Source organism: Sphingomonas sp. EU05-FHT14C10 (assembly GCF_058790595.1).
Genome location: NZ_JBYTEN010000009.1, coordinates 1 through 55,304, shown reverse-complemented (window position 1 = coordinate 55,304; position 55,304 = coordinate 1). Strand labels below are relative to the sequence as shown.

Below are 55,304 nucleotides of genomic sequence, written 5' to 3'. Positions count from 1 at the left end.
TGCCCGGGCGACCGTCCGAATGGAACAGCAGCGCCTCGCGCTCCGAAAAATGGACGTTCGATCCCTCGCTCATGCCACCGGCTCTCCTTGTCATTGCCCCGCCATAGCCGCCGGGGCCGTAACGGCGGAAGCGCTTTTCCCCAATTTTTATGACGGCTGCCGCATCGGGGGGCGTATCGCTGTTTCCCGCGCGTGGACGGACGGCTAGTCAGGGTCGATGCACGCTCCGGCCAAAAACGCTGCCCCGACCCCGATGATGGCGCAATATCTGGCGCTGAAGGCGGAAGCGGGCGATTGCCTTCTCTTCTACCGCATGGGCGATTTCTTCGAGCTTTTCTTCGACGACGCCCGCGCCGCCGCGCAGACGCTGGACATCGCGCTCACCTCGCGCGGCGAGCATCTGGGCGAACCGATCCCGATGTGCGGCGTGCCCGTCCATGCCGCCGAATCCTACCTTGCCCGGCTGATCCGCGGCGGCCACCGCGTCGCGATCGCCGAGCAGACCGAAAGCCCGGCCGAGGCCAAGGCGCGCGGATCGAAGGCGCTCGTCTCGCGCGCGATCGTGCGTTTCGTGACGGCGGGGACGCTGACCGAAGAAGCGCTGCTCGATTCGCGCGCCGCCAACTGGCTGGTCGCGGTCGGCGAGGCGGGCGGGCAGATCGGGATCGCCGCCGCCGACATCTCGACCGGGCGCTTCGAGCTGGCCAGCGTGCCGCGCGCCGCGCTCGATGCCGAGCTGGCGCGCTACGGCGCGGCCGAGATCGTCGTGCCCGAAGGCTTCGACCTACCCGACGCGGCGCGGCGCCCGCGCGGCAGCTTCGACAGCGCAGGCGGCGAGGCAAGGCTGAAAGCGCTCTACGGCGTCGCGACGCTCGACGGGCTGGGCCAGTTCAACCGCGCCGAGCTGGCGGCGGCGGGCGGCCTCGTCGCCTATCTCGATCATGCTGGCAAAGGCAGCCTGCCTTTCCTCCAGCGTCCCGTCGCGCAGGGCCGATCAGCCTATATGATGATCGACGCCGCGACACGCGAAAGCCTTGAGCTCACCCAGGCGCAGGCCGGCGGCCGCACGGGCAGCCTGCTCGATTGCATCGACCGCACGGTGACCGGCGCGGGCGCGCGGCTTCTTGCCGCCGATCTCGGCGCGCCGCTGATGGACCGCGCGGCGATCGAGGACCGGCTCGATCTTGTCGATCATTATGCCCGCGACGGTGGCGCGCGCGATGCCATGCGCGGCGCGCTCCGCGCCCTGCCTGACATCGGTCGCGCGCTCGGCCGCCTCGTCGCGGGGCGCGGCGGCCCCCGCGATCTGGCGCAGCTTCGCGACGGGCTGGGCGAAGCGCGGCTGATGCGCGAGCGGCTGGCGAAAAGTGACGCCATGCCGCCGCTGCTCAAGGCTCTGCTCCCGGCCTTCGACGGACATGGCGCGCTGGTCGACCGGCTGTCGCGCGCACTGGTGCCCAGCCCGCCGCTCGATGCCTCGCAGGGCGGCTATATCGCCGAGGGCTATGACGCCGCGCTTGACGATCTGCGCCTGCAGGGCGGCGACGGCCGCCGCGCGATCGCGGCGCTGGAGGCGCGCTACCGCGACCGGACCGGGATCGCCTCGCTCAAGATCCGGCACAATGGCGTGCTGGGTTATCACGTGGAAGTCCCCGCGCGGAACGCCGATCCGCTGATGCGCGCCGAATCGGGCTTCACGCATCGACAGACGCTGGCCGGCGTCGTGCGCTTCAACGCACCCGACCTGCACGAACAGGCGCAGCGCGTCAGCCAGGCGGGCGCCCATGCGCTCGCCGCCGAGCAGGCGCATCTCGAGGAACTGGTGACGCTGGCGGTCGAGCGCCGCCACGCCATCGCCGCCACCGCCGATGCGCTGGCCCGGCTCGACGTGGCGAGCGCGCTGGCCGAACTGGCCGTCACGCTCGGCTGGTGCCGCCCGCTGCTCGTCGACCAGCCGTGCATCGAGATCGAGGGCGGGCGCCATCCCGTCGTCGAGGCGGCGGTCGCACGGACGGGCGAGCGCTTCGTCGCCAATGACTGCCGGTTGACCGAACAGTCGCGGCTGTGGCTCGTCACCGGCCCCAATATGGGCGGCAAATCGACCTTCCTGCGCCAGAATGCGCTCATCGCCGTGCTCGCGCAGGCAGGCGGCTTCGTGCCCGCGACCGGCGCCCGGCTGGGGCTGGTAGATCGCCTGTTCAGCCGCGTCGGCGCCTCGGACAATCTCGCGCGCGGGCGATCGACCTTCATGGTCGAGATGGTCGAGACCGCCGCGATCCTCGCACAGGCGACCGAGCGCAGCTTCGTGATCCTCGACGAGGTCGGGCGCGGCACGAGCACCTATGACGGCCTTGCCATCGCCTGGGCGGTGGTCGAGGCGGTTCACGAGACCAATCGCTGCCGCTGCCTGTTCGCCACCCATTATCATGAGTTGACGCGGCTGGCCGGCCGGCTCGACGCGCTGTCGCTCCACCATGTCCGCGCGCGCGAGTGGAAAGGCGACCTCGTCCTGCTTCACGAACTCGCCGATGGGCCCGCCGATCGCAGCTACGGCCTTGCCGTCGCCAAGCTGGCTGGCCTGCCCCCCGCAGTGCTCGGACGCGCGCGCGATGTGCTGAAGAAGCTCGAGGCGGGACGCGAAAAGACCGGCGGCATCGCGGCCGGGCTCGACGATCTGCCGCTTTTCGCGGCGGCCGCAGAACCCGAACCCGCCGCCGATCCGCTGCGCGAAGCGCTGGCGGCAATCGACCCCGATGCCCTCGCCCCGCGCGAGGCGCTCGAGGCGCTTTATCGGCTCAGGACAATGCTCGATTGATGCGAGCGCAGCTCACGCATTGAAATAACAGAGAAATAACGGCGAGAGTCATTTTCCGCCCATTGTCGTTGCGCTACCGATTTTTTCTGTCCCCGTTTCGTGATAGAAACCCTGCGGCTGCCAGTGCGAGGGGACGTGCTATGGCTTCGCTTGCGGATATCGACGTTGGAAAGTCGCCCCCGGGGGGCGTGACGCAGTTCATCGATCGCTGGATCTACGTGTTCATGGCCGGGCTTTTCCTGGTCACCGTGTTCGTCGGCTTCATTCCCGATTCGGTGGCGAAGGTCGCTGCGGTGGAGGCGGGGCAAAGAGCCTCCTTCCCGATGGTGCTTCACGCCCATGCCGTGTTGATGGGCGCGTGGATGCTGCTGCTGCTGGCGCAGACAACCCTGATGGCGACCGATCGGCCCGCGCTGCACAAGCAGCTCGGTATGACGTCCTTCGTGCTTGCGCCCGCGCTGGTCGTCGTCGGCTTCATGCTCGTGCCGACCATGCATTATCAGCTGGCGGACGCGATCCGGAACAGCCCGCCGCCGGTCGCCGCCGAAATCCGGCCGATCTTCGGCATCATGCTCAACATCATGCTGATCCAGATCCGGGTGGGCATTCTCTTCGCGATCCTGATCGGCCTTGCGATCGCCGTGCGGCGGAGCGATTCCGACCTCCACAAGCGACTGATGATCATGGGCACGGCCGCCGCGATGCCCGCCGCGACCGACCGCATCAGCTGGCTACCGAGCACGCTGCCGCACAGCCCGCTGACGGCGGACATATGGCCGCTGGTGCTGCTTGCCCCGATGTTCCTCTGGGACCTCTACCGGCTGAAGCGCGTCCACCCCGCCTATATCATCTATCTGGTGGTATGCCTTGCGCTCGCCATCCCGATGAACCTGCTGTGGGACACGCCCTGGTGGCGCGACACCGCGATGCAGCTGACGGGGATCAGCGGCATCTAGCGCGATCAGCCGCCGACCGCCTCGTCGATCCAGCCAAGATAGGCTGGCGCTCCGCCGACGACGGGAATCACGACGATCTCAGGCACGTCATAGCTGTGCAGCGTGGCGATCCGCGCGGAGACCTCGTTCGCCCGCGCCGCGCGCGTCTTGATCTGGAGAGCGACTTCGGCGGCTTGCCCCACGCTGCCTTCCCAGCGATAGACGCTGTCGATCGCGCGCATCTGGACGCAGGCGGCCAGCCCTTCCTCCACGAGCGCGCGGGCGATCGCTTCCGCCTCGGTGCGGGTCGGGGCGGTCGACAGGATGATGACATGCTCGGTCACCGGCTTTGCTCCTTCATGATCCCCCTCAAGGTTGACGCGAATCGCCATCTCCGCTAGTGGCCCCCACTTTCCGGGCAACCGAAACTCAGGACGAAAATCATGTCGCGCATTTGCGAGCTGACCGGCAAGGGCCGGCAGGTGGGGCACAATGTCTCCCACGCCAACAACAAGACCAAGCGGACCTTTCTGCCCAACCTGCAGAATGTCACGCTGATCTCCGATTCGCTCGAGCGCGGCGTGAAGCTGCGCGTCTCGACGCACGGCCTGCGTTCGGTGGAGCATGTCGGCGGCCTGGACAACTGGCTGCTCAAGACCAACGACGAGAAGCTGAGCCTCAAGGCACGTCGCCTGAAGCGCGAAATCTCGAAGAAGCAGGCGGCCTAAGGCCCCTTTCGCTTCATGAGCGTGGCGCCGGCCCGCTCCTCTTTCCGGTCATCGTTCCTTCGGGGGCGTCATCCGGGCGGTGGAGCGGGCCGGAGTCATGTCTGCGGGAAGCGCCCCCAGCGCGAACTTCATCAGCAGCGTGCGCTGGTAGAAGGCGAAATTGTGATCCGATGCGATCCACAGGATCGTGCGGCCCTTCTCCTCGCCGATCGCCATCGCCTCGAAATTCTCGGCAGTCATCGGCCAGGCGAGATGCGCGACGTCGACGCCGTCGATCACGCCGCCGTCCTTCACGCCCTTGAGGTCGATCACGCGAATCAGCGAATCGATGCCGCGCACCAGCCTGGGCGCGCCTTCGAGCCACGCCACCTTCATCTCGGCCATGCGGACGCGGCGGTGGAGGACGAGCAATCGCCCATCAGGCAGCTCGGCCACATCGGTGACGCGCCAGCCCGCCGGCCGCCTGTAGCCGAAGCGTAGCGGCTTGATGCCCGGCGTGGTCGGATCGCCCGGATAGATCAGCGCATCATCGGCCCCCTGCGGTCCAGGCGCCGCCTCGGCAATCAGCACGAAATGCCCTGATCGGAGCCGCACCATCGCCTCCGGCCCGCTCGCATTCGGCCAGTCCCGGATCGCGGGCGGCCAGGCCTTCCGCTCACCGCGCGCGAATCCCGGCGCATAACGCCAGATGAGATTGCGACTCTCGAAAGCGACCCAGATCCTGCCGCTCGCCGGATCGACCGCCATCGCCTCGCTATCGCGCGCGCCCTTGCTGAAGCCGCCATAAGGCCCGGCAGGCAGATCGATGAAGCGGATGTTCGACGTCCGGCCCACGCCGTCCATATCGAAGATCATCACCCCGCCCGAATCGCTGAGCATGGTGAAGCGATTGCCCTTCGCCGCCGCCGTCACAGTCATGGCGGAAACGCTGCCGAACGCGCGATCAGGGCTGCTCAGCGACCATCCGCCGAGGAAGGTCAGGACACCCGCCGTTTTGCGCGTCGGGTCGCTCGGATCGAGCGGCACGGGGCGCGTCAGGATCGGCGCGCCCGGGCCGAGCAATGGGCGGGCCTCCTCCCCGGCATAATTGCCGGTGCCCACGAAGAGCAGCAGGGCCGAGGCGAGGAAACGGGGCATCGCGCCGCCTTGTAACGGCGCGCGCCGCAAGGGGAAGCGGCGCGACGAAGCTGAACGATGGCTAACAGTCATGTTCAGCGATGCCTCAAGCGACTCAAGGCATAAGCAATCCTGTCAGCGGGAAACCGCCGGCAGGACTGGAGGAGTTTTCAAGATGATCACCAAGCTGAGCATGATCGGCGCGGCCCTCGCGATGACGGCCGGCGCGATCGTCCCCGCCGCGGCCGAAGCGGCCCCCCGCTACAATGGCGGCTATTACAACGGCGGTTACAATGGCGGTTACAATGGCGGCTATTATAACAATGGCTATCGCGGCTACGACAACGGCTACCGTTACCAGGATCGCCGCTATTATCAGGGCTATCGCTGCCGCAACGACGGCACCGGCGGCACGATCATCGGCGCCATTGCCGGCGGCCTGATCGGCAACGCCGCGGTGGGCCGCTATGGCGACCGCACGGCCGGCACCATCGTCGGCGCAGGCGTCGGCGCCCTGGCCGGCCGCGCGATCGACAAGTCCGACAGCCGCTGCTGATCCCCAATTTCCGAATACCCTCGGGTTGCGTAGCGAGGGCAGCCTTCCCCCGGTGGCGTAGCGGGGAAGGCGGGGGCCGGGGCCGAAAGGCTCCGGCCCTGATCTTTTATGCTGGCAGGTCGAACAGCCCGGCAAGCTGTTCGACCATCGTGCCGCCGAGCTGCTCGGCGTCCATGATCGTCACCGCCCGCGCATAATAGCGCGTCACATCGTGCCCGATGCCGATCGCGCACAGCTCGACGGGCGACTTGTTCTCGATCCAGTGGATCACCTGGCGCAGATGCTTTTCCAGATAAGTGCCCGAGTTGACCGAAAGCGTCGAATCGTCGACGGGCGCACCGTCGGAGATCACCATCAGGATGCGCCGTTCCTCGGATCGCCCGACCAGCCGGTTATGCGCCCACAGCAGCGCCTCGCCGTCGATATTCTCCTTGAGCAGCCCTTCGCGCATCATCAGCCCGAGCGATTTGCGCGCGCGCCGCCATGGCTCGTCGGCCTGCTTGTAGACGATATGGCGCAGATCGTTGAGCCGCCCCGGGTTGGGCGGACGGCCCGCCGCCAGCCATTCCTCGCGTGACTGGCCGCCCTTCCACGCCCGCGTGGTGAAGCCCAGAATCTCGGTCTTCACCCCGCAGCGCTCCAGCGTGCGCGCGAGGATGTCGGCGCTGATCGCGGCGATCGAGATGGGCCGCCCGCGCATCGATCCCGAATTGTCGATCAGCAGCGTCACCACCGTGTCGCGGAACTCGGTGTCGCGCTCGACCTTGTAGCTCAGCGAATGGGCGGGATCGACGATGATGCGCGCCAGCCGCGCAGCGTCGAGAATGCCTTCCTCCTGATCGAAGTCCCAGCTCCGGCTCTGCTGCGCCATCAGGCGGCGCTGGAGGCGATTGGCGAGCTTGGTCACCGCGCCCTGCAGATGGACGAGCTGCTGGTCGAGATAGGCGCGCAGCCGGCCGAGCTCGTCATCGTCGCACAGGTCGGTCGCGCTCACCACTTCGTCGAAGCGCGTGGTGTAGGCGTGATAATCGAAGCCCGGACCATAATCGGCAGGCGGACGATTGGGGCGGACGGGCATCATGCCCTCCTCGCCGTCGTCGCCCTGCTCGCCGCCATCATCGGCCATCTCGTCGCCGGGCTGCTCGCCCTCGCTGTCGGCGTCGGCGCTGTCGTCCGATTCAGCGCGCGCCTCGACCTCGCCGGCGGCGCTGCCCGACGAATCGTCGCCGTCGTCGGCGTCGTCGGTCTCGCTGTCGTCCTCGCCCTCGCCGTCCTCTCCTTCGCTGTCGGCGTCGTCGGGGGTCATTTCGCCATCGACCAGCTCGAGATCCTCGAGCAGCCGCGTGGCGAGCACCGCAAAGGCCTGCTGGTCGTCGAGCGCGAGCGCGAGCGAATCGAGATCGGCGCCTGCCTTCTCCTCGATCCAGTCGCGCACCATGGCGAGCCCGGCGGCAGCGCTCTCGGGCGCCGCGCGTCCGGTCAGCCGCTCGCGGACCAGCAGCCCCACGGCGGTCGACAGAGGCACTTCCTCACGCCCCCGCGCACGCGTGATCGGGTCCGATCGCGTGCGCAGTCGCAGCGCGGATTCGAGATTGCCGGCGACACCGGCCATCGACCGCGTGCCGATCGCCTCGATGCGCGCCTGTTCGGCCGCGTCGAACACCGCGCGCGCCACCGCGTCGCCGGGTGCACCGCGCGCATGCATCACCGCATCATGGTGGCGCAGGCGCAGCGCGAAGCTGTCGGCAAAGCCCCGCGCCTCTGCGACCTGATCGGCCGGCAGATTGCGCGCGGGCATCGGCACCTTGATGTGCTTGCCCGATGCGGCCGGGGCGTCGGCGGTGAAAGCCAGCTCTATCTCCGGCTCGCGCGCGATCGCCCGCGCGGCGCCCGCGAGCACCGCCTTGAACTGGTCGAGAGGAGATTGTTCGGCCATCGGTCCGCCGCAGCGCCCCTCGCCTCAGCCCGCCCGCTTCGCCACGCTTTCGGGCAGGTCCTTGCCGAACACGCGCTGATAATATTCCGCTACCAGCGGCCGTTCCGCCTCATCGCACTTGTTGAGGAAGGACAGGCGGAAGGCGAAGCCGACATCCTTGAAGATCAGCGCATTCTGCGCCCAGGTGATCACGGTGCGCGGGCTCATCACGGTCGAGATGTCGCCGGCGATGAAGCCCTGACGGGTCAGGTCGGCGACCTTGACCATATTCTCCACCGTCTCCTTGCCGCCCGGCTGATCATATTCGCCCGACTTGGCGAGCACGATCTGCGCTTCGGTCGCGGCCGGCAGATAGTTGAGCGTGACGACGATGTTCCAGCGGTCCATCTGGCCCTGGTTGATCTGCTGCGTGCCATGATAGAGGCCCGTCGTGTCGCCGAGGCCGATCGTGTTGGCGGTCGCGAACAGGCGGAACCACGGGCTCGGCCGGATCACGCGATTCTGGTCGAGCAGCGTCAGCTTGCCTTCGGTCTCCAGCACGCGCTGGATCACGAACATCACGTCGGGGCGGCCGGCATCATATTCGTCGAAGACGAGCGCCGTCGGCGTCTGCAGCGCCCAGGGCAGCAGGCCTTCGCGGAATTCGGTGACCTGCTGACCGTCCTTGAGCACGATCGCGTCGCGCCCGATCAGGTCGATGCGGCTGATATGCGCGTCGAGGTTGATGCGGATGCAGGGCCAGTTGAGCCGCGCCGCCACCTGCTCGATGTGGCTCGACTTGCCGGTGCCGTGATAGCCCTGGATCATGACGCGGCGGTTGTGCGCGAAGCCCGCGAGGATCGCGAGCGTGGTATCCGGATCGAAGACATAGGCGGGATCGAGATCGGGCACCCGCTCGTCCGCCTCGCTGAACGCCGGCACCGTCATGTCGACATCGATGCCGAACAGCTCGCGCACCGATACGCTCTTGTCGGGCGCATCGAGCACCATGTCGGAGCGGCTGTCGGGCTGGATATTGGGAATATCGGTCATGATCTGAAAACACCGTTCGCGCGAAAGCGGCGCGGCGCGCCGTCATTCCTCCAGTGAGAAGCCTTGACCCGTTCGTCAACCCGCCGCGCGCTTGGGTGGCAGCGAGAAGAGCCGAACGAAGCGTTCGGCGGCCGCCCTATCGCCCGTCACGGCCAGCGCGCCGCCGTCGAGCGGGGCGCCGCCATAGATCACGGGCAGGAAGGCGTTGGGCGCGCCTTCGATCACCGCATCGACAGCCTCGGGCAGGCCGCGCCCGACCGCGAGCGCCCCGCCCGCGACGCGTGCGAAATAATGCTCGTCGCCCAGCCGGAAACCGATCGTCCCCGCGAAATCGCCGATCCGATCGGCGACCAGCAGCATGCGCAGCGACAGCATCAGCGCGACGCGCGAGAAAGGCAGGCTGGGATCGTGAAGCGGCGAGCGCAGCGCCCAGCGCCCCATTTCCATGATGATCGGCTCGGCCTCATAGCCCCAGTCGGTCAGTTCATAGACCTGCGCGCTCGCGGGCGGCGACAGACGGCGGCGGACGAGGATTCCCGCTTCTTCCAGCCCCACCAGCCGCTGGGTCAGCACATTGGCGCTGAGCCCCGGCAACCCCGCCCTGATCTCGCCGAAACGACGTGCCCCCAGCAACAGCTCGCGAATGACCAGCAGCGCCCATCTTTCCCCGACGAACTCGAGCGCCAGCGCGGTGCCGCAGGCGTCGCCGAAGGAGCGCTTCGCCGCCGGCATCGCACCATCAGTCACTTTTTCTAACTTCATAGTTGTTTTTTCTAACTGCATCCCGCATCCAGATCAAACGTTGATTCGGCTCGTCAGTGGGAGAGTGGCGATGGAGTATGTCGACGGATTCGTGGTCCCGGTGCCGCAAGGCAAGAAGGAGGCCTATCGCGCAATGGCCGAAAAGGCCGCGCCGATCTTCATGGAATATGGCGCGACGCGCGTCGTCGAATGTTGGGGCGACGATATCCCCGACGGCAAGGTCACCGATTTCCGCGGCGCGGTGAAGGCCGAGCCCGAGGAGGCCGTGGTCTTCTCGTGGATCAGCTGGCCGTCGAAGGCGGTGCGCGACGCCGGCATGGCCAAGGTGATGACCGACGAGCGGATGAAGCCCGACGGCGAGATGCCCTTCAACGGCCAGCGCATGATCTACGGCGGCTTCGCGACGATCGTCGACACCGCCGCCTGACCGGCGACCGCAGCAAGGAGAGCGATATGACGAGCACTGCAGGCTTCGTCTGGTACGAACTCATGACCTCCGATCTCGCCGCCGCCGAGGCTTTCTACGGCAAGGTGATCGGCTGGACCCTCGTCGATTCGGGTATGCCCGGCATGCGCTATGTGCTGGCGAAGGCAGGTGGCGACGATGTCGCGGGCCTGATGGCGATGCCCCCCGATGCGGCGGCAGCAGGCGCGCAGCCCGGCTGGATCGGCTATGTCGGCGTGGCGAGCGCCGATGCCGCCGCCGAAGCGGCCGAGAAAGCCGGCGGCGCGATCCTCAAGGCTCCCGAGGACATTCCCGGCGTCGGCCGCTTCGCGATCGTCGCCGATCCCAACGGCATCGCCTTCGCGCTGTTCGAGCCACTGACTGGCGGCGAGAGCAAGGCCTTCGCGCTCGGCAATCCCGGCCATGCCGGCTGGAACGAGCTGCAATCGACCGACTGGCAAAAGAGCTGGCCCTTCTATTCGGGCCTGTTCGGCTGGACGAGGGCCGAAGCGATGCCGATGCACGCGGACGAGGTCTATCAGCTGTTCAGCGCGGGCGGCAACATGGGCATCGGCGCGATGTTCAACGCGATCGAGGCGCCGCGACACGCCTGGCTCTTCTACTGGAACGTCGAAGACATCGATGCAGCGACCGCGCGCGTCGCGACGGGCGGCGGCACGGTGCTGATGGGACCGGTCGAGGTGCCGGGCGGCATCTGGATCATCCAGGCGCAGGATCCGCAGGGCGTCGGCTTCGCTCTCGTCGGCCCGCGCAAGGCGTGAGGGAACGGGACATGCAGCAAAAGATCGTCACCTGCCTCTGGTTCGACGGCAACGCCGAGGAGGCTGCGGCCTATTATGTCGCGCACCTGCCCGGCGCGAAGATGGGCCGGATCAACCGGTCGCCCGCCGACACGCCGAGCGGCGCGGAAGGCAGCGTCCTCGTCGTCGAGTTCAGCATCGCAGGGCAGGACTTCATCGGCCTGAACGGCGGCCCGCACTTCAAGTTCAACGAGGCGGTTTCCTTCCAGATCATGTGCGACGATCAGGCCGAGGCCGACAGGATGACCGAGGTGCTGTCGGCGGTTCCCGAGGCCGAGCAATGCGGCTGGGTGAAGGATCGCTTCGGCCTGTCCTGGCAGATCGTCCCGCGCCGGATGACGGCGCTCCTCTCCGATCCCGATCCGGGGCGGGCGAAGCGCGCGATGGAGGCGATGATGACGATGAAGCGCATCGACATCGCCGCTGTCGAGGCAGCGGCGGACGGTGCGGCGGTCAGCGCGTGACGCTCCAGCTCTTCGCGCACCCCTTCTCCTCCTACAGCCAGAAGGTCCTCGTCGCGCTTTACGAGAATGCGACGCCGTTCGACTGGCGGTCGCTTGACCCCGCGCATCCCGACAATGGCGCAGCCTTCGCCGCGCTGTGGCCGATCGGCAAGTTTCCCCTGCTGCTCGACGGCGATCGCCCGATCCGCGAATCGACCGCGATCATCGAGTATCTCGACCTTTTCCACCCCGGCCCCGTCGCCTTCGTTCCCGACGATCCCCAACTGGCGGTCGAGGTGCGGATGCTCGATCGCATCTTCGACAATTATGTGATGACGCCGATGCAGGCCGTGGTCAGCGACGCTCTCCGCCCCGCAGACGTCCGCGATCCCTATGGCGTGGCCGAGGCGCGCGACCGGCTCGACACCGCCTATCGCTGGCTCGATCACTATCTGGAGGGGCGCCTGTGGGCGGCGGGAGAGATGTTCAGCCTCGCCGACTGCGCCGCCGCGCCGTCGCTTTTCTATGCCGACTGGACGCATCCGCTCGGCGACCGTTTCCCGACGCTCTCCGCCTATCGCACCCGCCTGCTCGCCCGGCCATCCTTCGCGCGCGCAATCGACGAGGCCCGGCCCTACCGATCCTATTTCCCGCTCGGCGCACCCGACCGCGATTAGGCTTCAGGCGAAGGCCGCCGCGCCCTTGAGCTGCGTATAGGCGGCGATGACCTCGCCCAGCATCTTCTCCTGGCTGCGGTCGCCGCCATTGCGGTCGGGGTGATATTTGCGCACCAGATCGGCGTAGCGCTGGCGCAGTGCCCGCCGGTCGGCATCGATCGGCAGGCCCAGCGTCTGCAGCGCCTTGCGATCCTCCCCCGACAATGGCCGGCCGTCGGCGCGCGGCGTGATCTCTTCGCGGCGGCGGGCGAAGCGCGCGCCGATTGCGTCGAGCGGATCGGTGAAGTCGGCCCAGCGCGGCCCCTGTGACCCGTTGGCTGCGAAAGCGCGCGTCTCGCGCTCCCAGCCCGCATAGGGGCGCTGCTCGGCCTCGATCTCCTCGCTGCTCATCCCCGCGAAATAATTATAGCCCGCGTTGAATTCGCGAACATGGTCGAGACACAGCCAGCGCCAGCCGCCCGGCCCGTCGAATCCCGATCCCGTGCCGCCCTCGGGCGGCGCGCGGAACTCGCCGGGATTGGGGCAGCCGGGAACGGCGCAGGCGTGCGCGCTGTCCGCGACACGACCGTGGAAGCGCGCATTGGGTCTGTCCTGTCTGATCTTCGCGCGCGCCAACTCGGCTCCCCGGAACGAATAAACGGGCTATATAGGCAGCATGACCGAACAAACGAAGGGGCCGGTCGCGGCCGAAATCGAAGCGCGGCTGTTGGCCGCCCTCTCCCCCGTCCATCTCGCCGTGATCGACGACAGCGCGAAGCATCATGGCCATGCCGGGCATGATCCGCGCGGCGAATCGCACTTCACCGTCGAACTGGTCAGCGCCGCCTTCGAGGGCGTGGGCCGGGTCGAGCGCCAGCGCCTCGTCAACCGCGCGCTCGCCGATCTGCTCGTCGATCGCGTCCATGCGCTCGTCATCGTCGCCCGCGCGCCGTCGGAAGCCGCATGAGCGAGATGGACGGCCTGAGGCCGCGCCCCGCCGCGCGCATCCTGCTGCTCGATCCCACAGGTGCGGTGCTGCTGTTCCGCTTCGTGCCCGAAACGGGGGCGGGCGCCTTCTGGGCGACACCCGGCGGCGCGGTCGACCCTGGCGAGGATCATCCCGCCGCCGCGCGGCGCGAACTCTATGAGGAAACGGGCCTCCGCCTCGATCCCGGGCCGGAGGTTGCGCGACGCCATGTCCGCTTCGTCACCGTCGAGGGCGAGCCGGTGAGCGCCGACGAGCGCTATTTCCTCGTCCGCGTCCCCGATCGCAGCCTCGACCAGTCGGCATTGACCCCGCTCGAGCTGCGCGTGATGTCCGGACATCGCTGGTGGACGCGCGCCGCGCTCGAAGCCCCCGACGAACCCGTTTTCCCGACCGACATCGTGGCGATGCTCGATGCGGTCGCGCCCGGCTGGCACCAAGGAGCATGACCGTGACCCACGATCTCATCATCCAGACGATCACGCCCACCACGCATGATCTGGGCGGCTTCAAGGTCGCGCGCACCCTGCCGTCGAAGCCGCGCACGATGGTCGGCCCCTTCATCTTCTTCGACCAGATGGGACCGGCGACGCTGGCACCCGACAGCGGGCTCGACGTGCGACCGCATCCGCACATCAACCTGTCGACCGTCACCTATCTGTTCGAAGGCGCGATCGATCACCGCGATTCGCTGGGCACCTTCGCGACGATCCACCCCGGCGCGGTCAACCTGATGACCGCCGGCCACGGCATCGTCCATTCGGAACGCTCGCCGGCGACGGAACGCCCCGGCGGCCCGCGCCTGTCGGGCATCCAGACCTGGCTGGCGCTGCCGCAGGCGAAGGAGGAGATGGACCCGACCTTCGAGCATGTCGCGGCGGAAGACCTGCCGCTCGTCGAGGATGACGGCGTGTCGGCGCGCGTCGTCATGGGGACTTTGTGGGGCCGGACGGCGGCGACCACCTGCCACGCGGAGACGCTTTATGCCGACATCATCCTCGGCCCGGGCGGCACGATCCCGATCGACCCGACGACTGACGAACGCGCCGTCTATGTCGCGCTGGGCGAAGCGAGCATCGACGGCATGCCGCTCGAGCCGCAGACGCTCTACGTCATCCGCCCCGGCGCGGCGGCGACGCTGCGCTCCGGAACGGGCGGGCGCGTGATGCTGTGCGGCGGCGCGGCGTTCGAGGGGCAGCGCCATGTCTGGTGGAACTTCGTCTCGTCGAGCCGCGACCGGATCAACCAGGCGAAGGACGACTGGAAGAACGACCGCTTCCCCAAGGTGCCGGGCGACGACAAGGAGTTCATTCCCATCCCCGAAATCCCCAAGACCGTCTCCTATCCCTGACGCGCAGTTGCCGTAAACGGAAAGCGGGGGCATGACGGGGTCGAGACAAGATAAGGGAGGAGAGGATATGGTTGGGCTTTCACGCGAGCGGATCGCGCTTCCGACGGGTGTCGAGCTGGACGTGACGCTGGGCGGCCCGCGCGACGCCGATCCGATCATCTTCCTCCACGGCTTTCCCGAATCGTCGCGTACCTGGCGGCACCAGCTTGCCGATCTGTCGATCGACCATTTCATCGTCGCGCCCGACCAGCGCGGCTATGCCGATTCGTCCAAGCCCGAGGCGGTCGAGGATTATCGGCCGGACAAGACGATCGGCGACATCTTCGCGCTCGCCGACGCGCTCGGCATCGGGCGCTTCACCCTTGTCGGGCACGACTGGGGCGGCGCGATCGCCTGGGGCGCCGCGCTCTCCGCGCAGGATCGCGTGGCGCGGCTGATCATCCTCAACGCTCCCCATCCCTTCATCTTCCAGAAGACGCTGATCGACGACCCCGATCAGCGCGCCGCCAGCCAATATATCCGCGCCTTCCGCACGCCGGGGATCGAGACGGCGATCGGCGCGATGGGCCCCGACCAATTCTTCGACACCACCTTCTCGCGCCACGCCGACACCGGATCGATCGAGCCCGAGGAACGCGCCGCCTATATCGCCCAGTGGGGCACGCCGGGCGCGCTGACCGCGATGCTCAACTGGTACCGCGCCTCGACGATTGTCGTCCCCGCGATCGACGAGACGGTCGAGCGCCCCGCCTTCCTCGACGCCCCCTTCCCACACCTGACCATGCCCGTGCTGGTCGTCTGGGGATTGAGGGACATCGCCCTCCTCCCCTCGCAGCTCGAAGGACTGGACAAGCTGATCGACGATCTTACGCTGGTGAAGGTCGATGCCGGCCATTTCGTCACCTGGGAGGCGCCCGCCGCCGTGAATGCCGCGATCCGCGATTTCCTGAAGGCGCGCCCGATCGCATGAGCGGGGGGCGTTCGCGCTGGGTGCGCCCTGCAGGCCATGGCGGCCATGCGCGTGTCACCAATCTCGAACTCTTCTTCGATCTCGTCTTCGTCTTCGCGATCACCCAGCTTTCGCATCGGCTGCTCGCGCATCTCAGCCTGCATGGCGCGATCGAGACGCTGCTGCTTTTCTGCGCGACCTGGTGGGTGTGGATCTTCACCAGCTGGGTGACCAACTGGCTCGATCCGGATGCCGTGCCGGTGCGCCTGATGCTCCTGCTGCTGATGCTCGCCTCGCTCGCGCTCGCCATCGCGATCCCGGAGGCCTTTGCCGAGCGCGGGCTGATCTTCGCCGGCGTCTATGTCGCGATGCAGGTCGGGCGCAGCCTGTTCACCGCCTTCGCCTTTTCCGGGCACGATCCGCGCGGATGCCGCAACTTCCTGCGCATCTCGGCCTGGCTGGCGATCGCCGCGCCCTTCTGGATCGCGGGCGGCCTGAGCGAAGGCGATGCGCGGCTGGGGCTGTGGGTGCTCGCGCTCGCGATCGAATATGCCGGGCCGGCCATGGGATTCCGCGTGCCCTTCCTCGGCGCATCGAGCACCGCCGACTGGCAGGTCTCGGGCGCGCATATGGCCGAGCGCTGCGGGCTTTTCGTGATCATCGCGCTGGGCGAGGCGATCGTCGTCACCGGCGCCACGGTCGCCGAGCTGCCGCACGATCCGCTGGTCTTCGTTGCCTTCGTGTCCAGCTTCATCGGCAGCGCCGCCATGTGGTGGATCTATTTCGACAGCGGCGCCGATCGCGGCGCCGAGCGGATCAGCGCCAGCGACGATCCCGGCCGTATCGCGCGGCTCGCCTATACCTATATGCACATGCCGATGATCGGCGGGATCATCGTCGTCGCGGTCGCCGACGAGATGATGATCGCCCACCCCGCCGGCCATGTTTCCTCTGCCTTCCTGTGGACGGCGATCGGGGGGCCCGCGCTCTATCTCTGCGGAACGATGGCCTTCAAGCAGATCATCGCCGCGCGGCGCGCGCCGCCGCTGTCGCACGTCATCGGGCTCGGCCTGCTTGCGCTGCTGGCGATCGTCTCGCATGCCTGCACGCCACTGGTCGTCGGCATGGCGGCGACGGGCGCGCTGGTCGTCGTCGCGATCTGGGAACGGATCGCGATCAGCCGCCCCTGATCGCGCTCAACCAAGCCATTTTAGATCGTTGACGTGCGGATGCCCGATGGCGAGCGCGCGTGCCTCGCCGCCGGGCCACAGATCGAGCTTCAGATCGGCCACCCCGCCCATCCCGTTCAACTCATAGCGCAACCAGGCAAGCGGCCGCCGCGCCGTCGCCCTGCTTCCCGCCGCCGCCAACGCCGCCTCGATCCGCGCCTGCGCCCCGGGCGTCAGATAGGTCCAGAAGATGGTATGCCAGACGACGCGCATCGTGCCGTCGGCCTGCGCCTCGCCCACCGCCTGCTCGACGAAATCCGCCGCGTCGCCTCGTACGAGTTGCGGGGGATGGTCCGCCGCGATCACCAGCGCCGCCTCCAGCCGCGCGATGCGATCGTCCTGATCGGGCCAGACATAGGCGCGAAGCCGGTCGCGCGCGCGGGCATCGCCGACATCGACCGGGGCCTGATCGACCGCGCGCCGCGCGACGACGCGCACATCGGCGGCCGGAGGTGACGCGCCGTCCCACAGGGGCTCGATCCGCAGCGGCGATCCCGCCAGCCCAGCCTCGGTCGCGCCCAGCCGATAGGCGAAGCGATCGAGGTTGCTGTTGAGCCCCGCGCTCGCGCCCAGCTCGATCAGGTCGAAGGGCAGGTCGAAACGGTCGGAGAGCCAAAGCAGGCCCGCCATGATCGCCGCCGCGCGTCCGGTCTCGTTGGTCTGCGGCGGTGAGTCGAGCCAACCCGCCAGCTCTGCGTCGTTCGCCACGATGGCGGCGCGCACCGCGCCGGCGATCGCATCGGGATCGGTCTCCACGCCCGCATAGACAGGCGCCAGCGTCGCGTCGCCCATCCGCGCCAGAGCGTGAAGCGCGCCCGCGATCCTCAGCGGCACCGAATCCCCGCTCCCGCGCGGATCTCCGGGCCAGTCGAGCACGCGCAGGCCGGTCACTGTCGCGCGGTCGATCACCGCCTCCACCGCGCGCAAGATGCGCGCCGTCAAGGGCGATCCCGATCGATCGCAATAGAGCGCCTGGTTGAGGATCGCCTCGCGCACCGTCTTTTCGTTCATGCCCCTTGGTTGCCCTCAGCCCCGCCCCCAAGTAAAGCCGCGCCGCAATGTCCGAACCGCTGATCATCGCCGTACCCAAGGGCCGCATCCTCGAGGAAGCGCTGCCCCTGCTCGCGCGCGTCGGGATCGAGCCCGAACCGGCCTTCGCCGACGAGAGCAGCCGCGCGCTGCGCTTCTCGACCAACCGGCCGGATATCTCGCTGATCCGCGTACGCGCTTTCGACGTCGCGACCTTCGTCGCACACGGCGCGGCGCAGCTCGGCATCGTCGGGTCCGACGTGCTGATGGAATTCGACTATTCGGAACTTTACGCCCCCGTCGACCTCGGCATCGGCCGCTGCCGCGTCTCGATCGCCGAACCGGCGGCGCTGGCGCAGAGCGACGATCCGCGCGGCTGGAGCCACGTCCGCGTCGCGACCAAATATCCGCACCTCACCGCCCGCCATTTCGAGGCGCGCGGCATCCAGGCCGAATGCGTCAAGCTCAACGGAGCGATGGAGCTGGCGCCCTCGCTCGGCCTGTCGAGCCGGATCGTCGATCTCGTCTCCTCGGGCCGCACGCTCAAGGAGAACGGGCTGGTCGAGGTCGAGGTAATCGCCGAGGTCTCGGCACGGCTGATCGTCAATCGCGCCGCCTTCAAGCTGCGCGCCGCGCAGGTCGCGCCGCTCGTCGAAGGATTCCGCGCCGCCGCCGAGGCGCAGGCCGCATGATGAAAGCTCAGCTTCCTCTCCCGTTCGTCCCGAGCGCAGTCGAGGGACGTTCGCACGATGCCCTACGTCCCTCGACCGCGCTCGGGACGAACGGAGACGGGACGGGCCACGCATGATCCGCCTCGACGACGCCACGCCCGATTTCGCCGCCGCCTTCACCGCGCTCGTTAATGCGCGGCGCGAATCCGATCCCGATGTCGCGCGCGACGTGGCGGCGATCATTGCCGGTGTGCGCGAACGCGGTGACGCGGCGCTTGCCGATTATACAGAGCGCTTCGACCGCTTCGATCTCGATGCAGAGGGCTGGACGGTCAGCGCTGCCGATCGCCGCGCCGCGCTCGATGGCCTGTCGCCCGACCTGCGCCGCGCGCTCGATCTCGCGGCGACGCGCATCGCCGCCTACCATGCCGCGCAGAAGCCGGCGGACAGCGACCGCGTCGACGCCGCCGGCGTCCGCCTCGGCGCACGCTGGCGCGCTGTCGACGCCGCCGGCCTCTATGTGCCGGGGGGCCGCGCCGCCTATCCCAGCTCGCTGCTGATGAACGCCATTCCGGCCAAGGTCGCGGGCGTCGAGCGCCTTGCCATGGTCACGCCCACGCCCGACGGCGCGATCAATCCGCTCGTCCTCGCCGCTGCCGAGATCGCCGGGATCGACGAGATCTGGCGCGTCGGCGGCGCGCAGGCGATCGCCGCGCTTGCCTATGGCACCGGGCGCATCGCCCCGGTCGACGTCATCACCGGCCCCGGCAACGCCTGGGTGGCCGAGGCCAAGCGCCAGCTGTTCGGCGTGGTCGGGATCGACATGGTCGCGGGGCCGAGCGAGATCGTCGTCGTCGCCGATGCCGCCAACGACCCGGCATGGATCGCCGCCGACCTGCTCAGCCAGGCCGAGCATGATCCGACCAGCCAGTCGATCCTGTTCACCGACGACGCCGGTTTCGCCGATGCCGTCGCCGATGCAGTCGAGGCGCGGCTCAAGCTGCTCGCGACCGAAGCCACGGCGCGCGCGAGCTGGGATGCGAACGGCGCGATCATCGTCGTGCCGGCGCTGATCGATGCCGCGCCGCTGGTCGATCGCCTCGCGCCCGAGCATCTCGAGCTTGCCGTCGCCGATCCGCAGCCGATCTTCGACGCCGTCCGCCACGCCGGGTCGATCTTCATCGGCCGCCACACGCCCGAAGCCGTCGGCGACTATGTCGGCGGCCCCAACCATGTGCTGCCCACCGGGCGGCGCGCGCGCTTCTCGTCGGGGCTTTCGGTCACCGATTTCATGAAGCGCACCAGCTTCCTCTCCTGCGACGAGGCCGCGCTTGCCGCGATCGGCCCCGCCGCCGTCGCCCTCGCCGAGGCCGAAGGGCTTCCCGCCCACGCCGCCTCGGTTTCGATCCGCCTCAAATAGCAAGGCCGCTTGTCCCGAGCGAAGTCGAGGGACGCGTCTCGACTTCGCTCGACACGAACGGCAAAGAGAAGCCAATGACCCAGCCCGCCCGATCCAAATCGCGCTCCGCCGCCCGCCTCGCCGCGGTCCAGGCGCTGTACCAGCAGGAAATGGAGAAGACGCCGCTGCGCGCGCTGCTCCACGAATTCCATCATCATCGCCTCGGCGCGACGATCGAGGACGTCGAATATGCCGAGGCCGAGGTCGATTTCTTCGACGATCTCGTCTCGGGTGTCGACGCCCGCCGCGACGAGATTGACGGGCTGATCACCGCCAGGCTGGCCGAAGGCTGGAGCCTCGAGCGGCTCGACCGCCCGATGCGCCAGATCCTGCGCGCCGGAACCTATGAGCTGCTCGCGCGCGCCGACGTGCCGGTGGGCAGCGTGATCAGCGAATATGTCGACGTCGCCCACGCCTTCTACGACAAGCGCGAGACCGGTTTCGTCAACGGCCTGCTCGATGCGATCGCCAAGGGCGTGCGCGCCTGAACTTGCCCGGGCCGGCCGGCGATGATAGCGCTCGGCCCGGTTAAGGCGGCGGGGACGTTTCGGGCGAATGATGCGGATCGACGACCATTATCTGCGTCCCAGCGCGAATAATCTTACGATCACCCGCCTGATCCTCGCCGCATCGGTCATCTACTCGCACTGCTTCTCGCTCTTCGTTCCGGGCGATTATGACGATCTGATGTGGCTGATCGGCGCGCCGATCTCCAACTATGCGGTCGACGGCTTCTTCGCGCTGTCCGGCTTCCTCGTCTATCGCAGCCTCGCGCAGAACGGCGCGGTCGGCCGCTTCCTGATGGCGCGCCTCACGCGCCTGTGGCCGGGGCTCGCAGTGATGCTGCTGCTGACCGTCATCGTCGGCGCCTTCCTCAGCGCCGCGTCGTTGCGCGATTATCTGCTCGGCCGCGAAACGCTGCGCTTCATCGCCGGCAATCTCAGCCTGCTGCGCGCCGAATATGGGCTGACCGAGCTTTGGTGCGGCGGCGAGCTCTGCTCGGTCAACGGATCGCTGTGGACACTGCCATGGGAGGCGCGCTGCTATGTCGTGCTCGCCGCGCTCGCGCTCGTCGGCCTCGCCAATCGCACCGCGATGCTGCGCCTGATCCTGCCCGCCAGCCTGGTCTTCGCCGTGCTGTGGGACGTGCCCGCCGTCCCTGCCTGGATCGAGGCGCGTCTCGGGCACGCCATCGCGTATAATCTTCACAGCTGGGATCGGCTGTGGACGGCCTTCGCGATCGGCATCGCCGCCTATGAGTTCCGCCACCGCATCCCTCTCAGCTGGCTCATCCTCGCCGGGCTGGTGGTGCTGACGATCCTCGCCTATCGCTTCGCGCCCGGCGCCGCCCTTCATATTCGCGAGCTGTGCATCGCCTATGCCGCGCTGTGCATCGGCTTCCTCACCGCCCGCACCCGCGCCATCTCGGCAAGCTGGCCCGATTACAGCTACGGCATGTATATCTACGCCTTCCCGGTGATGATGGTGGCGCAGGGCCTGTTCGGCTTCACCTCGCCCTACACGCTCGGCCTCGCCAATCTGCTGCTGACCATCCCCTTCGCCGCCGCTTCGTGGCATTTCGTCGAGAAGCCGGCGCTCGACTGGTTGCGCCGCCGCCAGCGCACCGCATATGCGGCTCGCGTCGAACCTGACGACGTGACGTTGAAACCCGCAGAGGGCGCCGGAACGCAGGGATGAGTGCTGCCGAGAATGAGTTTATCGCGGCGTTGCGTGGCATCGCCGACGATCCCGCCGCGCGTGGGCTGGCCGACGACGCGGCGGTGCTGGGCGATCTCGTCCTGACGCATGACATGATCGTCGAGGGCGTGCATTTCCTTGCCGGCGATCCGCCCGCCGACGTCGCGTGGAAGCTGCTGGCGGTCAACCTCTCCGATCTCGCCGCCAAGGGCGCGACGCCGATCGGCTGCCTGCTCGGCGCAGGGCTGACCGGCAATGCCGCGTGGAACCGCGATTTCGTCGCCGGGCTGGGCGCGGCGCTCAAGCGTTTCTCGCTGCCGCTGCTCGGCGGCGACACCGTGGCGATGCCTGCGGGGGGGCCGTTGACGCTGGGGCTGACCGCGATCGGCCGCGCCCCGATCGCGCCTTCGCGCAGCGGCGCGCGCGCCGGCGATCGCCTGTGGGTGACGGGGATGATCGGCGACGCCGCGCTCGGCCTCGCGCTCCTCAAGGCAGGCAAGACGAGCCCCAAGACCGCGATCAGCGCCTATCGCCGCCCGACCCCCCTGCTCGCGCAGGGCCGTGCGCTCGCCCCGCATGTCAGCGCGATGATGGACGTGTCGGACGGGCTGCTGCTCGACGCCGCGCGCATGGCCGAGGCAAGCGGCCTTGCGCTCGACATCGCGCTCGACGCCATACCGCTGTCGCAGGTGGTAAGCGCCTCGGGCATGGGGACGCTTGCCGCCGCGACGGCGGGCGATGACTATCAGCTGCTGTTCGCGGCGGCGCCGGACGCGAAACTGCCCGTCGCCGCGACGCCCGTCGGCCGTTTCTCGAACGGCAGCGGCCTGACGCTGACCGACGCCGGCCGCCCCGTTCCGCTCCCCGATCGCCTGGGCTATCTCCACGGCTGAGCGTTGGCGTGGCAATGCGCGAGAGAGCGCATTGCGTTGGCGGCGCCTGCCCTCTCCCCCACCCGGCCTCCCATCTAGGGTACACTGAGTGGGAGGCCGGGTGGGGGAGCGGGCCGGTGCCGCAATCCGGCGCAAGGCGGAACACCGACCAACCGCTTGTCAAATCGAAAAATCGCCCTCTATACCTTGTCCCAACAATAAAGCAGGCTGGCGACTTGGCCCGACCTGCGAATCCAGGGGAAGGAGCAGCGGATGTCAGTAGTCTCGCTTGCCATTATCTGTGGCGCGATTGCGGTTCTGTACGGACTCGTCACCGGCCGGCAGGTTCTCGCCGCATCGCCGGGCAATGAAAGGATGCAGGAGATAGCCGGCGCCATCCAGGAAGGCGCACAGGCCTATCTCGGCCGCCAATATCGGACCATCGCGATCGTCGGCGTCGTCGTCGCGCTGCTCGTCTTCTGGTTTCTGGGGCTGGTCTCGGCGATCGGCTTCATCGTCGGCGCGCTGCTTTCGGGCGTCGCCGGCTATATCGGCATGAACATCTCGGTGCGCGCGAACGTGCGCACGGCGGAGGCGGCGCGCAGCTCGCTGCAAAGCGGGCTCACCCTCGCCTTCCGGTCGGGTGCGATCACCGGCATGCTGGTGGCGGGCCTCGGCCTGCTCGCGATCGCGGGCTTCTTCTGGTATCTGACCGGGCCGGGCGGCCATACGCCCGACGAGCGCATCGTGATCGACAGCCTCGTGGCGCTGGCCTTCGGCGCCTCGCTCATCTCGATCTTCGCGCGCTTGGGCGGCGGCATCTTCACCAAGGCGGCGGACGTCGGCGCGGACCTCGTCGGCAAGGTCGAGGCAGGCATCCCCGAGGACGACCCCCGCAACCCGGCGGTGATCGCCGACAATGTCGGCGACAATGTCGGCGACTGTGCGGGCATGGCGGCCGACCTGTTCGAAACCTATGTCGTCACGCTCGGCACCACGATGGTGTCGATCGCCCTGCTCGTGCAGACCTCGACGACCGAGCTGACCGCGCTGATGGCGCTGCCCCTGATGGTCGGCGGCGTGTGCATCATCACCTCGATCATCGGCACCTATTTCGTGCGGCTGGGGTCGAGCGGATCGATCATGGGCGCGCTCTACAAGGGCTTCTGGGTCACGGCGGCGCTGTCTGCCGTCGCGCTCTATTTCGCCACCCAATATGTATTGGGCGACATGCACCGCCCGATCGGCGGGGCGGAAACCTTCCTCAGCGGCGCGGCGGAGGGCTTCCCCGACGGCACCGTCGTCGCCAGCGCGACCACCGGCGTGGTCGGCGCGCTGACCGGCATGAAGCTGTTCTGGTGCATGCTCATCGGGCTTGCCGTCACCGGCCTGCTCGTATGGATCACCGAATATTATACCGGCACACGCTATCGCCCGGTCAAGTCGATCGCCAAGGCCTCGGAAACCGGCCACGGCACCAACGTGATCCAGGGCCTCGCGATCAGCCTTGAATCGACCGCGCTGCCGACGCTGGTGATCGTCGTCGCGGTGATCGCCGCCTATCAGATCGCCGGCATCATCGGTATCGCCTTCGCGGCGACCGCGATGCTTGCGCTCGCCGGCATGGTCGTCGCGCTCGACGCCTATGGCCCGGTCACCGACAATGCCGGCGGCATCGCCGAAATGGCGGGGCTCGAGGACGAGGTGCGCCACAAGACCGACGCGCTCGACGCCGTCGGCAACACCACCAAGGCGGTGACCAAGGGCTATGCGATCGGCTCGGCGGCGCTCGCCGCGCTCGTCCTGTTCGGCGCCTACACCACCGATCTGGGGATATTCTTCCCCAGCCTCACGGTCGATTTCACCCTGTCCAACCCCTATGTCATCGTCGGGCTGCTGCTCGGCGCGCTGCTGCCCTATCTGTTCGGCGGCATCGGCATGACGGCGGTCGGCCGAGCGGCCGGCGCGGTGGTCGAGGAAGTGCGCGCGCAGTTCCGCGACAATCCGGGGATCATGGAAGGGACGAGCCGGCCCAACTATGCCCGCACCGTCGATCTCGTCACCAAGGCGGCGATCCGCGAGATGATCGTGCCCTCGCTGCTGCCGGTGCTGGCGCCGATCATCGTCTATTTCGTGATCACCGCCGTCGCCGGGCAGGCGCAGGGCTTCGCGGCCACCGGCGCGCTGCTTCTCGGCGTCATCGTCTCGGGGCTGTTCGTCGCCATCTCGATGACCTCGGGCGGCGGCGCGTGGGACAATGCGAAGAAATATATCGAGGACGGCAACTATGGCGGCAAGGGCAGCGAGGCCCACAAGGCCGCCGTCACCGGCGACACGGTGGGCGATCCCTACAAGGACACCGCCGGCCCCGCCGTCAACCCGATGATCAAGATCACCAACATCGTCGCGCTCCTCCTCCTCGCCGCGCTCGCGCACGCGGCAGGCTGAGCGCCCCGCAGATCGTCAGACCCGACGATGCTTCCCCGCCCGGCAACGGGCGGGGATTTTTTCGTCCAAAGCGGAGACGATTGATCGCGCCGAACCGGTCCGCCTCTCCATAACGGACAGGGAAGGCCTCTCCTCAGGCCGGACAAGCGGGCACTGTTTCTGCATGCGGAACGACCCCGGCAACCGGCTCTATTATGGCGACAATCTCGACGTGCTGCGCCGCGAGGTCGAAAGCGCCAGCGTCGATCTCATCTATCTCGATCCGCCGTTCAACTCGAACGCCAGCTACAATATCCTGTTCAAGTCCCCGACCGGCAAAGGCGCCGACGCCAGCATCGAGGCATTCGACGACACATGGAGCTGGGGCCCGGCGGCGGCCGAGGCGCTGCTCGACATCGCGCAGAGCGGCAATCACCGCCTCCATGTGATGATGCAGGCGATGCGCGACGCGATCGGCGAGAATGCGATGATGGCCTATCTGGCGATGATGGCCGTCCGCCTCGTCGAGCTTCACCGCGTGCTCAAGCCTACCGGTAGCCTCTATCTCCACTGCGATCCGACCGCGAGCCATTATCTCAAGCTGGTGCTGGACGCGGTGTTCGGGGCGGAAAATTGGCTTAACGAGATCATTTGGCGCCGCACCGGTTCGCACAACAACGCCCAGCGTTTCGGACCGGTGCACGACGTAATTCATTTCTACAGAAGAAGCGCGATCTACGAGCATCGTCCCGTCTTTCGGCCCTATTTGAACGGGCATGTTCAGGCCTATTTCCGGAAAGCCGACGAGCGAGGGCGATACTGGACCAATTCGATACATGGCGCCGGCATTCGCGGCGGCGAATCTGGTAAGCCTTGGCGGGGATATGACCCTACTGCCGCAAAACGCCATTGGGCAGTGCCAAGCGACTTGGTCTCGGCGCTGGGCATCGATCCTGAGTTACCTCAACATGATAAGCTGGATGCCCTCGCTGCGTTGGGCGTCATAGATTTCCCACCGGCAGACGGAGGAGGTCTGCCGACCTATCGGCAATATTTGGATCGCAGCCCGGGCATGCTGCTGCAGGACATTTGGGCTTACCAGCCCCATACACGGGGCGCTCTTTACGGCAGCGACGAGGCAATCGACGAGGATGTTCGCTGGCTTAACGCTCAGGGCGACTGTGAACGCCTGGGCTACCCCACCCAGAAACCCATTGGTCTGCTCGAACGCATCATCTCCGCCTCCTCCAATCCCGGCGATATCGTGCTTGATCCCTTCTGCGGCTGCGGCACGGCGGTCGATGCCGCGCAGAAGCTCGGGCGGCACTGGATCGGCATCGACGTCACGCATCTCGCGATCGGACTGATCGAGAAAAGGCTGCGCGACGGTTATGGCGAGACTGCGCGGTTCGAGACGATCGGCGTTCCCGCCGATCTCGAAAGCGCCCAGCGACTCGCCGTCGACGATCCACACCAGTTCCAGGCGTGGATCACGCTGCGGCTTGGCGGCTGGCCGTGGATGGGCGGCCGCAAGGGTGGCGATCGCGGGGTCGATGGCCATTTCTACTATGTCGGCGAAGGTAGGAAGATCGAGACCGGGGTGATCTCGGTCAAGGCCGGCAACAACGTCAATCCGGCGATGGTCCGTGATCTCGGCCGCGTGATGGCGCGCGACAAGCATCAACTGGGCCTGTTCGTCTGCGCCGCGCTTCCCACGCGCGGCATGGAGCAGGAAGCGGCGAGCCACGGCGTGATCGAGACCGAATTCGGCCGCTTTCCCGCACTCCAGATCTTCACGCTCGCCGAGCTTTTTGCCGAGCGCAGCCCACGCCTGCCGCCGCTCGTCAGCCCCAATCGCCGCGCGCCGCGCGTCGAGCAGCGCCCCTCGCACCAGCCCGGCGCCCAGGGCAGCCTGATCTGACCCAGTCGTCAGGCGCGATACGAAACTGCCGCAAAATGGGATTGATGTCGCGCAGCATCGCACCATAGCTTCACTTTTGGCGCGCCATCCGCTAAGGCGCCCCGTTTCCAGAATTCCTGCACGCTAGAGGCTCTGTTTGGCTAAAGAAGAACTGCTCGAAATGCGCGGCCAGGTGGTCGAGCTCCTGCCCAACGCCATGTTCCGCGTCCGGCTCGAGAATGACCATGAAATCCTCGGCCACACCGCCGGCAAGATGCGCAAGAACCGCATCCGCGTCCTCGTCGGTGACGAGGTGCTGGTCGAGCTGACGCCCTACGACCTTACCAAGGGTCGAATCACCTACCGCTTCAAATAGGCGGGCGGCCCTTGCGGCTGATCCTCGCCTCGTCGAGCCCGCGCCGCCGCGATCTGCTCGCGCGCATCGGCGTCGTGCCCGATGCGATCGCCGCGCCCGAAATCGACGAAAGCCCGCAGCCGGACGAGTTGCCCCGCACCTATGCCCTGCGCCTTGCGGCGGAGAAAGCGGCGGCAGTCGCGCGCCAGCCCGGCGATCTGGTGATCGCGGGCGATACGACGATCGCGCTCGGCCGCCGCATTCTTCCCCCCGCCGACGACGAAAAGATCCAGCGCCGCCTGCTCGGCCTGCTGTCGGGCCGGCGCCATCACGCATTGAGCGCGGTCGCACTGATCGACGGCGAGGGTCGGCTGCGCACGCGGATCGCCGACACGGTCGTCGCGTTCAAACGGCTGACCGCGCAGGAAGTCGACGCCTATGTCGCGTGCGGCGAGGGGCTGAGCAAGGCCGGCGGCTATGCCATCCAGGGCCGCGCCGAAGCCTTCGTGCGCTTCATCTCGGGCACCCATTCGGGCGTCGTCGGCCTGCCGCTGTTCGAGACGCGCGCGCTGCTCGTCGCCGCCGGCTATCCCCTTGGCTGAATGGCTGTTCGAACAGGGCATCGGCGAGGCGCGCGCCGCGCTGGTCGCGCACGGCCGCATCATCGAGGCACGCATCGAGCGTGACGATGGCGGCGTTCGCGCCGGCGCGATCCTCCCCGCGCGCCTCGTCCGCCAGCTTATCCCGCGCCGGCGCGGCATCGCGCTGATCGAGGGCGGGCACGAGGCGCTGGTCGAGCCCGTCCCCGCCGGCCTGACCGAAGGCGGCCGCTTCCTCGCCCTCGTCACGCGTGAGGCGATCGCCGAGCCCGGCCACCCCAAGCGCGCCAAGACCGTCGCGGCACCTGCCGACGCGCAGCCCTCCCCCGGCCCGACGCTCGCCGAACGACTCGCCCTGACCGACATTCCCGTCCGCCCCCTCCTCACGCACGCGCCCGATGCGCTCGAGGAAGCCGGCTGGAGCGAGGCGCTCGAGGAAGCGGCCAGCGGCGACATCGCCTTCCCCGGCGGCGGCCTGCGCATCAGCCCAACGCCGGCGATGACGCTGATCGACATAGACGGCACGCTCGATCCCGCGGCGCTGGCCATCGCGGGCGCGGCTGCCGCGGGCGAAGCGATAAGGCGGCTCGATATCGGCGGATCGATCGGCATCGATCTGCCGACCATGCCCGATCGCACGGCGCGGCAGGCGGCGGCCGCCGCGCTCGATGCCGCGCTTCCCCTGCCCTTCGAGCGCACGGCGGTTAACGGCTTCGGCTTCCTCCAGATCGTCCGCCGCCGCGAGCGCGCTTCGTTGCCCGAATTGCTGCGCGGCGATCCCGCGCTTGCTGCGGCGCTCGCGCTGCTCCGCCGGGCCGAGCGCGGCAGCGGCGTCGGCGCGCGCACCCTTGTCGCGGCGCCCGCCGTCGTCGCGATCGTCGATGCGAATCGCGGCTGGATCGACATGCTCTCGCGCCGGCTGGGCGCGCCTGTCGCCTTGCGGGCGGAGCCCGGGCTCGCCATATCGGCGGGGCATGTCGAAGCCCGCCCCCTCTGACGCCTGCCCGCTCTGCGGCAAGTCCGTAGCCGCTGCGCACAAGCCCTTCTGCAGCCAGGGCTGCCGCGACCGCGATCTGCTCAACTGGCTGGGCGACGCCTACCGCGTTCCCGCGCACGATAGTGATACGGACGGGCTGGACAGCACCCCCCAACCGCCTCTATAGGCCGCGCTTCCCGCATTCGCGGCGATGCCCAGGTAGCTCAGTTGGTAGAGCATGCGACTGAAAATCGCAGTGTCGGCGGTTCGATCCCGTCCCTGGGCACCATCTCCCCACATCGTTGCAAACTGATCCGGCAAGGCTGGATCATGCGCGGCGCCGGCCCGCTCCCCCACCCGGCCTCCCATCGATGATACACTGAGTGGGAGGCCGGGTGGGGGAGCGGGCCGGTGCCGTTTCCACCTCAGCAGAAACGCTCCCGCCGGTCATGCGCCAGTCCGCCCAGCCGCGCCAGCTCGCGCGTCTCGCCCAGCAGGCTCGCCCACATCGCCTCGCCCAGCGCCGTGCGCAGCGCCTCCTGCGCCTCGCGCCATAGCGGCAGCGACTGTTCCAGCGCCGCAAAGCCCTTGTCGGTCATCCTGACCAGCTTCCGCCGCCGGTCCTCGCGCCCGGTGACGATCTCGACATGCCCGCTCCGCCGCAGCAGATCGACGTTGCGCGCCATCGTCGTCCGGTCGGTCTCCATATGCGCGGCAAGGTCGCTCATCGTCGCCTCGCGCAGATAATAGAGCCGCGTCAGCAACGACGACTGCGCCGGGCTCACCTCCGCCCCGGCCATGTGCGCCGCATAGATTTTGCCCACCGCGCGATTGGCCGCGCGCAGCCCTTCGGCCAGGCAGACATGCGGGCTGTGGCGCAGCTCCTCCAGATAATCGATCGATCGCCGTTCGGGCACCTGCTGCATGATCCAGATCCTGTGATGCGTTGACGCTGCTTATAATGTGTAGATACACATATATCAAATGGACGAGTCGATTGACATCGATTCCGCCGTGCAGAGGATGGCTTGATATGACGACGAAGGGCTCGGTCGCGATCGTGGGCGCCGGCGACTATATCGGATCGGAAATCGCGAAACGCTTCGCGCGCGAAGGCTATGTCGTCCATGTCGGCCGCCGCAACGGCGAGAAGCTGGAGCCGCTGCTGGCCGAGATCAGGGCGGCGGGCGGCACCGCGCACGGCCGCTCGCTCGATGCGCGCGAGCCCGAGGACGTCACCGCCTTCCTCGCCGAGACCGATGCCCTCGCGCCGCTTGAGCTGTGCATCTTCAACGTCGGCGCCAACGTCAATTTCCCCATCCTCGAGACGACCGACCGCGTCTTTCGCAAGGTATGGGAAATGGCCTGCTTCGCGGGTTTCGTGACGGGGCGGGAGGCGGCGCGGATCATGCTGCCGCGCGGCCGGGGCAAGATCTTCTTCACCGGCGCCACGGCGGGGCTGCGCGGCGGCAAGGGCTATGCCGCCTTCGCCTCGGCCAAGTTCGGCATCCGCGCCGTCGCCCAGTCCATGGCGCGCGAGCTGTGGCCGCAGGGCATTCATGTCGCGCACCTCATCATCGATGCCGGCGTCGATACCCAGTGGGTGCGCCAGATGATCGCGCAACGCCAGGGCGCCGAAGCGCTGGACAATCTGCCGCCCGATCAGCTCATGCCCCCCGCCGCCGTCGCCGAAGCCTATTGGGCGCTGTTCGATCAGAAGCCCGCCGCCTGGACCTTCGAGCAGGAGATCCGGCCTTATGGGGAGACGTGGTGAGCCATGGCGAAGGTTGAGTTCCTCTTCGATTTCGGCAGCCCCAACGCCTATCTCTGCCACCGCATGATCCCCGGGATCGAGGCGCGCACCGGCGCGACCTTCGATTATGTGCCCGTGCTCCTCGGCGGCATCTTCAAGGCGACGGGCAACCAGTCCCCCGCCACCGCCTTTGGCCATATCCGCAACAAGCCCGACTATGACGATCTGGAGATGAAGCGCTTCGTCGCGCGCCACGGGCTCGCCGAGTTCCGCATGAACCCCTTCTTCCCCGTCAACACGCTGGTGCTGATGCGCGGCGCGGTCGCCGCGCAGCGGATCGGGGTGTTCGATCGCTATGTCGATGCGATGTTCGATTATATGTGGGCCGATTGCCGCAAGATGGACGACCCCGCCGTGCTGATGGCGGCGCTCGCCGAAGCCGGCCTCCCCGCGCGCGAGCTGGGCGAACTGGTGCAGGATGCCGGCGTCAAGCAGCAGCTGATCGACAACACCACCCAGGCCGTCGAACGCGGCGCCTTCGGCTCACCGACCTTCTTCGTCGACGGCGAAATCTATTTCGGCAAGGACCGCCTGCGCGAGGTGGAGGAAGCGATTCTGGGGGCGGAGGTGGGGTGAGACAGGCGCGAGCGGTGGCCATGTGCTTTTCGCTGACCGTCCGCGATAATAACGGCGGAAGAAATTAGCGCTCATGGAGTGCGCGTCGGGTTAAGGCTCCTCGCAGGAATGGACATTCGCCCCAAGCCTACCCGCCCCCAAGCTATGCTGGACTTTGGGCCGTTTGCGGAATGTCGGCTTACCTGCAAGTGGACGCGAAAGGCTGCAGGTGACCGTGACATCACTTGTGGTGGGCGCGCCGTATCACCCGGCGCTGACGGTGGACGGAGCATAAGTTACATGGATAGGATTCGTGTCACAGACTATGGATGAGATCCGGGCAATGAAGATCGCAGCATTCGAAAGATATAAGGCGATACCCCGCTTCGAGCCGATCGAGCTTCCGACGCTTACCATACTTACCGGGCTGAACGGCAGCGGGAAAAGCCAGTTGCTCAATGGCCTGCATATGCAGAGCATTCACTGCGACCTGTTTGGACAATTGGTCCCGCTGACGCCGCCTCCGGGGGTGCCGACTGGTTATTTATCGCCCACACCACTGTCCGGGCACCCACAAATTACTCTGCTCCGAAACTGGGCCGATACGGACGGCCAGTTCGCTTCTGAACGCGCAAGCAAGCTGGGCGAACGGTTTGGGAATGCCGCCCCACAGCCCCGGCCGATGCTCCATCCGATGTACGCTTTCGAGAATAAGCGGGCGGAACTGCTGCTCTCTGTCCGGAGGCGCTTGACCGACCTGCTCGGAAGAAATTTGGACGATTTGCTGACGCCGCAAGAAGATCCTTGGCGTCTAGGACCTTCCGAACTTTCACACCGCGCCGGATTAACGGAACCTGACCCGCGCGTTCAACAAATTGTCGCGGTCTTTCTGGATGCTGCAGACGCACTTAAGACGCACATCGCTACACCGGATCCGGCGAGCAGCATATTCTTCAACGATCTTCGCATCGCGCAGACTGAATTTGGCGTCACTGGACTGGAAGTGACGCAGGAGATGACCGATGCCATTCGGTCTCGCATCTCTGTGCAGATGTTTCAGCCGAACATTGTTGAGTTGTTTGGTGCTTATCGCGATCGGCTGGTGGCCAACGACCTCGACGAATTGCAGGCCAAACGGGATCCGAACAAGCAATTTCTCAATCCTGAACAGTTCGTTACGAAGTATGGGCCACCGCCGTGGGAGACCGTCACGACATTGATATCCGCGATGGGACTGGCGTTCGAGGTTGTACCGCCGCCGCACGAAATGGATCAGCCGGTCCGCTTTCGACTTCGTATGGAGGGACGTGCAGACGAGTTGGCCTTCAGCGATCTGTCGTCCGGTGAACAGGTTCTGCTCCGTTTCGCCGTCAGCGTCATGCGGCCTAACCCCGCGATGGTCGGCTTTCAGAGGCCTCAGCTTTTGCTGCTGGACGAGATGGATGCCTCACTTCATCCGGAGATGGTTCAGCGCTGGCTGAGCGCGATCGAACGGGGGATTGTGGGTGAACTCGGCATCCGGGTGATTCTGACGACCCACTCGCCGACCACTGTCGCTCTGGCACCTGACGAATCTATCTTCGCGATGGTGGACGGACGCCCTCAGCGTGTGTCGAAGCAGGAAGCGATCAACAAACTCACGTTCGGCGTCCCTACTCTGTCGATCGATTATTCCGGGCGGCGGCAGGTATTCTGTGAAAGCGATACTGACGCGGCAGCCTTCGAGAAAATCTACGCGGCCATCAAACCCCGGCTTTCGCTGAACAAGGAGCTGAATTTCATCGGCACGAGCATTCGTGACAAGAGTAAGGTCGTCACGGTCGGCGCTGGCGACGAGATGCACGCGGGGGAAGCTGTCGTCCGGCAGATCGTGGGTGACTTGGCCGCTCGGAGCGTGAGCTCTGTCTATGGCCTGATCGATTGGGACGCAAAGGCAGTTCCGACCGAACGCGTGCGGGTCATCGGCGCGGGCTCCCACTATACCGTCGAGAACATCCTGCTCGATCCGCTCCTGATCGGCATGCTTATGGTTCTTGAGCGGATGCCGCTCCCGAACCTGCAAATGAGTCCGCGCGCCGTTGATGCGCTGGACCCGTCGGGCCTGCAGCACTTGGCGGACACGGTGCAGAACGTTATTGTGCTTTCCGATGATGATGGCACGTTAATCGATATCGGATATCTGGGCGGAGCGTCGGTTCGAATCAGAAAACGCTATGCGTCGATCAGTGGCCACGAACTTGAGGGCATCCTCGCTTCTACCTTCGATCCGTTAAAGCGATATACTCGCAATCGTGGCGTCTTGGTGCGGCGGATCTCCGAAGTGGTCATCACGGATTATCCAGAATTTTGCCCGCAGACTATAGCCGATGCGTTTCAGCAGATATCGACCTGTTGAGCGATCACGGCGGGATGACTCGAACCTCCGACCATATAACCTGTAGTTTGACGTTTGCGCTGCCAGCGCGGGCGAGGAATTCTGAATGAATGACGGCTTTTGTATTCTGAAAAGTCGGCTCTCGATGTCCGATAATAGGGCGTAAAGCCGACTGACCTCCCTTCCTCCGAACGACAATTGTTAGCCATATTTGACAGCCATCCTCGGTCACACAAACGTCGACGATCGTTCGCTGCCCTCCGACCAAAACCCCCGCCCTGTCCTACACCCCCCTCCCGATGCTATCCTGACCGCTGGCGCATTCCGCCCGGCTCTTTGACATCGCCCGGACTCCGAAGTTGAGAATACCCCTCCGGCCTCTCAACTTTGTCAACTTCCAGAGGGCGGAATCGCGCTTTTCCGCCATTCCCTACACGAACCGTCGTCACGCTGCCTTGCTCTCCGCGCGCACCAAAAAAGCCGGAGCGGCCACTGGATTGACGTCGCATATGCCGCCATGCTCGGCGCATGAGCCTTGAATCGGTCCGCACCTTCCTCGCCGCGCACGCCCCCGACGTCGAGATCATCGAGCAATCCGCCAGCACCGCCACGGTGATCGAGGCCGCCGCCACGCTGGGCGTAGAGCCGGCGCGGATCGCCAAGACGCTGTCGGTGCGCGTCGGCGAGGCGGTGGTGCTGATCGTCGCGCGCGGCGATGCGCGGCTCGACAATCGCAAGGTCAAGGATGCGCTGGGCGGCCGCCCGCGCATGCTGGGCGCCGAGGAGGCCGAGGCGCTGACCGGCCATCCCGTGGGCGGCGTCTGCCCCTTCGCGCTGGCGACGCCTATGGCGGTCTATTGCGATCTGTCGCTGCGCGATTTCGACATCGTCTATCCCGCCGCCGGATCGCGCACCAGCTCGGTGCGCATCTCGCCCGATCGCCTCGCCGAACTCACCGGCGCGCGCTGGGCGGATCTTTGCACTTGTGCCTAAGTTCGGGTTCGGCACCGGCCCTCTCCCCCACCCGGCCTCCCACTGAGTGTACCCTGGATGGGAGGCCGGGTGGGGGAGCGGGCCGGTGCCGCCCGAATCAATGCCCGGATCAATGCTCGAACGGCCGGTGTCTCGCGATTTCCTGATTGAGCTCGACGCCGAAGCCGGGCTTGTCGAGCGCCGAGATCTTCAGCCGGCCATTTTGCGGCACCGGCTCGCCCAGCAATTGCGGCGCGAACATCGGCACCACTTCGGTCGGCCCCGGGTGCATCATCAGGAACTCGGCGAAGGGCGAGTTATGCCGCGTCGCCACGAAATGGTAGGAATAGACCGATGATCCGTGCGGGATGACCAGCTTGCCGCGCGCATCGGCCAGCGCCGAGATCTTGAGCAGCTCGGTCAGCCCGCCGCACCAGCCCACATCGGGCTGGATGATGTCGCAGCATTCCATTTCCAAGAGCATGCGGAAGCCCCAGCGCGTCGCCTCATGCTCGCCCGTGGTCACCAGCATGCCGCGCGGCACATTGTTGCGCAGGTCGCGATAGCCCCAGTAATCGTCGGGATTCAGCGCTTCCTCGATCCACTTCAGCCCATGTTCGTGCGCCGCGATCGCGAGGCGCGTCGCATAATCGAGGTCGAGCGCCATCCAGCAATCCCACATCAGCCAGAAATCGGGGCCGACGCGCTCGCGCATCTCGGCCAGTTCGGCGATGTTCTTCCGGAAACCCTCGACGCCCTCGGCCGGGCCGTGGTGGAGCGGCATCTTGCCGCCGATGAAGCCCATGTCCTTGGCGAGGTCGGGGCGCGCACCCGTGGCGTAGAAGACCAGTTCGTCGCGCACCGCGCCGCCGATCATCGCGTGGACGGGCTCGCCGCGCAACTTGCCGAGCAGGTCCCACAGCGCCAGGTCGACGCCCGAGATCGCGAACAGCGCCAGCCCGCGCCGGCCGTAAAACTGGGTCGAGAAATACATCTGGTCCCAGATCTTCTCATAGTCGGCGGGCGACTGGCCTTCGACGAAGCGCGCGAGATGCTTCTCGACGATATAGGCGGCGGGCTCGCCCCCCGTCGTCACCGCGAAGCCGATGGTGCCGTCCTCGGCCTCGATCTCGACGACGAGCGTGCCGAGCACGTTGATGCCGAAGCTGCGGCGGCTCTGCCGATATTCGGGATAGCGCGACATCGGGGTCGCGATGTGATCGTCGATCCAGTGGCCGTCCTGCTGATCATGATAGTCGGCGCCGCCGCCGCGCAGCACATAGGCCCGAACATGCTTCACACGCGCAACCATCCAACCCTCCATCGACGCCGATTGGCGACTGACAATTCTCATTTTGTGAGATTGCATCCTATATAAAGAGCAATCACGCGACAAGCGCGTCGTATCGGCTTATCGCGTCGCGAGGATCGATCCGTCGATCTTCGCCACGTCCGACACGCCGGTCAGCGTCATCGCCACGCGCATTTCGGCGGCCATGATCTCCAGCAGCCGCGCGACGCCCGCCTCGCCCCCGGCGCCCAGCGCATAGGCCCAGGCGCGGCCGAGCATCACACCCCTGGCGCCGAGCGCCAGCATCCGCACCACGTCCAGCCCCGATCGCACCCCGCCATCGGCAAGGACGGTCAGCTTGTCGCCCACCGCCGCCGCGATCGGGGGCAGCGCCCGCGCGCTCGACAGCACGCCGTCGAGCTGGCGGCCGCCATGGTTGGAGACGATGATGCCGTCCGCGCCCAGCGCCGCCGCCTGCCGCGCATCCTCGACGTCGAGCACGCCCTTGATGATCAGCGGCCCGTCCCATAAGTCGCGGATCCAGCCGAGATCGGCCCAGGTCACCGTCGGATCGAAATTGCGCGCCATCCAGCCGATGAAGTCCTCGAGCCCGCTGTTGGCGCCGAGCACGGGTGCGATATTGCCCAGATTGTGTGGCTTGCCGCGAATGCCGACGTTCCACGCCCAATGCGGGTGCGTCATCCCCTGCAGCACGCGGCGCGGCGCGGCCCACGGCCCTGACATGCCCGAATGACGATCGCGATAGCGCGCGCCGGGCAGCGGCATGTCGACCGTGAAGACCAGCGCGGTGCAGCCCGCGGCCTTCGCCTCCGCGATCAGATCGCGCATGAAGGCCCGGTCGCGAATGACATAGAGCTGGAACCAGATCGGCCGATCGGACGCGCCGGCGACCTCCGCCACCGGGCAAACCGAAACGGTCGACAGGCAGAAGGGAATATCCGCCCGCGCCGCCGCGCGCGCCGCCTGCACTTCGCCCCGCCGGGCATACATGCCGCTGAGCCCGACCGGGCCCAGCCCGATCGGCAGCGCCTGCGGCATGCCGAACAGGCTCGTCTCCAGCCGGATGTCCGCCGTGCCGGTCAGCACGCGCTGGCGCAGCGCGATCGCCTGCAGATCGGCCTCGTTGCGCGCCGCCGTCACCTCGTCATAGGCCGCGCCGTCGATATAGTGATACAGGAAGGGCGGCAGACGGCGGCGCGCGGCGGCGCGGAAATCGCGGGCCGAAGAGATGATCATGGGCGGGCTGTTCTCCTAGTCGCCGGGCCAGCCAATGTCGCGGCTGATCGCGGCGGCGGTATCGCGAACGCGGTGGACGAGCTCCTGCATGCGCGCGTCGCTCATATATTGCGCGACGCTCGACAGGCTGATCGAAGCCACGATCGCCCCCGTCTCGTTGCGGATCGGCGCGCCGACGCAACGGATGCGATCTTCATTCTCCTCGAGGTCGAGCGAATAGCCACCTGCGGCATAATCGCGCATCGCGGCGCGCCAGGTCTCGAAATCGGGCTTGAGCGTGCCCCAGGGCTGGCTTTCGAAGAAAGCGCGCTGTTCTGCCTCGGTGCAATCGAGGATCAACGACTTGCCCAGCCCCGTCGAGCAGAGCGGATGACGCTCGCCGACGCGCGATCCGATCTCGATCCGCCGGCGGCCGGGAATCTTGTCGAGATAAAGCGCCTTGTCGCGATCGAGGACGCCGAGATGGACGGTATCCTCGGTCGCGTCCGACAGCGCCTCCAGATGCGGGCGCGCGACGCGGGGAAGATCGATCTGCTGGCGCGCCGCAAAGCCCATTTCGAGCAGCTTGGGGCCGAGCATATAGCCGGTGCGCGGAATGAAGCGCAGATAGCCGCGATCGACCAGCGCCGAAGCGAGGCGGTGCGCGGTGCTGCGATTGAGGCCCAGCACGCGCGACAGGTCGGGCAAGGCCATCGACTCGCGGCTGACGGCTTCGAGCAGGTCGAGCCCGCGCAGCAGCGTCTGGCTTCCCGAAGGAGCCGCCGCGCCGTCGCTTGACCGTTCTCTATTCATAATGTAACCACCTGTCTCACATAAAGGGATAAGTCAATCGGATAAGTCCCGGGAGGATGGCCGCGGGGTTCGCGAAAGCGGATCATGTCGGTGGCGACTCGCTCGTCAAGCGGCGTCGCACATTCTATGCATATTCTCCCTTTCCAACGACCCGCAGGGAGTGGTTCGGCATGAAATTGTTGCGCGTGGGTGCAGTAGGCCATGAAAAGCCGGCGAAGCTCGATGCCGCAGGCGGCATCCGCGATCTTTCGGCCTATGTCGCCGATATCGGCCCCGCCGAAGTGACCCCCGAGGGCCTGGCGAGGCTCGCGGCGATCGATCCGGCCTCGCTGTCGCTGATCGAAGGCCCGGTCCGCCACGGCCCGCCGCTCACCGGTACGCGCAAGTTCATCGCGATCGGCCTCAACTTCGCCGACCATGCCGCCGAATCCAATCTCCCGATCCCGTCGGAGCCGGTGATCTTCACCAAGGCCGTCTCGTGTATCCAGGGGCCGGACGACGCCGTGACGATCCCGCGCGGATCGACCAAGACCGACTGGGAAGTCGAGCTGGGCGTCGTGATCGGCAAGCGTGCTTCCTATGTCGAGCAGGGGGATGCACTCGATCATGTCGCGGGCTATCTCGTCGTCAACGACGTCAGCGAGCGCGAATATCAGATCGAGCGCGGCGGCACGTGGGACAAGGGCAAGGGCTGCGACACGTTCGGCCCGATCGGCCCCTGGCTGGTGACGCGCGACGAAATCCCCGACCCGCAGGCGCTCGACATGTGGCTCGACATCAATGGCGAGGCCAAGCAGCGCGGCAACAGCCGCACGATGATCTTCGGCGTCGCCGAGATCGTTTCCTACCTCAGCCAGTTCATGACGCTGGAGCCGGGCGACATCATCACCACCGGCACGCCGCCGGGCGTCGGCATGGGCCAGACCCCGCCGACCTACCTGAAGGCGGGCGACAGCATCGCGCTGGGGATCGCGGGGCTGGGCGAGCAGAAGCAGGCGGTCGTCGCCTGGAGCCGCGCCGGCTGACCGCCGGGCGGCTTCGCTATTCTATTGTATCGATCCGAAGGGTTCGGTCGCGTCGAGCAGGCTGATCCGGTTGAGGACGCTCGTCCAGACGCGTTCGGCTTCGACGTCCCCGCGCGAACGGTGATGATCGGCCCGCAGCGTGGCATGATACCATGCGTCCGCGCCATGGCGCTTCAGCATGTGATTGGCCTGCATCCAGATATCACGCTCGCTGATCATCGCTCCCCTCTTGCGATATTAGCGACCCCCGGCCCGGTCTTTGCCGGTTCAGACAAGGATGCCGTGAGGGCATCCGGTCCGCCAGAGTCGAGCGACGACGCGTTTCACCCCCGCGACGCGGTGTGTCAGTCCTTCCACGCCCAGTAGAGCTGGGCCGGCGGCACGTTCCACCATTCCATATCGTGATCGATGCGCTCGAAATGCGGCGCGATAAAATCATGCACCTTGGGGCTGAACTGATAGACGAGGAATGCACCGTCCTTGCGCAGAACGCGCGCCGTCTCGCTGGCGATGCGCGGCCCAATGCCGGCAGGCAGCGTGGAGAAAGGCAGGCCCGACAGGACATAGTCGGCGTGGTCGAAGCCGAAATCCTTGATGATCTGCGCGACATCGGCAGCGGAGCCGTGAACGGCATGGAAGCGCGGATCGACGATGTCGTCGCGCAGATAGTCGATGAAATCGGGATTGGTGTCGATCACGATATAAGTCGCGTCGGGCGCCATCCGGTCGAGCACCGCGCGGCAGAAGGTGCCGACGCCCGGACCATATTCCACGAACAGCTTGGTATTCGCCCAATCCACGCGTTTCAGCATCTTGCGGATCAGCACCGTCGAGGACGGAATGATCGATCCCACCATCACCGGATGCTTCAGGAAGCCCTTGAAGAACATAGTGAAAGGCCGGCTGCGATGCGCAAACCCACGGCGGGGCCTGGCGCGACGCTGGGCGGAAGAAGCGGTCATCATCACTCCGTCAACGAACTGAAACATTGCCGTCGCAAATCCCGGACCTTTATTCAAGCGCGCTGCGCGCCTAGAGTTGCTCGATCCGGCGCGTTATCCACACCGGCAATCAATATGATCGCGGGCGGACAACGCCCGGGAGTGGCCGAAGGCGTCGAAGACCGGGCCGCAAAAGGAGGATCGGGGCGAATTGGCGAGCAGCGAGATCAGCGCGGGTACGGCGGCGGTCATCTTCATCTCGACCCGCAACGACGCCGATCCCCAGGGCTATGCCGAGGCGGCGGACGCGATGGAAAAGCTCGCTGCGGGACAACCCGGCTATCTTGGCATCGAGAGCGTTCGCGACGACGATCGGCGCGGCATCACGATCAGCTATTGGCGGGACGAGACGGCCGCGATCGCCTGGCGCGATCATCCCGACCATGCGGCGGTGCGCGAGAAAGGGCGCGCGCTCTGGTATGACGATTGCCACACCATCGTCACCAGCGTGACGCGCGCCTATCGCTGGACGCGCGCATGAAGGTGGCGCGCAAGATCGATCGCGATTTCAGCCTGCTGTTCGTCGTGATGCTGACGATCGCAGCAGGCAATACGGCCTTGCAATCCGTTCTTCCCGCGCTCGGCCGATCGCTCCACGTCCCCGACAGCGCGGTGGCGCTCGCCTTCTCGGTATCGGCGCTGGTCTGGGTATTGGCGGCGCCGGTCTGGGCGCGCCGATCGGAGTTTCGCGGGCGCAAGCGCATGGTCGCGCTCGGCATCGCCGGGTTTACTGTATCGGTGACGCTGTGCGGGCTCTTTCTTGCCGCCGGCGTGCTTGGCTGGATCGGCGGTACCGCGACGCTCGGCGCCTTCATTTGCGCGCGAATGATCTATGGCGGCTTCGGCGCCGCAGCGCCGCCGGCCGCGCAGGCGATCGTTGTGTCGCACACCAGCCGCGAGGAACGCACCAAGGCGCTGACCCTGCTTGCCTCCGCCTTCGGCCTCGGCACGATCCTCGGCCCCGCATTCGCGCCCTTCTTCGTATTGCCGGTGATAGGGTTGGCCGGCCCTGCGCTCGTCTTCGCTGCGTTCGGCGGCGTGGTGCTGATCCTCGTCATGCGCTTCCTGTCCGACGATCCGCCCGACGGCCACAGCCATGGCGCGGCGACCAGCTATCCCTCGATCGGCGGCGAAGGCACGGGCGCCAGCATCGTCGCCGCCACGGCCGAAGGGCAGCGCGGATCGATCGCGCTGACCGACCGGCGCATCTGGCCGTGGATGATCGTCGGCCTCGTCTCGGGCCATGCGCAGGCGATGACCGGGCAGGCAATCGGCTTTCTCGTCATCGACAGGCTCGGCCTGCCCCCCGTCGCCGCGCAGGAAGCGATCGGCATCGTGCTGATGACCGGCGCTGGCGCGACGCTGCTCGCCCAATGGGGGATCATCCCGCTGCTCGATCTGAGCCCGCGCAACCTCGTCTTCTGGGGTGGCGCGGCCGCGGCGATCGGCTGCGTGATGGTCGGCCTGTCGACATCGCTTTACGCGATATCGGTCGCGATGGGGATCGCATCGATCGGCTTCGGCTTCCTGCGCCCCGCCTTCACGGCGGGCGCCTCGCTTGCCGTCGGTGTCGAGGATCAGGCGGCCGTCGCTGGACGCACGACATCGGTCAACGGCGCGGCCTTCGTGCTCGGTCCGTCGATCGGCGTCGGCCTTTATGAGGCGTGGGGGCCGCTCCCCTATCTGGTCGCGGCCGCCGCACTGCTTTGCCTCACGCTCTACGCCGCGTTCAGTCTGCGCCCTTCGGCCCGCGCGGGCTGAGCATCCCCGGCGCGATGAAGCCGATCGTCTCGATCCCGCGCGCTTCCTGCTTCAGCTTCGCCGCGATCTGCGCATATTCGCGCTCGAGCTCGGGCGTCACCGAGGCGCGCGTATCGTTGAGCGCATCCTCGAAATCGGCCATCGTCACCTGCGACACGTCGAGCGAATTGCGCAAGGCGTTGAGACCGGCGCGACGCACCAGATCCTCCAGATCCGCGCCCGTGAAGCGCGAGGTTTTCGCCGCCATCGCATCGAGATCGACGTCGGGCGCCAACGGCATGCGCTGGGTATGGATGCCCAGGATGCGCCGTCGCCCGCCTTCGTCAGGCACGCCGACATAGATAAGCTCGTCGAGCCGCCCCGGCCGCAGCAGCGCAGGATCGATCAGATTGGGCCGGTTGGTCGCACCGATGACGACCACTGATTGCAATTCCTCAAGCCCGTCCATCTCGGCCAGGATCGTGTTCACCACCCGCTCGGTCGCCTGCGGCTCGCCGAAGCCGCTGCCGCGTGCAGGCACGAGCGAATCCATCTCGTCGATGAAGATGACCGTCGGCGCCACCTGCCGCGCGCGCGCGAACAGCCGGGCGATCTGCTGCTCGCTTTCGCCATACCATTTGGACAGGAGGTCGCTCGACTTAGTGGCGATGAAGTTCGCCTCCGCCTCGCGCGCCACGGCCTTGGCGAGCAGCGTCTTGCCGGTGCCCGGTGGGCCATAGAGGAGGAAGCCCTTGGCCGGGCGAATGCCCAGCCGCCGGAAGGCGTCGGGATTCTTGAGCGGCAGTTCTACGCCTTCGCGCAGGCGTTCGCGCGCATCGTCGACCCCGCCGACATCGTCCCAGCGGACCGTCGGCTTCTGGACCATCACCTCGCGCATCGCCGAAGGCTGGACGCGCTTGAGCGCCTCGACGAAGTCCTCGCGCGTTACCGAGAGTGCATCGAGCACTTCGGGCGGGATCACCCGTTCCTGGAGGTCGAGCCGCGGCATGATCCGCCGGACGGCCTCGATCGCGGCTTCGCGCGCGAGCGCCGCCAGATCGGCGCCGACGAAGCCGAAGGTGGTGCGCGCCAGCTCGTCCAGATCCACCTTGTCGCCCAGCGGCATGCCGCGCGTGTGGATGGCGAGAATCTCGCGACGGCCACGTTCGTCCGGTACGCCGACGATGATCTCGCGATCGAAGCGGCCGGGACGGCGCAGCGCCTCGTCGACGGCCTCGGGGCGATTGGTGGCGGCGATCACGACCAGATTGGCGCGCGCCTCCAGCCCGTCCATCAGTGTCAGCAGCTGCGCGACCAGCCGCTTCTCGGCTTCGCCCGTCACCTGCCCGCGCTTGGGCGCGATCGAATCGATCTCGTCGATAAAGACGATCGAAGGCGCATTCTGCGTCGCCTGCTCGAACACGTCGCGCAGCGCCTTTTCGCTCTCGCCGTAAGCCGATCCCATGATTTCGGGACCATTGATGAGGAAGAATTCGGCGTCGCTTTCATTGGCCACCGCACGCGCAAGCCGCGTCTTGCCCGTTCCGGGCGGGCCGTGAAGCAGAACGCCCTTGGGCGGATCGACGCCAAGGCGCTGGAACAGCTCAGGATAGCGCAGCGGCAGCTCGACCATCTCGCGCAGCTGATCGATCGTCGTGCCCAGCCCGCCGATATCGTCGTAAGTCACGTCGGCCCGGCGCGCTTCCTTCGGCTCCTCATATTCGGGGCGAAGCTCGACCTCGGTATGCTCGTCGATATGCACGATGCCCTTGGGAACCGTCGCGACCACGACCAGCCTGATTTCCTGCAGGGCATAGGCCGGCGCGGCGAGCATCTGCCGGACCTGGGGCGGCACGTTCTGCTGCTGGTGCCCCGCCGTCGCGACGACGTCGCCCGCACTCAATGGGCGGCCGAAGAAGGTGCGCTTGAGCGCTTCCGACGATCCCTGAAGCCGCAGATTCTGCTGGGCGGGCGCAAAGACGACGCGCTGCGCCGCCTTCGATTCGACCTTGCGCAGCGACACGAAATCGCCCGAGCCAACGCCGGCATTGGCGCGCTGGAGGCCGTCGAGGCGAAGAATCTCCAGCCCTTCGTCTTCGCCATAGGGAAGTACGGCGCGCGCAGCAGTCGATCGCTTGCCGACGATCTCGACGACATCGCCTTCCTGAAGGCCCAGCTCCGTCATCACCGCGCGCGGCACGCGCGCCAGCCCGCGACCGCTATCCTCGGGCCGCGCATTCGCGACCTGGAGCTTCCTGCCTTCGTCGCTGTCAGCCATCCGCTTCCTGTCTCCTGACCATTGAGGCAGGAACATAGGAAAGCGCGAACGCCGTTGCGACCCCTCTCGGCCACGAACCGACGAAGGTCAAAAAAAGGGCCGATCCCGAAGGACCGGCCTGGAAAGTTTTAGGAGAGGATGCCTGAAAGGCCCGATCTTTGTGCGCTGCGGCGCATGTTTGTGCAAGTGCGAAATAACAATTCACTCTTGCAAAAATTGCAATCAGCGCAGACACTAGCCGCGTTGGAAATGTGGGCTTCCGCATTTCCATCTTCCGGCTAGACTTTGCCGTGCGTTGCACAAGGGACGGGGGACGATGCGGCGATTGCCACCGCTTACCGCGATCGAAGCGTTTGTTCAGGTCGCGCGGCTGGGTTCGGTCAAGGCGGCTGCGGAGGAGCTTGCCCTGTCTTCGCCCGCGCTCAGCCGGCGCGTCCAGGCGCTCGAGCGATTCGTCGGGCGCCCGCTTTTCGATCGCGGCCATCAGTCGATCCGGCTCAATGCCGACGGCGATCGCTTCCTCGAGGCGATCGCCCCGCCGATCGACGCGCTGAGCGATGCGATCGAGGCGCTGACCAGCCAGACCGAGCTGCTCCGCCTGCGCCTCGGCATCCTGCCGCTCTTCGCGTCGCAGCGCCTCTTCCCGCGTCTCGGCGATCTGCGCGCACGGCATCCCGAACTGCACATCGATATCGATACCGGCGCGCATGCGGTGAGCCGGCTGGGCGACGGGCTGGACGTGGCAATCCCGCTCGCGCGCGAGATCGATCCGATTCTCTATGCCCACCGGCTCGATCGCAACCGCGTCTTCCCGATCGCGGCGCGCGCGCTGACCGAGGGGCCGAATGCGATTCGGACGCCCGCCGATCTGGCGCGCGTCACCGTGTTCCTGCACCGCGACATGCCCGATAATTTCAGCGCGTTTCGCGAGGCCGTCGGCCTGCCCAATCTGGAGCCGCTGGCGACCGACCATTTCGATTCAGGGCAATTGATGCTCGACGCCGCGGCAGCGGGGCTCGGCGTAGCCTTCATGCTCGAAAGCCATTTGCAGGATTCGCGCGACGACCGGCTCGTCCGGCTCTTCGAAAGCGATGTCGAGAGCCCCTACAGCTACTGGTTCGTCTGCCGCCCCCGCGCACTCGAGACGCGGCCCGTCCGACTATTCCACGATTGGCTGGTCAGCGCGTTTCGCTGAACGGGCCATCCTGGCAGATAGAAAGGGCCCGACACGGCAACACCGCATCGGGCCTCATAAATTCAGGCAACCGTCGCCTTGACGATCTTGCCGGGCGTGCGCGGCGGCTCGCCCTTGGGGAGCGCGTCGACATGCTCCATGCCTTCGATCACTTCGCCCCAGACGGTGTACTGGCGATCGAGGAAGCGCGCGTCGTCGAAGCAGATGAAGAACTGGCTGTTCGCGCTGTTCGGGTCCATCGTCCGCGCCATCGAGCAGACGCCGCGCACGTGCGGCTCGTCGCTGAATTCCTGCTTCAGATTGGGCTTCGAGGAGCCGCTGGTGCCGGTGCCGGTGGGATCGCCGCCCTGCGCCATGAAGCCGTCGATCACGCGGTGGAACACCACGCCATCGTAGAAGCCTTCGCTCGCCAGCTCGGTGATCCGCGCGACATGGTTGGGCGCGAGATCGGGGCGCAGCTTGATCACGACGTCGCCCGTGTCGAGCGAGAAGGTCAGGGTTTCGGCGTCGGCCATTTCAGTCTCCTGAGGATGCGGATGAATCGGGCTCCATATAGGCCCGGATGCGCGCGATGGAAGGCGATTGCCTCCGGCAAGGCGCTTGCCTAAGAGTTTGGCCCAAGAGTTCGACCGAGCGCCCCGGCGCGTCTTCATCAACGTCGCGGGATTCGGGAAGGGAGCGCCGCAATGAGCGAAAGCGAAATTGCCGCCGTCGAATCCGCCGAAGACAGCCATGACGACGAAGACCGGCTGAAGCCCGAATTCGTCCGCGCGGTTCTCGATTGCGTAGAGGCCGGCGACCAGGAAGGCGCCCGCGCGCTCGTCGCCCCGCTCCACCCGGCCGACATCGCCGACCTTTTCGAGCTGGTTCCCGCCGAGGAGCGGCAGGCGCTGGCAACGGCGCTCGCCGAGATGCTCGACGCCGACGTGTTCGCCGAGATGAACGACTGGGTGCGCGACGAGCTGATCGAAGAGCTCGACGCCAACCAGGTCGCGGACATTGCCGGCCAGCTCGACACCGACGACGCGGTCGCGATCATCGCCGATCTGGAGGAGGACGAGCAGCGCGCCGTCCTCCGCGCGCTCGACCCCGACGATCGCGCCGCGATCGAGGAAGCGCTGAGCTTCCCCGAAGAATCCGCCGGCCGCCTGATGCAGCGCGAGCTGATCGCGGTGCGCGAGCATATGACGGTGGGCGACCTGCTCGACTATCTGCGCTCGAACGAGGATCTGACGACCGACTTCTGGGAAGTTTTCGTCGTCGATCCCGCGCACCGCCCGGTCGGCACGCTGAAGCTGAGCTGGGTGCTGCGCACGCCGCGCAACATCGAACTGTCCGACGTCATGCAGCGCGAGCAGACGCTGATCCCGGTCGACATGGACCAGGAGGAAGTCGCGCTGCGCTTCCAGAAATACGGCCTGATCTCGGCGGCCGTGGTCGATCAGGCGGGCCGCCTCGTCGGCATGATCACCGTCGACGACATTCTCCACATCGTCCAGGAGGAAGCCGGCGAGGACGTGCTAAAACTGTCGGGCGCGGGCGAAGGTGACATTAACCAGCCCATCCGCCTGACCGTAAGGACGCGCCTGACCTGGCTGATTGTGAACCTTGGCACGGCGATGATCGCGGCCTCGGTGGTCGGCGCCTTCCAGGGCACGATCGCCCATTTCGCGCTGCTCGCGGTGCTGATGCCGATCGTATCGGGCATGGGCGGCAACGCCGGCACGCAGACGCTGGCGGTGGTCGTGCGCGCGCTGGCGACCAACCAGCTGACCAGTTCCAACACCGTGCGGATGATCCTGCGCGAGCTGCGCATCGCCGCCGCCAACGGCGCCGCGTTGGGGCTGCTGATCGGTTGCGGCACCTTCGTCCTGTTCGGCAATGTCAGCCTTGCCGTGGTCATCGCCCTCGCCATGATCATCAACAATCTGGTCGCAGGCCTTGCGGGCGTAATGGTCCCCGTGGGGCTGGAAAAGGCGGGCGCCGACCCCGCCGTGTCATCGGCGGTGTTCGTGACGATGATGACCGACGTGATGGGCTTCTTCAGCTTCCTCGGCCTTGCGACCCTGTGGGGGCTTGGAGGCTGAAGTTAGGAAGGCTGAGGCTTGATCGGCCCCGCGCCCTTCCCAAATCCCCGTCATGTCGGAACTTCACATCACCAAGGTCGCGGTCGGCTGCACCAGCCTCGACATGCTCGCCGAGCGGATCGCGGCGCGGGCGCATAATTTCGTCGCCGAAGTCACCACGCGCAACCGCCCGACGCGCCATGCCGAGCTGATCGGCGGATCGCTGTTCTGGATCATCAAGCACCGGCTGGTCGCGCGGCAGGAGATCGTCGGCTTCGAGCAGGCCGAGGACAGCAAGCGCTGGATCATCCGCCTCGACGCGCGGCTGACTCCCGTTCGCCCGCACCCGCGCCGCGCGCATCAGGGCTGGCGCTATCTGCACGCCAGCGACGCACCGCCCGATTTCGACGCGAGCGAGGGCGACCTTGCCGATCTGCCGCAATCGGTGCGCGACGAGTTGGCTGCGCTGGCGCTGATCTAGCTAATTCAGGCCGGGCAGCGTCACGCTGGTCGCTGTAGGGAATGGCGGAAAAGTGGGATTCCGGTCTCTGGAAGTTGGCAAAGTTGACAGGCTGGAGCGGTCTTCTCAACGTCCGAGCACGAGCGATGTCAAAGAGCGGACGCTGCGCGCCGTTTGCCCTTATAGCAGGTCGCCGGCGCTGTAGGACAGCATGACGGTCAGCGCTTCGCCCCGCACAGGAGATTACCCGATCCCTGCGAGGTGATCGCGCAGGCGGGTCCGCCGAGGACTGTGACGTCGCCCGTGCCGCTGACATTGCCCTTGGCGCTGTTCGACGCCGCGATCGTCACGGCCGCGCCGCCCTGGCTGTTGAGTTCGAGATCGTTGGCGCTGAACGCAGCCGCATCGACAGTGCCGCTGCCCCGGAAAGTCGCGGTCGCCGCCTTGGCGGTGCCGGCGACACGCAGCACGCCGGTGCCCGCCATCACCAGATCGGCGCGATCGGCATCGATGCGGTCGACGATGACGCTGCCCGCGCCTTCGACACCCACGCTGACCTTGGCCCCGCGCATCCTGTCGATGCCGAGCGAACCGCTGCCCGAGACGCGTGCGGTGGTCAGCCCCGGCGTGGTGAGCGCGATCCTGATCGGCCCTGCCTTGGCGTCCGAAAAACCGCCCCATGCCTGCCCGCTTGACCTGATGCGCAGCGTCTGGCCGTCGACCGTCAGCGAAAGCGCATCGAGCCCGCGCAGATCGCCCGTCGCGCGCGCCGACACTGCACGCCCGGTCTTCACCGTCACGGCATAAGGGCCCTCGACGATGATGCGATCGAACGACGTGATGCCGATGTTGCGATCGGCAGCGTGCGCCGGCGCCAGAGCGAACAGGGCAGCGAGGAGCGCGGCGGGCGCGGAAGCGGCGGTCTTCATGATCGGGCGATCATGCAGCGCGCCGCCGCCCCCGGCAATGGCGTTTCAGCCCCGGCGGCTCAGCCGCCGCAGCGGACCGAGCCCGAACCCATCTTGGTCACCGAGCATTTGGCGCTGCCGAGAATGTCGACATCGCCCGATCCCATGATCGAGACGCTGGCGGCGCCGTTGACGCCGGCCTTCACATTGCCCGAACCGGCGACGCTGATCTTGGCCTGATCGCTCTTCAGCGCGCCGGCATCGACATCCCCCGATCCCGCGATCGAGACATTGACCGAGGTCGCGGCGCCGCCGACGGTGATGTTGCCCGAGCCGGCGACGTCGAAGGAGGCGCTGCGCGTCTCCAGGCTGGCGAGGCGGAGATTGCCCGATCCGGCGACCGCGCCGGCAAAGGCATCGGCGCGCGCGCGATCGACGCTGAGATCGCCCGAACCGGCGACCGCCGCGCCGTTGATGCGCGGCAGCGTGACCGTGACGATCGCATTGCCGTGGCGGCCGCCGCCGAGATCGATCCAGCCGCTGTTGCGCTTGCGCCCGACATGGAGCTTGCCACCGCGCACCTCGATCTCGAGCCGGTCGAGCACGGCGCTGTCGCCCGTCGCGGTCACCGATTCCTTGCCACCGACCTTGACGACGACATTGTCCGACCCGGCAAGCTCGACCCGGTCGAAGCCGGTAGCGGCGAAGCTGCGCGTCTCCTGATGTCCGCTTGCCTTGGTGCTGCTGCCGCCCGCATTGCAGGCGGTGGTGGCGAAAAGGCCGGCAAGGATCGTCGCGGTGGCGGCAAAGCGCATGGCATGTCTCCTGATACTGTATTGCATATCTAATACAGTATCGCAGCCGGTGCGTCCAGATGCAAATATGGCAGACGCAAAAAGGGCGGCCCCGACGGGACCGCCCCTCTTGTTCGTACCACCGGGAAGATCAGGCCTCGACGGCCGGTTCCTTCGCCTTGTTGTGGATGGCGGCGGCCTTGTTGAGGATCTCGAGGATCTTCTCCATCGCCTTGGGCTCGTCCACCTGCTCCATCGCGGCGAGCTCGCGCGCGAGGCGGCTGGCGGCGCCTTCGAAGATCTGGCGCTCCGAATAGCTCTGTTCGGGCTGGTCGTCGGCACGGAACAGGTCGCGCACCACCTCGGCGATCGACACGAGGTCGCCCGAGTTGATCTTCGCTTCATATTCCTGGGCGCGGCGCGACCACATGGTGCGCTTTACCTTGGGCTTGCCCTTCAGCGTCTGGAGCGCTTCCTGAAGCGTCTTGTCCGACGAGAGCTTACGCATACCGACGCTTTCGGCCTTGTTCGTCGGCACGCGGAGCGTCATGCGCTCCTTCTCGAAGCGAAGGACGTAGAGCTCAAGGCTGATCCCGGCGATTTCCTGGCTTTGCAGTTCGACCACGCGGCCGACACCATGCTTGGGATAAACGACATAATCACCGACATCGAAGCTCAGCGCCTTTGCAGCCATGCTTTGCGACCTTTCTCTACAGGGACAGCCCCCACGGCGCCGCGATCGTCCCGAAAAGCCGGGCGTCAGCAACCTGTGGAGGTTATGGGACTAGTCTTAGCCTTCCTTAGCGGATGAGGAACATCCGTTGCGAACGAGGACGCTTTTAACAGATTCGCAACAAAATTACCAGCCCCGCGTGCAGGGCTGGTGCAAGACGATCCGATAATGTCGATTGTCGAGAGGCTTCAGTCGCCCTGACCGGGTTCGGGCGAGAAATATTTCTCATACTTGCCCTCTTCGCCCTTATGCTCGTCGGCATCGGCGGGCGCGCCGCGCGCGCGCGTGATATTAGGCCACTGCGCCGAGAAAGTGGCGTTGAGTTCGAGCCACTGTTCAAGACCATTTTCGGTATCGGGCAGAATCGCCTCGGCCGGACATTCGGGCTCGCAGACGCCGCAGTCGATGCACTCGCTGGGATTGATCACCAGCATGTTATCGCCTTCGTAGAAGCAGTCGACCGGACAGACTTCGACGCAGTCCATATATTTGCAGCGGATGCAGGCGTCGGTGACGACATAGGTCATGATATTCAGCTCCCGGAACTGCGCCCTCGCTATGTCGGCTCCCGATGAAGGTCAATCACCTGCGCGTTGCTGCAAGTCATTCTCATGACCCGGCGACAGATCGTCATAGCAGAGACATGCATCATCGGCCGCGCCGCGCCGCGCCGGAAGCGCGGTCACCCGGATGATGCGGACGCGGCCATGCAACGGAAAACTCAGCACATTGCCGACACGCACCGTGGCATGGGCGCGATCGACGACGCGCCCGTCGATCCGCATATGACCGGCCTCGGCGAGGGCCTGCGCCAAGCCTCGCGTCTTCGCCAGCCGCACGAACCACAGGAACAGATCGAGCCGGATCGTAGCGTTGGTCATAAGCGAATGCGTTTCCAACGCATTCGAGGCGGCACCGGGCCGCTCCTCCACCCGGACTCAGCGGCCATGCTGCACGAGATCGGCGAGGCCGGCGAAGGCATTGCCGGGGCGTGACGGCGCGTCCTTGCGCGGGTGGCGGCGCGGCGACCAGGCCCAGCTCTGCGGCGCGCCTTCCGCACCCGGCGCGGGCCGAAAACCGAGCGCCTCCATCAGCCGCGCGAGCGACGCGGGCGCCAGCCCCATCGATGTCGCGAGCGAGGGATCGGGCGCGAAGGGGCGGCGTCCGTCGCGCGCATCATGCGCGGCGCGGGCGATGCGTTCCGCAAGATCGACGCGCAGCATCTGCTTGCCGAGCATGCGGAAACCGGCTGGCGCGACGCGCGGATCGACGGCGAGCAGAGCAACCCCGGCAGGCGGCATCGCCGGCAGCAGCGCGCCGCTGCGCGCCGCCTCCAGCGCGAGGCGCCAGCGCATCGGCTCCGGCTTGAGCAGCGCGGACGCGAATATATCGAGCGCGCCGATGCTGATGCCGATCCGCCGCGCCTGATGCCGTGCCGCCTTGTCGAGCCCGGCAACGGCATCGTCGACGAGCGGACGAGCGATCACCCCGCCATTCTCGCCGAGCGGCGCGAACAGCGCGCGGAGCGCAGGCGCGACTTCGGGATCGCGTGCGCCCGCGATGATGCGCGCCAGCGGGGCGAGCAACTGCGCGACCCTTGCGGCAAGCCAGCGCTCCAGCCGCGCCTCGATCGCCAGACGCTGCGCCTCGGGCAGCGCGGCGATCGGCCGGTCGAGCCTGATGCGCGGCGCGAGCAGCGCCTTGCCCTTTTCGAGGCGTGCGACCTCCAGACCGCGCCAGCGGATCACCGGCGCCTGCCCTGCCTCCGTGACCAGCGCGAAACCATCGTCGCCGTCCGCCGCGAGCAGGCGCGCACGTTCGGCGCGCTCGCCCGCCAGCCGGCGTTCGGCGGCGGCAAGCAGCTTGCGATGATCGGCGGCGCGCGCCTCGGGCAGCGCGCGGAAGGCGAAGCCGGTCAGCGATCCGATCGGCTCGTCATCGACGCGCACTTCGCCTTCGGCACTGACCGTCACCGGCAGCAGCGCGGAGTCCGCACCGACCTCGCGCATCAGCACCGTCGTCCGCCGATCGACGAAGCGCTGGGTGAGCCCGGCATGGAGCGCGTCGGACAGCTTTTCCTCCAGCGCGCGCGTTCGTTCGGCCCAATGGGCGGGATCGGCGAGCCAGTCCGCCCGGTGCGCGATATAGGCCCAGCTTCGCGCCGCCGCGATCCGCCCGGCGATCGTCTCGACATCGCCCGATACGCTGTCGAGCCGCGCAATCTCCTCGGCGAACCATGTGTGCGGAATATGCGCGTCGCCCTCGCTCAGCGCGCGGAATATGCGCGCGACGAAGCGGCTGTGCTGGTCGACGCCGGACTTGCGGAAATCGGGGAGCGAGCAAGCCGCCCATAACCGGCGCACCATCGCGGCACCCCGCGCGCGATCGCGCACCCAATCCTCGGCGGCGAGCTGCTTGAGCACGGCGAGATCGGTCGCCTGCGGCGCGGCACGCAGCACGGGGCGATCGGGCCGGCGCTCGAGCGCGTCGATCAGCGCATCGAGGCTCGACATGTCGGGATCCCCGTCGCGCCAGTAGAGATGATCGAGCGGGGGAAAGCGGTGCGCCTCGATCGCCTCGATCTCCTCGGGCGCGAACATGTCGTGCCCGGTCAGCGTGCCGAAGGTGCCGTCGCGCTGGTGGCGGCCAGCGCGCCCGGCGATCTGCGCCATTTCGGCGAGCGTCAGCCGGCGCTGCCGCCGCCCGTCGAACTTGGCGAGCGAGGCGAAGGCGACATGCGCCACATCCATGTTGAGCCCCATGCCGATCGCGTCGGTCGCGACCAGATAATCGACCTCGCCGGCCTGGAACATCGCGACCTGCGCATTGCGCGTGCGCGGCGACAATGCGCCCATCACCACCGCCGCGCCGCCGCGCAGGCGGCGCAGCATTTCGGCGACGGCGTAGACTTCCTCGGCCGAGAAGGCGACGATCGCCGAACGCTTGGGCAGGCGGGAGAGCTTCTTCACGCCCGCATAGCTGAGCGTCGAGAAGCGGGGACGCGCGATGATCTCCGCATCGGGGAGCAGCGCGCGCAGCATCGGCCGCAGCGAATCCGATCCGAGGATCAGCGTCTCCTCTCGCCCCCGCGCGCGCAGCAGGCGATCGGTGAAGACATGCCCCCGCTCGGGATCGGCGCCGAGCTGCGCCTCGTCGATCGCGACGAAAGCAACATCGCGCGGCATTTGCCGGTCGCTTCCGGCCTCCGGCCCTGCGCTAAGCGGCATGCTCTCGGCGGTGCAGAGGAAATAGCGCGCCTTGGGCGGCAGGATCTTTTCCTCGCCGGTGATCAGCGCGACATGCTCGACGCCCTTGATCGCGACCACCCGGTCATAGACCTCGCGCGCAAGCAGGCGCAGCGGAAAGCCGATCATCCCGCTCGAATGACCGCACATGCGCTCGACGGCGAGGTGGGTCTTGCCGGTGTTGGTAGGCCCAAGCACCGCCGCCACGGGCGAGGACGCGAACAGACTCATGCGTGAATAGATCGGGGAAGCTGAAGGCGAGCGCAACCATTTGCGATGAGTGTTGGGGGGAGCGGGCCGGTGCCGCCCTCAAACAGCATCCGCTCGTCGCGTGCGCGCCGCGGCCCGCCGCCTGTTAGTTTGACTTTAACCCTGAATGGCCACAGTCCTTCGCCGGGCGCCGCGAAAAGCGCGGCCGGGGATTTTCCGGGGACATTTCTTAGCTTTGTTCCAGCGTCAGGACATCGGGATCGGCTCGGCCGGAGGCGCAGCCTATGCGCCGTCGCCGGCATTCGGCCGCAAGCCGGCGCGGGTTTCGCCCTTCGACCCCTTCCACGGCCGCTTCGCCAATATCGACCTCGTTCCCGATCTGGGCGCGCGCATCGGATCGCGCGACTGGTGGCGCGGCCTTGCGACGCTCATCGTATTGTGCGGCAGCGCGATCGCCATGGCGCCCGACCTGAACGAAACGGTGCCCGGCGCGATGCCCGCGCCGATGACGCACCCGCAATGGGAAGAGGCGCGCGCCTTGTCCGTCGCGCCGCTCGCCTGGGGTGGCGACACCGGCCGCCGCATGGCCGCCAACCAGTTCGTCCAGCCGCTCGCCGACACGCCCGAGCGCCCTTCGATCGAACTCAGCGCGACGCTGGGCCAGGGCGACGGCTTCGCCCGCGTGCTCGAACGCGCAGGCGTCGGCGACGACGAGGCGCGCAAGGTGGCGTCGATGGTCGAAGGCGCGGTGCCGCTCGGCGACCTCGTCGCGGGAACGCGGCTCGACCTGACGCTCGGCCGCCGCGCCAATCGCGATATCGCCCGCCCGCTCGACGCGCTTGCCTTCCGCGCCCGGTTCGACCTGCGCCTCGCGGTCGAGCGGGTCGATGGCGCGCTGCATATCCGCAAGATCCCGATCGCCGTCGACAACACGCCGCTGCGTATCCAGGGCGTGGTCGGCGACAGCCTCTATCGTTCGGCGCGCGCTGCGGGTGCGCCCGCGACGGTCGTCGAGGCCTATCTGCGCGCGGTCGCAACCAAGATGCCGGTCGAATCGATCGGATCGGGCGCGACGTTCGACATCATCATGGAGCATCGCCGCGCCGAGACGGGCGAGACGCAGACGGGCAAACTGCTTTATGCGGGCGTGGCGCAGAACAAGCGCCAGCTCCGCCTGCTCGGATGGGACGAGGGTGGCCGCACCGACTGGTTCGACGCCGCCGGCGTCGGCGAGCGCAAAGGGCTGATGGCGCGCCCGGTGCAAGGCCGCCAGACCTCGAGCTTCGGCATGCGCCTCCACCCGCTGCTCGGTTACAGCCGCATGCATCAGGGCGTCGATTTCGGCGCGGCCTACGGCACGCCGATCCACGCGGCGGCCGACGGCGTCGTCAGCTTCGCCGGCCGGCATGGCGGCCACGGTAATTTCGTCCAGCTCCGCCATTCGGGCGGGATCGGCACCGGCTATGCGCATATGAGCCGGATCGCCGCGCACGTCGGCGAGCGCGTGCGCCAGGGCCAGGTGATCGGCTATGTCGGATCGACGGGCCTCTCGACCGGGCCGCATCTCCACTATGAACTCTACCGCAACAATGTCGCGGTGAACCCGCTGTCGGTGAAGTTCACTGAGTCCGCGCAGCTGACCGGCCAGGCACTGCAGGCCTTCAAGGCCAGGCTCAGCCGCCTGCTGTCGATCCACCCGGGCGCGGCGGGGCGCTGAGCGGCTGATCCGCTGGCGCGGATACGGTGCCGGCCCGCTCCCCCACCCGGCCTCCCACTCAATGTATCATCGATGGGAGGCCGGGTGGGGGCTGTCTCTTCTACCCATCTGACGCTGCCGACGAGTTGGATGA

The 55,304-nt window shown here is 67.1% G+C and carries 57 protein-coding genes and 1 tRNA gene (1 of these 58 running past the window's edge); 36 read left to right on the top strand and 22 right to left on the bottom strand.

The features are described from left to right. Positions 1–73: the 5' end (the start) of an NADP-dependent malic enzyme gene (locus tag AC3WT0_RS10810; protein ID WP_492753542.1), read on the bottom strand. The gene continues 2,192 nt to the left of window position 1, outside the view; the window shows 73 of its 2,265 coding nt (coding positions 1–73); the start codon lies at positions 71–73; its stop codon lies beyond the left edge, outside the window. A gap of 144 nt (positions 74–217) precedes the next feature. Between AC3WT0_RS10810 and mutS the strand changes: the two genes are divergently transcribed. Then, the gene (gene mutS, locus AC3WT0_RS10805) at positions 218–2,815 is read left to right on the top strand and encodes a DNA mismatch repair protein MutS (protein WP_492753541.1); all 2,598 of its coding nucleotides are present in this window, start codon (positions 218–220) and stop codon (positions 2,813–2,815) included. A gap of 140 nt (positions 2,816–2,955) precedes the next feature. Further along, positions 2,956–3,771: a hypothetical protein gene (locus AC3WT0_RS10800; protein ID WP_492753540.1), complete on the top strand. Its 816-nt coding sequence runs from the start codon at positions 2,956–2,958 to the stop codon at positions 3,769–3,771. A gap of 5 nt (positions 3,772–3,776) precedes the next feature. On the opposite strand, the gene cutA is transcribed toward AC3WT0_RS10800, so the two are convergent. Further along, a complete protein-coding gene (gene cutA, locus AC3WT0_RS10795) occupies positions 3,777–4,094 on the bottom strand; it encodes a divalent-cation tolerance protein CutA (RefSeq protein WP_492753539.1) in 318 nt (105 codons plus the stop codon). Positions 4,095–4,193: 99 nt separating this feature from the next. Here cutA and rpmB point away from each other — a divergent pair, with 99 nt between their 5' ends. After that, the gene (gene rpmB / locus AC3WT0_RS10790) at positions 4,194–4,478 is read left to right on the top strand and encodes a 50S ribosomal protein L28 (RefSeq protein ID WP_492753538.1); all 285 of its coding nucleotides are present in this window, start codon (positions 4,194–4,196) and stop codon (positions 4,476–4,478) included. A gap of 48 nt (positions 4,479–4,526) precedes the next feature. On the opposite strand, the gene AC3WT0_RS10785 is transcribed toward rpmB, so the two are convergent. Beyond that, positions 4,527–5,615 carry an esterase-like activity of phytase family protein gene (locus AC3WT0_RS10785; protein ID WP_492753536.1) on the bottom strand — a complete coding sequence of 363 codons (1,089 nt, stop codon included), beginning with the start codon at positions 5,613–5,615 and terminating at the stop codon, positions 4,527–4,529. 154 nt (positions 5,616–5,769) lie between these two features. Between AC3WT0_RS10785 and AC3WT0_RS10780 the strand changes: the two genes are divergently transcribed. Then, positions 5,770–6,150, top strand: coding sequence for a glycine zipper 2TM domain-containing protein (locus AC3WT0_RS10780; RefSeq protein WP_492753535.1), 381 nt, complete (start codon positions 5,770–5,772; stop codon positions 6,148–6,150). 106 nt (positions 6,151–6,256) lie between these two features. Here AC3WT0_RS10780 and cobT read toward each other — a convergent pair whose 3' ends face one another. The 3 genes from cobT to AC3WT0_RS10765 form a co-directional block, all read right to left on the bottom strand. After that, entirely contained in the window at positions 6,257–8,086 is a 1,830-nt protein-coding gene (cobT, locus tag AC3WT0_RS10775) for a cobaltochelatase subunit CobT (RefSeq protein WP_492753534.1), read from the bottom strand. 24 nt (positions 8,087–8,110) lie between these two features. Beyond that, positions 8,111–9,118, bottom strand: a complete 1,008-nt coding sequence (cobS, locus tag AC3WT0_RS10770; RefSeq protein ID WP_492753532.1) for a cobaltochelatase subunit CobS — start codon at positions 9,116–9,118, stop codon at positions 8,111–8,113. A 75-nt stretch (positions 9,119–9,193) separates the two neighbouring features. Beyond that, positions 9,194–9,865, bottom strand: a complete 672-nt coding sequence (locus AC3WT0_RS10765) for a winged helix-turn-helix transcriptional regulator (protein ID WP_492753531.1) — start codon at positions 9,863–9,865, stop codon at positions 9,194–9,196. Positions 9,866–9,950: 85 nt separating this feature from the next. Between AC3WT0_RS10765 and AC3WT0_RS10760 the strand changes: the two genes are divergently transcribed. From AC3WT0_RS10760 to AC3WT0_RS10745, 4 genes are read left to right on the top strand one after another with little or no spacing between them, the layout of a single operon-like run. After that, a complete protein-coding gene (locus tag AC3WT0_RS10760) occupies positions 9,951–10,307 on the top strand; it encodes a DUF1428 domain-containing protein (protein WP_492753530.1) in 357 nt (118 codons plus the stop codon). Between the two features lie 26 nt (positions 10,308–10,333). Beyond that, a complete protein-coding gene (locus AC3WT0_RS10755; RefSeq protein WP_492753528.1) occupies positions 10,334–11,107 on the top strand; it encodes a VOC family protein in 774 nt (257 codons plus the stop codon). A gap of 11 nt (positions 11,108–11,118) precedes the next feature. Continuing rightward, on the top strand, positions 11,119–11,610 hold the full coding sequence (locus AC3WT0_RS10750; protein ID WP_492753527.1) for a VOC family protein: 492 nt from the start codon (positions 11,119–11,121) through the stop codon (positions 11,608–11,610). Then, entirely contained in the window at positions 11,607–12,266 is a 660-nt protein-coding gene (locus tag AC3WT0_RS10745) for a glutathione S-transferase family protein (RefSeq protein ID WP_492753526.1), read from the top strand. The genes AC3WT0_RS10750 and AC3WT0_RS10745 overlap by 4 nt, the downstream gene beginning before the upstream one ends. A 3-nt stretch (positions 12,267–12,269) precedes the next feature. Here AC3WT0_RS10745 and AC3WT0_RS10740 read toward each other — a convergent pair whose 3' ends face one another. Further along, positions 12,270–12,881 (bottom strand): J domain-containing protein, encoded by a 612-nt coding sequence (locus AC3WT0_RS10740; protein WP_492753525.1) that lies wholly within the window; start codon positions 12,879–12,881, stop codon positions 12,270–12,272. A gap of 40 nt (positions 12,882–12,921) precedes the next feature. Between AC3WT0_RS10740 and AC3WT0_RS10735 the strand changes: the two genes are divergently transcribed. The 5 genes from AC3WT0_RS10735 (at position 12,922) to AC3WT0_RS10715 (ending at position 16,720) form a co-directional block, all read left to right on the top strand. After that, positions 12,922–13,212 carry a BolA family protein gene (locus AC3WT0_RS10735; protein WP_492753524.1) on the top strand — a complete coding sequence of 97 codons (291 nt, stop codon included), beginning with the start codon at positions 12,922–12,924 and terminating at the stop codon, positions 13,210–13,212. A 5-nt stretch (positions 13,213–13,217) separates the two neighbouring features. After that, the gene (locus tag AC3WT0_RS10730) at positions 13,218–13,679 is read left to right on the top strand and encodes an NUDIX hydrolase (RefSeq protein ID WP_492753647.1); all 462 of its coding nucleotides are present in this window, start codon (positions 13,218–13,220) and stop codon (positions 13,677–13,679) included. A 2-nt stretch (positions 13,680–13,681) separates the two neighbouring features. Then, positions 13,682–14,581: a pirin family protein gene (locus AC3WT0_RS10725; RefSeq protein WP_492753523.1), complete on the top strand. Its 900-nt coding sequence runs from the start codon at positions 13,682–13,684 to the stop codon at positions 14,579–14,581. 67 nt (positions 14,582–14,648) lie between these two features. Then, a complete protein-coding gene (locus tag AC3WT0_RS10720; RefSeq protein ID WP_492753522.1) occupies positions 14,649–15,551 on the top strand; it encodes an alpha/beta fold hydrolase in 903 nt (300 codons plus the stop codon). Next, positions 15,548–16,720, top strand: coding sequence for a low temperature requirement protein A (locus tag AC3WT0_RS10715; RefSeq protein WP_492753521.1), 1,173 nt, complete (start codon positions 15,548–15,550; stop codon positions 16,718–16,720). The genes AC3WT0_RS10720 and AC3WT0_RS10715 overlap by 4 nt, the downstream gene beginning before the upstream one ends. A 6-nt stretch (positions 16,721–16,726) precedes the next feature. Here AC3WT0_RS10715 and AC3WT0_RS10710 read toward each other — a convergent pair whose 3' ends face one another. Further along, positions 16,727–17,770 carry a DUF2332 domain-containing protein gene (locus AC3WT0_RS10710; protein WP_492753520.1) on the bottom strand — a complete coding sequence of 348 codons (1,044 nt, stop codon included), beginning with the start codon at positions 17,768–17,770 and terminating at the stop codon, positions 16,727–16,729. Positions 17,771–17,817: 47 nt separating this feature from the next. Between AC3WT0_RS10710 and hisG the strand changes: the two genes are divergently transcribed. From hisG to AC3WT0_RS10650, 12 genes are all read left to right on the top strand, one after another. Further along, positions 17,818–18,480 carry an ATP phosphoribosyltransferase gene (gene hisG, locus AC3WT0_RS10705; protein WP_492753519.1) on the top strand — a complete coding sequence of 221 codons (663 nt, stop codon included), beginning with the start codon at positions 17,818–17,820 and terminating at the stop codon, positions 18,478–18,480. Between the two features lie 112 nt (positions 18,481–18,592). Beyond that, positions 18,593–19,879 (top strand): histidinol dehydrogenase, encoded by a 1,287-nt coding sequence (gene hisD / locus AC3WT0_RS10700; RefSeq protein ID WP_492753518.1) that lies wholly within the window; start codon positions 18,593–18,595, stop codon positions 19,877–19,879. Between the two features lie 74 nt (positions 19,880–19,953). Then, a complete protein-coding gene (gene nusB, locus AC3WT0_RS10695; RefSeq protein WP_492753517.1) occupies positions 19,954–20,406 on the top strand; it encodes a transcription antitermination factor NusB in 453 nt (150 codons plus the stop codon). Positions 20,407–20,473: 67 nt separating this feature from the next. Next, complete coding sequence (locus tag AC3WT0_RS10690; protein WP_492753516.1) at positions 20,474–21,616, top strand: acyltransferase family protein; 1,143 nt, start codon at positions 20,474–20,476, stop codon at positions 21,614–21,616. Next, positions 21,613–22,509: a thiamine-phosphate kinase gene (thiL, locus tag AC3WT0_RS10685; protein WP_492753515.1), complete on the top strand. Its 897-nt coding sequence runs from the start codon at positions 21,613–21,615 to the stop codon at positions 22,507–22,509. The genes AC3WT0_RS10690 and thiL overlap by 4 nt, the downstream gene beginning before the upstream one ends. Before the next feature lie 252 nt (positions 22,510–22,761). Further along, entirely contained in the window at positions 22,762–24,936 is a 2,175-nt protein-coding gene (locus tag AC3WT0_RS10680) for a sodium-translocating pyrophosphatase (RefSeq protein ID WP_492753514.1), read from the top strand. 163 nt (positions 24,937–25,099) lie between these two features. After that, positions 25,100–26,836, top strand: a complete 1,737-nt coding sequence (locus AC3WT0_RS10675; RefSeq protein ID WP_492753513.1) for a DNA methyltransferase — start codon at positions 25,100–25,102, stop codon at positions 26,834–26,836. 136 nt (positions 26,837–26,972) lie between these two features. After that, on the top strand, positions 26,973–27,191 hold the full coding sequence (infA, locus tag AC3WT0_RS10670) for a translation initiation factor IF-1 (RefSeq protein ID WP_003049127.1): 219 nt from the start codon (positions 26,973–26,975) through the stop codon (positions 27,189–27,191). 11 nt (positions 27,192–27,202) lie between these two features. Further along, positions 27,203–27,772, top strand: coding sequence for a Maf family protein (locus tag AC3WT0_RS10665; RefSeq protein WP_492753511.1), 570 nt, complete (start codon positions 27,203–27,205; stop codon positions 27,770–27,772). Beyond that, entirely contained in the window at positions 27,765–28,766 is a 1,002-nt protein-coding gene (locus tag AC3WT0_RS10660) for a ribonuclease (RefSeq protein ID WP_492753510.1), read from the top strand. Before AC3WT0_RS10665 ends, AC3WT0_RS10660 begins: the two co-directional genes overlap by 8 nt. Further along, on the top strand, positions 28,744–28,932 hold the full coding sequence (locus tag AC3WT0_RS10655) for a DNA gyrase inhibitor YacG (protein ID WP_492753509.1): 189 nt from the start codon (positions 28,744–28,746) through the stop codon (positions 28,930–28,932). The genes AC3WT0_RS10660 and AC3WT0_RS10655 overlap by 23 nt, the downstream gene beginning before the upstream one ends. A gap of 26 nt (positions 28,933–28,958) precedes the next feature. Next, positions 28,959–29,034, top strand: a tRNA-Phe gene (locus tag AC3WT0_RS10650). A 136-nt stretch (positions 29,035–29,170) separates the two neighbouring features. Here AC3WT0_RS10650 and AC3WT0_RS10645 read toward each other — a convergent pair. Then, positions 29,171–29,671, bottom strand: a complete 501-nt coding sequence (locus AC3WT0_RS10645) for a MarR family winged helix-turn-helix transcriptional regulator (protein WP_492753508.1) — start codon at positions 29,669–29,671, stop codon at positions 29,171–29,173. Between the two features lie 107 nt (positions 29,672–29,778). On the opposite strand from AC3WT0_RS10645, the gene AC3WT0_RS10640 reads away from it, so the two are divergent. The 4 genes from AC3WT0_RS10640 to AC3WT0_RS10625 all read left to right on the top strand — a co-directional run bounded on the left by AC3WT0_RS10640 (position 29,779) and on the right by AC3WT0_RS10625 (position 34,480). Beyond that, positions 29,779–30,519, top strand: a complete 741-nt coding sequence (locus AC3WT0_RS10640) for an SDR family NAD(P)-dependent oxidoreductase (protein WP_492753507.1) — start codon at positions 29,779–29,781, stop codon at positions 30,517–30,519. Between the two features lie 3 nt (positions 30,520–30,522). After that, positions 30,523–31,134: a 2-hydroxychromene-2-carboxylate isomerase gene (locus AC3WT0_RS10635; RefSeq protein ID WP_492753506.1), complete on the top strand. Its 612-nt coding sequence runs from the start codon at positions 30,523–30,525 to the stop codon at positions 31,132–31,134. 322 nt (positions 31,135–31,456) lie between these two features. After that, positions 31,457–33,508, top strand: a complete 2,052-nt coding sequence (locus tag AC3WT0_RS10630) for an AAA family ATPase (RefSeq protein WP_492753505.1) — start codon at positions 31,457–31,459, stop codon at positions 33,506–33,508. A 507-nt stretch (positions 33,509–34,015) separates the two neighbouring features. Next, positions 34,016–34,480 (top strand): YbaK/EbsC family protein, encoded by a 465-nt coding sequence (locus AC3WT0_RS10625; RefSeq protein WP_492753503.1) that lies wholly within the window; start codon positions 34,016–34,018, stop codon positions 34,478–34,480. 109 nt (positions 34,481–34,589) lie between these two features. On the opposite strand, the gene rhmD is transcribed toward AC3WT0_RS10625, so the two are convergent. The 3 genes from rhmD to AC3WT0_RS10610 all read right to left on the bottom strand — a co-directional run bounded on the left by rhmD (position 34,590) and on the right by AC3WT0_RS10610 (position 37,799). Next, the gene (rhmD, locus tag AC3WT0_RS10620; protein ID WP_492753502.1) at positions 34,590–35,771 is read right to left on the bottom strand and encodes an L-rhamnonate dehydratase; all 1,182 of its coding nucleotides are present in this window, start codon (positions 35,769–35,771) and stop codon (positions 34,590–34,592) included. 99 nt (positions 35,772–35,870) lie between these two features. Beyond that, the gene (gene lldD, locus AC3WT0_RS10615; protein ID WP_492753501.1) at positions 35,871–37,007 is read right to left on the bottom strand and encodes an FMN-dependent L-lactate dehydrogenase LldD; all 1,137 of its coding nucleotides are present in this window, start codon (positions 37,005–37,007) and stop codon (positions 35,871–35,873) included. 15 nt (positions 37,008–37,022) lie between these two features. Then, positions 37,023–37,799, bottom strand: a complete 777-nt coding sequence (locus AC3WT0_RS10610) for an IclR family transcriptional regulator (RefSeq protein WP_492753500.1) — start codon at positions 37,797–37,799, stop codon at positions 37,023–37,025. 170 nt (positions 37,800–37,969) lie between these two features. Here AC3WT0_RS10610 and AC3WT0_RS10605 point away from each other — a divergent pair, with 170 nt between their 5' ends. Beyond that, positions 37,970–38,824: a fumarylacetoacetate hydrolase family protein gene (locus AC3WT0_RS10605; protein ID WP_492753499.1), complete on the top strand. Its 855-nt coding sequence runs from the start codon at positions 37,970–37,972 to the stop codon at positions 38,822–38,824. Between the two features lie 21 nt (positions 38,825–38,845). Here AC3WT0_RS10605 and AC3WT0_RS10600 read toward each other — a convergent pair whose 3' ends face one another. Further along, positions 38,846–39,043, bottom strand: a complete 198-nt coding sequence (locus tag AC3WT0_RS10600; protein ID WP_492753497.1) for a hypothetical protein — start codon at positions 39,041–39,043, stop codon at positions 38,846–38,848. 125 nt (positions 39,044–39,168) lie between these two features. Then, a complete protein-coding gene (locus AC3WT0_RS10595; RefSeq protein ID WP_492753496.1) occupies positions 39,169–39,786 on the bottom strand; it encodes a class I SAM-dependent methyltransferase in 618 nt (205 codons plus the stop codon). A 190-nt stretch (positions 39,787–39,976) separates the two neighbouring features. On the opposite strand from AC3WT0_RS10595, the gene AC3WT0_RS10590 reads away from it, so the two are divergent. Both AC3WT0_RS10590 and AC3WT0_RS10585 read left to right on the top strand, forming a co-directional pair. Continuing rightward, positions 39,977–40,306 (top strand): antibiotic biosynthesis monooxygenase family protein, encoded by a 330-nt coding sequence (locus AC3WT0_RS10590; RefSeq protein WP_492753494.1) that lies wholly within the window; start codon positions 39,977–39,979, stop codon positions 40,304–40,306. Beyond that, positions 40,303–41,586, top strand: coding sequence for an MFS transporter (locus AC3WT0_RS10585; protein ID WP_492753492.1), 1,284 nt, complete (start codon positions 40,303–40,305; stop codon positions 41,584–41,586). Before AC3WT0_RS10590 ends, AC3WT0_RS10585 begins: the two co-directional genes overlap by 4 nt. Here the strand turns inward: AC3WT0_RS10585 and AC3WT0_RS10580 are convergent. Continuing rightward, positions 41,555–43,843, bottom strand: coding sequence for a CDC48 family AAA ATPase (locus AC3WT0_RS10580; protein WP_492753491.1), 2,289 nt, complete (start codon positions 43,841–43,843; stop codon positions 41,555–41,557). The two genes, AC3WT0_RS10585 and AC3WT0_RS10580, sit on opposite strands and share 32 nt — an antisense overlap. 316 nt (positions 43,844–44,159) lie before the next feature. Between AC3WT0_RS10580 and AC3WT0_RS10575 the strand changes: the two genes are divergently transcribed. Then, positions 44,160–45,038: a LysR substrate-binding domain-containing protein gene (locus AC3WT0_RS10575; RefSeq protein WP_492753489.1), complete on the top strand. Its 879-nt coding sequence runs from the start codon at positions 44,160–44,162 to the stop codon at positions 45,036–45,038. Between the two features lie 62 nt (positions 45,039–45,100). On the opposite strand, the gene AC3WT0_RS10570 is transcribed toward AC3WT0_RS10575, so the two are convergent. Beyond that, complete coding sequence (locus AC3WT0_RS10570; RefSeq protein ID WP_492753488.1) at positions 45,101–45,553, bottom strand: peptidylprolyl isomerase; 453 nt, start codon at positions 45,551–45,553, stop codon at positions 45,101–45,103. A 171-nt stretch (positions 45,554–45,724) separates the two neighbouring features. Here AC3WT0_RS10570 and mgtE point away from each other — a divergent pair, with 171 nt between their 5' ends. Then, on the top strand, positions 45,725–47,125 hold the full coding sequence (mgtE, locus tag AC3WT0_RS10565; RefSeq protein WP_492753487.1) for a magnesium transporter: 1,401 nt from the start codon (positions 45,725–45,727) through the stop codon (positions 47,123–47,125). A gap of 52 nt (positions 47,126–47,177) precedes the next feature. Further along, a complete protein-coding gene (locus AC3WT0_RS10560) occupies positions 47,178–47,585 on the top strand; it encodes a DUF1489 family protein (RefSeq protein WP_492753486.1) in 408 nt (135 codons plus the stop codon). A 197-nt stretch (positions 47,586–47,782) separates the two neighbouring features. Here the strand turns inward: AC3WT0_RS10560 and AC3WT0_RS10555 are convergent, their stop codons facing one another. The 6 genes from AC3WT0_RS10555 to AC3WT0_RS10530 all read right to left on the bottom strand — a co-directional run bounded on the left by AC3WT0_RS10555 (position 47,783) and on the right by AC3WT0_RS10530 (position 53,475). After that, complete coding sequence (locus AC3WT0_RS10555; protein ID WP_492753485.1) at positions 47,783–48,493, bottom strand: GIN domain-containing protein; 711 nt, start codon at positions 48,491–48,493, stop codon at positions 47,783–47,785. A 59-nt stretch (positions 48,494–48,552) separates the two neighbouring features. Beyond that, positions 48,553–49,287 carry a head GIN domain-containing protein gene (locus tag AC3WT0_RS10550; RefSeq protein WP_492753484.1) on the bottom strand — a complete coding sequence of 245 codons (735 nt, stop codon included), beginning with the start codon at positions 49,285–49,287 and terminating at the stop codon, positions 48,553–48,555. Positions 49,288–49,417: 130 nt separating this feature from the next. After that, positions 49,418–49,960 (bottom strand): CarD family transcriptional regulator, encoded by a 543-nt coding sequence (locus AC3WT0_RS10545; RefSeq protein ID WP_492753483.1) that lies wholly within the window; start codon positions 49,958–49,960, stop codon positions 49,418–49,420. A gap of 227 nt (positions 49,961–50,187) precedes the next feature. Beyond that, positions 50,188–50,526, bottom strand: coding sequence for a ferredoxin FdxA (gene fdxA, locus AC3WT0_RS10540; protein WP_492753482.1), 339 nt, complete (start codon positions 50,524–50,526; stop codon positions 50,188–50,190). A 51-nt stretch (positions 50,527–50,577) separates the two neighbouring features. Beyond that, a complete protein-coding gene (locus AC3WT0_RS10535) occupies positions 50,578–50,880 on the bottom strand; it encodes an RNA-binding S4 domain-containing protein (protein WP_492753481.1) in 303 nt (100 codons plus the stop codon). Between the two features lie 57 nt (positions 50,881–50,937). Then, complete coding sequence (locus AC3WT0_RS10530; RefSeq protein ID WP_492753480.1) at positions 50,938–53,475, bottom strand: helicase-related protein; 2,538 nt, start codon at positions 53,473–53,475, stop codon at positions 50,938–50,940. 214 nt (positions 53,476–53,689) lie between these two features. On the opposite strand from AC3WT0_RS10530, the gene AC3WT0_RS10525 reads away from it, so the two are divergent. Then, a complete protein-coding gene (locus tag AC3WT0_RS10525) occupies positions 53,690–55,171 on the top strand; it encodes a M23 family metallopeptidase (protein WP_492753479.1) in 1,482 nt (493 codons plus the stop codon). The last annotated feature ends 133 nt before the right edge of the window (positions 55,172–55,304 follow it).

Bases quoted from the DNA above. Each gene is read 5' to 3' on its own strand.
- mutS (WP_492753541.1), top strand. From the start codon at position 218: ATGCACGCTCCGGCCAAAAACGCTGCCCCGACCCCGATGATGGCGCAA.
- AC3WT0_RS10800 (WP_492753540.1), top strand. From the start codon at position 2,956: ATGGCTTCGCTTGCGGATATCGACGTTGGAAAGTCGCCCCCGGGGGGC.
- rpmB (WP_492753538.1), top strand. From the start codon at position 4,194: ATGTCGCGCATTTGCGAGCTGACCGGCAAGGGCCGGCAGGTGGGGCAC.
- AC3WT0_RS10785 (WP_492753536.1), bottom strand. From the start codon at position 5,615: ATGCCCCGTTTCCTCGCCTCGGCCCTGCTGCTCTTCGTGGGCACCGGC.
- AC3WT0_RS10780 (WP_492753535.1), top strand. From the start codon at position 5,770: ATGATCACCAAGCTGAGCATGATCGGCGCGGCCCTCGCGATGACGGCC.
- cobT (WP_492753534.1), bottom strand. From the start codon at position 8,086: ATGGCCGAACAATCTCCTCTCGACCAGTTCAAGGCGGTGCTCGCGGGC.
- cobS (WP_492753532.1), bottom strand. From the start codon at position 9,118: ATGACCGATATTCCCAATATCCAGCCCGACAGCCGCTCCGACATGGTG.
- AC3WT0_RS10760 (WP_492753530.1), top strand. From the start codon at position 9,951: ATGGAGTATGTCGACGGATTCGTGGTCCCGGTGCCGCAAGGCAAGAAG.
- AC3WT0_RS10755 (WP_492753528.1), top strand. From the start codon at position 10,334: ATGACGAGCACTGCAGGCTTCGTCTGGTACGAACTCATGACCTCCGAT.
- AC3WT0_RS10750 (WP_492753527.1), top strand. From the start codon at position 11,119: ATGCAGCAAAAGATCGTCACCTGCCTCTGGTTCGACGGCAACGCCGAG.
- AC3WT0_RS10735 (WP_492753524.1), top strand. From the start codon at position 12,922: ATGACCGAACAAACGAAGGGGCCGGTCGCGGCCGAAATCGAAGCGCGG.
- AC3WT0_RS10730 (WP_492753647.1), top strand. From the start codon at position 13,218: ATGGACGGCCTGAGGCCGCGCCCCGCCGCGCGCATCCTGCTGCTCGAT.
- AC3WT0_RS10720 (WP_492753522.1), top strand. From the start codon at position 14,649: ATGGTTGGGCTTTCACGCGAGCGGATCGCGCTTCCGACGGGTGTCGAG.
- AC3WT0_RS10715 (WP_492753521.1), top strand. From the start codon at position 15,548: ATGAGCGGGGGGCGTTCGCGCTGGGTGCGCCCTGCAGGCCATGGCGGC.
- AC3WT0_RS10710 (WP_492753520.1), bottom strand. From the start codon at position 17,770: ATGAACGAAAAGACGGTGCGCGAGGCGATCCTCAACCAGGCGCTCTAT.
- hisG (WP_492753519.1), top strand. From the start codon at position 17,818: ATGTCCGAACCGCTGATCATCGCCGTACCCAAGGGCCGCATCCTCGAG.
- hisD (WP_492753518.1), top strand. From the start codon at position 18,593: ATGATCCGCCTCGACGACGCCACGCCCGATTTCGCCGCCGCCTTCACC.
- nusB (WP_492753517.1), top strand. From the start codon at position 19,954: ATGACCCAGCCCGCCCGATCCAAATCGCGCTCCGCCGCCCGCCTCGCC.
- AC3WT0_RS10690 (WP_492753516.1), top strand. From the start codon at position 20,474: ATGATGCGGATCGACGACCATTATCTGCGTCCCAGCGCGAATAATCTT.
- thiL (WP_492753515.1), top strand. From the start codon at position 21,613: ATGAGTGCTGCCGAGAATGAGTTTATCGCGGCGTTGCGTGGCATCGCC.
- AC3WT0_RS10680 (WP_492753514.1), top strand. From the start codon at position 22,762: ATGTCAGTAGTCTCGCTTGCCATTATCTGTGGCGCGATTGCGGTTCTG.
- AC3WT0_RS10675 (WP_492753513.1), top strand. From the start codon at position 25,100: ATGCGGAACGACCCCGGCAACCGGCTCTATTATGGCGACAATCTCGAC.
- AC3WT0_RS10655 (WP_492753509.1), top strand. From the start codon at position 28,744: ATGTCGAAGCCCGCCCCCTCTGACGCCTGCCCGCTCTGCGGCAAGTCC.
- AC3WT0_RS10645 (WP_492753508.1), bottom strand. From the start codon at position 29,671: ATGCAGCAGGTGCCCGAACGGCGATCGATCGATTATCTGGAGGAGCTG.
- AC3WT0_RS10640 (WP_492753507.1), top strand. From the start codon at position 29,779: ATGACGACGAAGGGCTCGGTCGCGATCGTGGGCGCCGGCGACTATATC.
- AC3WT0_RS10635 (WP_492753506.1), top strand. From the start codon at position 30,523: ATGGCGAAGGTTGAGTTCCTCTTCGATTTCGGCAGCCCCAACGCCTAT.
- AC3WT0_RS10630 (WP_492753505.1), top strand. From the start codon at position 31,457: ATGAAGATCGCAGCATTCGAAAGATATAAGGCGATACCCCGCTTCGAG.
- AC3WT0_RS10625 (WP_492753503.1), top strand. From the start codon at position 34,016: ATGAGCCTTGAATCGGTCCGCACCTTCCTCGCCGCGCACGCCCCCGAC.
- rhmD (WP_492753502.1), bottom strand. From the start codon at position 35,771: ATGGTTGCGCGTGTGAAGCATGTTCGGGCCTATGTGCTGCGCGGCGGC.
- lldD (WP_492753501.1), bottom strand. From the start codon at position 37,007: ATGATCATCTCTTCGGCCCGCGATTTCCGCGCCGCCGCGCGCCGCCGT.
- AC3WT0_RS10610 (WP_492753500.1), bottom strand. From the start codon at position 37,799: ATGAATAGAGAACGGTCAAGCGACGGCGCGGCGGCTCCTTCGGGAAGC.
- AC3WT0_RS10605 (WP_492753499.1), top strand. From the start codon at position 37,970: ATGAAATTGTTGCGCGTGGGTGCAGTAGGCCATGAAAAGCCGGCGAAG.
- AC3WT0_RS10600 (WP_492753497.1), bottom strand. From the start codon at position 39,043: ATGATCAGCGAGCGTGATATCTGGATGCAGGCCAATCACATGCTGAAG.
- AC3WT0_RS10595 (WP_492753496.1), bottom strand. From the start codon at position 39,786: ATGACCGCTTCTTCCGCCCAGCGTCGCGCCAGGCCCCGCCGTGGGTTT.
- AC3WT0_RS10585 (WP_492753492.1), top strand. From the start codon at position 40,303: ATGAAGGTGGCGCGCAAGATCGATCGCGATTTCAGCCTGCTGTTCGTC.
- AC3WT0_RS10580 (WP_492753491.1), bottom strand. From the start codon at position 43,843: ATGGCTGACAGCGACGAAGGCAGGAAGCTCCAGGTCGCGAATGCGCGG.
- AC3WT0_RS10575 (WP_492753489.1), top strand. From the start codon at position 44,160: ATGCGGCGATTGCCACCGCTTACCGCGATCGAAGCGTTTGTTCAGGTC.
- AC3WT0_RS10570 (WP_492753488.1), bottom strand. From the start codon at position 45,553: ATGGCCGACGCCGAAACCCTGACCTTCTCGCTCGACACGGGCGACGTC.
- mgtE (WP_492753487.1), top strand. From the start codon at position 45,725: ATGAGCGAAAGCGAAATTGCCGCCGTCGAATCCGCCGAAGACAGCCAT.
- AC3WT0_RS10560 (WP_492753486.1), top strand. From the start codon at position 47,178: ATGTCGGAACTTCACATCACCAAGGTCGCGGTCGGCTGCACCAGCCTC.
- AC3WT0_RS10555 (WP_492753485.1), bottom strand. From the start codon at position 48,493: ATGAAGACCGCCGCTTCCGCGCCCGCCGCGCTCCTCGCTGCCCTGTTC.
- AC3WT0_RS10550 (WP_492753484.1), bottom strand. From the start codon at position 49,287: ATGCGCTTTGCCGCCACCGCGACGATCCTTGCCGGCCTTTTCGCCACC.
- AC3WT0_RS10545 (WP_492753483.1), bottom strand. From the start codon at position 49,960: ATGGCTGCAAAGGCGCTGAGCTTCGATGTCGGTGATTATGTCGTTTAT.
- fdxA (WP_492753482.1), bottom strand. From the start codon at position 50,526: ATGACCTATGTCGTCACCGACGCCTGCATCCGCTGCAAATATATGGAC.
- AC3WT0_RS10535 (WP_492753481.1), bottom strand. From the start codon at position 50,880: ATGACCAACGCTACGATCCGGCTCGATCTGTTCCTGTGGTTCGTGCGG.
- AC3WT0_RS10530 (WP_492753480.1), bottom strand. From the start codon at position 53,475: ATGAGTCTGTTCGCGTCCTCGCCCGTGGCGGCGGTGCTTGGGCCTACC.